Source organism: Enterobacter cloacae complex sp. OE43NF (genome assembly GCF_023544405.1).
Lineage (GTDB): Bacteria > Pseudomonadota > Gammaproteobacteria > Enterobacterales > Enterobacteriaceae > Enterobacter > Enterobacter cloacae.
On record NZ_JAMJFW010000037.1, the window covers coordinates 1 to 48603 of the forward strand.

The following is a 48603-nucleotide window of genomic DNA, read 5'->3' on the forward strand; positions in this document are numbered from 1 at the left end:
GAAAGAGCGAAAGCATCCTTGTTAACGTAGTGGTAATGTCATTGCCTCAGCGCGGTCATCTCATTTGGCTGGTGGCGGCAAAAAGGTTTTTCTTATTCATAATTGGTACGCGTCTTATTATACCGTGTAAGTTTTCTCCGAAAAGCCTGCAGATTAATTCATGATTATTGATTTGTATTATCTTCTGGATCTGAATGGCTATTTTTTTAAATTTAGCGGAAATGTCCTGTTATTCCATTTACCGCATCTTTTCATCTTTATGTAATAACAAAAAATAACAGATACCACTATATGTTGCAAAGTTGTTAATGAAATGACGGGGCAGTAAAACGTCTCACCTGCTGCTGAAGTGGCGTGAATTTGCACAGATAGCGCGTCTCATCCTCATCCCGATACCTCTCCCCGATATCAGAAAAATACTATGCCGGAAGAGCAAAATCTTCTGCGGCCTTCGCTTTAAGCGCCAGGGGCGTGCAACCAAATTGCTTGTTTTTACATCATTATCATCCTGTTAACGGAACCATCAATCCCTTAACGCATGGATGAAAGTGCTGCGCTTTACTTATTCTTTAATATTTCACGTGGTTCAGAGTCAGAAATTAGGAATAGTTGTAATTTCGAGATTTATGTTAACAGTTAACATAAAATTAACATTTTCAGTAAGTAACTTCCTAAAGATCTTTAGGAAATAAGGGGTTAGGTTAAGAGTAAAACGGGCAGTCGGAGAGATTATTGAGAAGATGCAGCAGTTCCTGGCGATGGCTAAGCCCGAGCTTCACCAGAATGCAGCTCAGGCGATAGATAATGCGGCTGTAGGGGCGATTCTGCAGCAGGGCGATCTGACGTAGTGACTTCCCCCGCGACAGCTCCTGTAAAATGGGCCACTCGCCGCGAGAGAACCACTCTTTACTGGAGCCCTGTGGAGGGCTGATGTCCATCAGGCTGTGCTGGAGTGCCGCCGCCGTTGACTGGCGTTCAAGGACATGAAACGGCCCCGCCGCTTTACAGAACAGACGGGTGTCGTAATTATCCGCCCTGACCAACAGATACGGCGTAAGAAAGGGCGGATACAGGCTGTGTCTTCTCAGCTGATCCAGCTTTTCCATAAGCGCCGTGGTGCGGCTTTCAATATCTACCACCAGACGGGCTGCAGGCCACTGGTTGAGCGCCTGAAAGGCTTCGTCCAGCGTCGGGTAGTCGCTACAGCTGCTCAGGGGAAACTGGCTGTTCAGAAAACCGGTGCGCAGGAAATGATCTTCCGTGACCAGAATAATAAAGGGCGCGTCGGTTTTGCGATGTTGGTGGATGGACTGGCTCAAAAATTCGAGCCGGTCGAAAAAGGGGGGAGCAAAAGGCGAGTGCGTAAATCCCAGTGCATCACTTCCTGTACGCCGCCGCCGGTAACGGCGCACTGTCATTCGCATGGCTTCCCTCCTGGAAATGGCTTTTTATTCCTCCGGCCATGTCCAGGACGGCCAGTAGTACCCCTGGCCGAGTCCTGCTCCTGCCTGTCGTGCCCGGCTATGATCCTTTTCAGTCTCAATACCTTCAATAAGCACGTTGTCGGCAAGCTGAAAGCAACGTGTCACCAGTTGCCCGAGCGCAGGGGTGGCGCGTAAACGCCAGAATGCTTCCTTGTCGATTTTTATGCCGGTTAACGGCAGCCGGCAGGACAAAAACGGTTGGACGATCGCTTCATCAATATCATCCAGCCAGATACCGTGGCCTTGTCTTCTGAGCTGCAGCAGGCGCTGGTGAACGTCCTGCCGTTTTGTGTCAGACAGCGCCAGAAAGCGTGCCGGGTCGACAATTTCTATATTCAGCGGTGCGGCAGGCAGCCGGAGAAGCCGCTGAAAGGCGTCCGGCTGCGTTAATACGGTTATCGGCAGATTGACGTAAAGATTATGACAGTGCGGGGTATTTTTTAGCGCGACAAGTTGCGCTTCAAGCAGCGTAAGTGACCACTCCGCAGACCGATCGTTGAAAAATGCTTCGCTTTGCTCTCTTGCTGACAGAACGCTCAGCACTTCCACCCCAACCTGGCGCTGCGAGGAGAGGGCGATGATAGGCTCAAGTTTGATGCCCGCGATATCGTGAGAGAGGTGCTGCAAGCTGGGGGACGTATCGATCAGGTTTTGCGCTGTCACTCCATTGTCCTGTTGTCTGTCAGCCTCCAGGCGGCCGGGATACCTCACACTAGTGTGACGAGCTGACGCTCAGGAAAACAGCAGGCGTTACTTAAATGCAGCTAAGCCTTTTCGCAGCGCTAAATTCTACGAAAGAAAGGCCGGGGATGTTGAAAAAACAGCCATATTTACAATCAGCTAGCCCTAATCGGGGGTGAAAACGGAAAAGGCATTGACTCACCTGCCATTGACCGTATAATTCTTCGCGTTTCACCACCGCGAAGTTCACTCTTCTCAGTGCGCCCTTAGCTCAGTTGGATAGAGCAACGGCCTTCTAAGCCGTAGGTCGTAGGTTCGAATCCTACAGGGCGTGCCATTTAGTCTCAGCCTTAATCCAGCCCACTCTTCCCCAGACCGACCAACCGCTACCGAACCTTCACTCTGTGCCAGCTTTTAACCGTCTGATTTGCGTGGTTAATTCCAGATGTGTATCATTCTGAACCCGGCTCTGTAGCCTGTCGGTCAGAACGTTTGTTCCGCCATCGACCGGACATTGGCGTAGTTCCAGTCAGGGCCACCATACCGCCACTAGCTCATCGGGAAGAGCGACAACCAGGATGTTGTAGTACGGGGTTCGAGGCTCCGGTGGCGGACCAACGCCGACTTAGCTCAGTAGGTAGAGCAACTGACGTGTAATCCGTAGGTCATCCGTTCGATTCCGGTAGTCGGCACCCTATTTATGGCTTCCCCGTGGGATGCCTCCGGCACGACATTCATTTCACTGTTGTACATGCCAATCATGAAGGACATTTATGTGGTATCTACTCGCAACTTCGCTTGCCGCACTTTCCCTGAATAAAAGCCTGGCTTACCTGATGCTGGGGTTAACGGCATTTCTCGGCTGGAAACAGAGCATTCTTGATGCCCCGGCGCTGCTGGTGATTGCATTAATCGTTATTGGCTGGTCTGTTGTTGAATGGCTACGTAATAAAAATAATAAATATACTTATCTGGTCGAAGGCCTGTGCGTAGTCATCGCCGTTGCCCTGGTTTTGCATGTAATCCCTGGCTTCCATAACCCGAAGGTACTGGACGCTGTCGTTGTTGGTCCGCAAAGCATACCGTTCAGTATGTACTTTAATATGGACAAGGCAGTGGTGCCGTTCTTTTTAATTACGTGCATGCCAACGTTATTCGTAGCAAAACCCCTTTATAAAGCTGGCAAGGTCGGCTGGGGAATATTGGTATTGGCGATACCCGCGCTGTTACTTCTGGCTGTTGCGTTGGGTGGGCTGAGAATTGAGCCGCATGCGCCAGAATGGTTTGCTCAATTTGCCCTTGCGAATATTTTCTTCGTCTCTTTGGCCGAGGAAGCCTTGTTCAGAGGCTATCTGCAGCAGCGCTTGTCCCGGGTTGTGCATCCTGTTGTAGCACTGTTGATTGCCTCACTCATTTTTGGGCTAATGCATTATAGCGGCGGTTTACTGCTGATTATTTTTGCCAGCCTCTCCGGTATTATTTACGGCCTGGCGTGGATGTGGAGCGGCAGGCTCTGGGTTGCAACGTTCTTCCATTTTGGGCTGAACTGCGTGCATTTATTGTTCTTCACCTATCCGATGTACGCCCCTCACGCGTCTGTGTGATGCTTTTTAAAATAGTGGCCTTATAAATTTGGCTGCCTCCGGATAAGCATAAAAAGCCCCGAAGCATCGGGGCTTTTTTTATATATGCCGCGGGCATGAATAACACATTTACCTTCGCGTCAGAATAAATAGAAGGCTAATGAATTTCATTGTTGGCAGGCTTAAGGTTTTCTTAATCTAAAAATTATCTCGCATTAAAATTTGGGTTTTTATCATTCTAAAATCTGCTAAAAACGAATTTTACACTTTTACGTCTAAACTCGATTGATAGTAATTATCATTAGCGTTGTTGTATGCTTTAATCCTGTCCCACACAGCCCTTTGTTGTTTATCACGTTGGTCTATTAAGGATATGTTCATGAATTCTCGCCTGCTGTCATGCTTCTCGCTTGCCCTGTTGTCTTCATCACTTTTCCTTTCAACTCAATCGATTGCTGCTGATAACAACGAAGGTATCGTTGTTTATAACGCGCAGCATGAAAATCTGGTGAAGTCGTGGGTAGACGGTTTTACCAAAGAAACGGGTATTAAGGTCACGCTGCGTAATGGCGATGACAGCGAGCTGGGCAACCAGCTGGTGCAGGAAGGCAGCGCATCGCCTGCGGATGTATTTTTAACTGAAAACTCGCCGTCAATGGTGCTGGTTGATAACGCCAAACTGTTTGCGCCATTAGATGCAGAGACATTAAAGCAGGTACCGGCGGAGTATCGTCCGGCACACGGCCGCTGGATCGGGATCGCCGCTCGCAGCACGGTGTTTGTCTATAACCCGGAAAAACTGAGCGAGCAGCAGCTGCCAAAATCGCTGATGGATCTGGCTAAACCCGAGTGGAAAGGCCGCTGGGCTGCCTCTCCGTCAGGAGCCGATTTCCAGGCGATCGTCAGCGCAATGCTGGCTCTGAAAGGCGAGCAGGCCACCCTTGAGTGGCTCAAAGCGATGAAAGCCAATTTCGTTGCCTATAAAGGCAACAGCACCGTGATGAAAGCCGTTAACGCCGGTCAGATTGATGGCGGGGTGATTTATCACTACTACCGTTTTGTCGATCAGTCCAAAACGGGTGAAAACAGCAAAAACACTAAGCTCTACTACTTCAAACACCAGGATCCGGGCGCCTTTGTTAGCCTCTCCGGCGGCGGCGTGCTGGCGTCCAGCAAACACAAAGCGCAGGCTGAGGCCTTCATTAAATACATCACCGGCAAAGAAGGGCAGGATAGCCTGCGCACCAATAACGCCTTTGAATATGCGGTGGGCGTGAATGCGGCCTCTAACCCGAAACTGGTGCCGCTGAACGAGCTGGATGCACCGAAAGTGGAACCTTCCACGCTTAACAGTAAAAAAGTCATCGAGCTGATGACGCAAGCTGGCCTGCTGTGATCCTGAGAGTAAAGTGAACGTCCTATGTCTGGTCTGAGTCTCGACATCGGCAAAAACAGAGTGCGGGAGCCTGCCCGCAGGCGTCCTGCGCTGCCGATGGTTGCGTTAGCTGTCCTATTTTCATTAATGGCGCTTCTGCCTTTGGGCTTTATCATTGCCATAGGCATTGAGACGGGCTGGGAAACCATTAAGGCGTTGGTGTTTCGCCCGCGTGTTGCTGAACTGCTCAGCAACACGCTGTGGCTGACGGCCTTAGCGGTGCCACTCTGTATCGTCACCGGCGTGGCGATAGCCTGGCTGACGGAACGTACTCAGCTGGCCGGGCGGGGGATCTGGTCTGCGCTGGCGGTGGCCCCGTTGGCCATCCCCGCGTTCGTGCAAAGCTACGCCTGGGTGAGTGTGGTGCCTTCCATGCACGGGCTTTCTGCGGGCGTGTTTCTCTCCGTGTTAGCCTACTACCCGTTTATCTATATGCCCGTGGCGGCGGTGCTGCGTCGTCTGGATCCAACGCTTGAAGATGTTGCCGCTTCGCTCGGCACGCCGCCGTGGCGGGTCTTTTTTCGCGTGGTGTTACCGCAGCTTAAGCTCGCGATTTGCGGCGGCGCGCTGCTGGTGGCCCTACATCTGCTGGCGGAATATGGCCTGTACGTGATGATCCGCTTTGATACCTTCACCACCGCCATTTACGACCAGTTCCAGTCGACATTCAGTGGCCCGGCGGCAAATATGCTGGCGGGTGTGCTGGCGCTATGCTGTCTGGCCATCTTGCTGCTGGAAGGGGTCACCCGCGGGAAAGCCCGTTATGCGCGCATCGGCGCTGGGGCGGCACGTGAACAGACGCGCTGGCCGCTAAAGCCTGTTGCTGCGGCGTTGGGCCAGCTGTTTTTCCTCATGCTGATTGTGCTGGCGCTGGGCGTACCGCTCACTGTGCTGTGTCGCTGGATATGGCTTGGCGGCGTACAGAACTGGATGAGCGCCGATCTCTGGCACTCGCTGCGCCAGACGCTGATGCTCGGTGTGGGCGGCGCGCTGCTGACCACCGCCTGTGTCATTCCCATCGCCTGGCTCGGTATCCGTTATCCGCACCGCATCTTCCGGATGCTGGAAGGGTGCATTTACATCACCAGCTCTCTGCCGGGGATCGTCACCGCCCTCGCGCTGGTCACGGTCACCATTCACTATGCACGTCCGATTTATCAGACCGAAATTACGCTGTTCCTGGCTTATCTGCTGATGTTTATGCCCCGTGCGCTCATTAACCTGCGGGCCGGGATTGCCCAGGCGCCGGTGGAGCTCGAAAACGTGGCGCGCAGTCTGGGCAGCACGCCCGCGAAGGCATTGTGGAGCGTCACCATGCGATTGGCCGCGCCCGGTGCGGCGGCAGGGGCGGCGCTGGTCTTCCTTGGCGTCAGTAACGAACTGACGGCGACGCTGCTGCTCTCCCCGCTGGGAACGCGCACGCTGTCCACCGGTTTCTGGGCGCTGACCAGCGAGATCGATTATGTTGCCGCTGCGCCTTACGCCATGCTGATGATTTTGATTTCACTTCCGCTGACCGCCATTCTTTATATGCAGTCCAAAAAAATTGCAGGGCTATGAGATGCTTGAATTAACGTCCATTTCTAAATCGTTTTCCGATGCGCAGGTGCTCGACAGCTTAAACCTGAGCGTCGCGCCGGGAAGCCGGACGGCGATTGTCGGGCCGTCAGGGTCGGGTAAAACCACGCTGCTGCGTATCCTTGCCGGGTTCGAAACGCCGGATAGCGGACGTATCGTGATGCAGGGCCGAACCCTGTTCGACCAGAACAACTTTATTCCCGCGCATCTGCGTAAAATTGGCTTTGTTCCTCAGGAGGGGGCGCTCTTCCCGCATCTTAATGTGGCAGACAACATTGCCTGGGGATTAGACGGTACCCGCCACGAGAAGCGCCAGCGCGTGGAAGCACTGATGGAGATGGTCTCGCTTGACAGACAACTCGCCACGCACTGGCCGCATGAGATTTCCGGCGGCCAGCAGCAGCGCGTGGCGCTTGCCCGCGCGCTGGCGCAGCGTCCTTCCCTGATGCTGCTGGATGAACCCTTCTCGGCGCTGGATACCGGCCTGCGCGCCATGACGCGTAAGGCCACGGCTGACCTGCTGGCGGAAGCGGGCGTGGCCTCGATCCTGGTTACTCACGATCAAAACGAAGCGTTGTCCTTTGCCACGCAGGTGGCGGTCATGCGATCCGGACGTTTCACTCAGGTCGGCACACCTTATCAGGTCTATAGCCAGCCCGTGGATGAAGAGACGGCGCTTTTCCTGGGGGATGCGGTGATCCTGCCTGCTCAGCTCGCCAGCGGCTATGCGCTCTGCGCGCTGGGCGAGGTGCCCACGGATAACGCCCAGGCGACGGGGCAGGGCAGAGTGATGTTGCGCCCTGAGCAACTGCACGTGACGGCATGCGCGGCGCACGAAAGCCCGGTGTCGATTGTTGATGTGGATTTCACCGGCCAGCTCTCCATGCTGACGCTGGCGTTAGCCGGACAAACGGAGCCGATTACCCTGAAAACCGTCAGTCAGCCTGGATGGCACCCGGGGGCGGCGGTGCGTATTGATATTGCTGGTACGGCGCGCGTTTTTGAATATTCTTAATGTTCGTTAGTAATTTAATCCAACGGGTTGTTATAAAAGAATTTTCCTTAACGTGTGGCATTTCCTGAGATTCTCTACCATGCTCATAAAACCTCACCATCATGTGTGAGGTTTTTCGTAGTTGCTGATTAATCTCAAGGAAAAAAGGTTATGAAAAAGACGACTGCTATTTTGCTGGGAACGGCGTTTCTGTTTACCACCAATACCTTTGCGGCTGAACTGCTGACGAAAAATGAATTCGAGAAAGTCGAATCGCAGTATGAAAAAATCGGTACGGTAAGCACTTCAAATGAAGTCTCTATTGATGATGCAAAGAAAGAATTGATTGAAAAAGCAGATAAAGAAGGTGCCGACGTACTGGTGCTCACGTCAGGTAATACCAACAACAAAATTCACGGCACGGCCGATATTTACAAGAAAAAATAATGTCCTGCAGCCATCCCGGATCCGGGGTGGCTGTGCGTCACGCTTTTCCTCTGTAACACCTCTCTCTTCCCCGGCTTCATTTAACCCCCTGTCCTCAGGCCGAAACGCGCGGTTACACTTGCTAACGCAGATATAATGCGTATAGTTCTCATTTGCATTACACATAAACTTTTCTAAGGCCCGACAACGGGCTATTTTTGCGCGCACATTTAATGAGTCCATTATGAATAACACCAGAATGCATAAAACACTGCTGGCGCTCGCCGTTGGCGCAGTGACCCACGCTGCCCTGGCGGCAGAGGCAAAGCCAGAAGACACCATGGTCGTCCAGTCTGCCACCGGGTCTGATTTCACTCCCGGCGGTGACCAGCTGGTGCCCGCCTTCCTGGATGGACAGGTGGCAAACGGCGGCCGTCTGGGGATGCTCGGCCAGCAGAATGCCATGGACGTGCCGTTTAATATCATCAGCTACACCTCGAAGCTGGTGGAAGATCAGCAGGCGAAAACCATTGCTGATGTGGTTGCCAACGATGCAGGCGTGCAGTTCGTGCAGGGTTACGGTAACAGCGCCGAAACCTTCCGTATTCGTGGCCTGAAGTTTGACGGCGATGACATGACCTTTGGCGGCCTGTCCGGCGTGCTGCCGCGTCAGGTTGTGGATGCCCAGATGGTCGATCGCATTGAAATTTTCAAAGGGGCAAACTCGCTGATGAACGGCGCGGCAAGCTCCGGCGTGGGCGGGATGATTAACCTTGAGCCAAAACATGCGGGCGACGTCCCGCAGGCGAAAGTGGGCGTGGACTACACCTCCGACTCACAGATTGGCACCACGCTCGATGCTGGCCGACGCTTTGGCGACAACGACCAGTTCGGCGCGCGCGTGAACCTGGTTCACCGGGAAGGGGAAACCGGTGTGCCGAACGACCGCCGCCGCACCACGCTGCTCTCCACCAGTCTGGATTACAAAGGCGACAATTTCCGCACCTCGCTGGATCTGGGCTATCAGAAGAAAACCTTCCACGGCAGCCCGACCAGCGTCAACATTTCCGCCGTGGACTTTGTGCCTGAGCCGCCGAAAAACGATCGTAACTTCTCGCAGAAATGGGCCTACAGCGACATTGAAAACGAGTTCGGGATGTGGCGCAGCGAGTACGACATCACTGACAACTGGACGGCCTATACCGGTCTCGGCGCGCAGCACGCGCATGAAGAGGGGATCTACAGCGCGCCGAAGCTGGTGGACAAGAGCGGTAAGGCCACGGTCAGCCGTCTAGATACCAACCGTATCAGCGATTCCCTCAGCGGTATGGCGGGGATACGCGGTCACTTCACTACCGGCTTTGTCTCGCACAAGGTCAACGTGGGGTATTCCGCGATGACCAAAAACGAAAAAATCGCCTGGAAAATGTCGGCGACGGCGGATAACCCAACCACCAACATTTACCACAACACAGGCGTCGCGATGCCGGACAGCTCCAATTTCAACGGCTCTGGCGGCAAATACAGCGATCCGCTGACCAGCGGGCGCACCCGCACTCAGGGCTGGCTGCTGAGCGATACCCTGGGCGTGCTGGATGACAAGCTGCTGTTTACCGCTGGTGCACGTCATCAGAAAGTGGTCATCCGCGGGTACAACAAAATTACCGGTGCGGAAAACGACGCGGACGGTTTTGACGGCAGCCGCTGGATGCCAACCTACGGTGTGGTTTATAAACCGTGGGAGGAAATTTCGCTTTACGCTAACCACACCGAAGCGCTGCAACCGGGTAAAACCGCGCCCAACACGGCCACCAACTACGGCCAGAGCACCGGTATCGTTCACTCTAAGCAGAATGAAGTGGGCGTGAAGGCGGACTTTGGTCGCGTGGGCGGCTCCCTGGCGCTGTTTGAGATCAAAATGCCGTCGGCGATCCTCGACGACAGCGGTCACTACGGCCTGGACGCTGAGCAGCGTAACCGTGGCGTAGAGCTGAACGTCTTCGGCGAGCCAATGCTCGGGATGCGCCTGAACGCCAGCGCCACCTGGCTGCAGGCCGAGCTGACCAAAACCAAAAACGGCGTGAATCAGGGCAACGATGCCATTGGTGTCCCGAACTTCTACGCCGTGCTGGGCGCAGAGTACGACATCAAACCGATTGAGGGCCTGACGGCTACCGCCCGCGTCAACCACTCCGGCACGCAGTACGCCGACCTCGCGAACAGCAAAAAGCTCGACAGCTATACCACGCTGGATCTGGGCATGCGCTATCGCTTCGCGGTGAACCACAATGAAAACCAGATGACGGTGCGCGCGGGCATCGACAACGTGACCAACGAAAACTACTGGTCCAGCGTTGATGATTCCGGCACCTACATCACGCAGGGCGAACCGCGTACCTTTAAGGTCTCGGTTGGCTACGAGTTCTAAGCGTTCCACCTCGTTATCCGGGGCAGGGATGCCCCCATCCTTCCGTACCTTGTTATAAAATTGTAATAAAAGCTTCTTACACTGGCCTCCAGACCTTTACCTCTTGGCCAATGACAGGAAGCCGCTATGGGCAGACCCCTCAAATCCGTATTTAAAAAAGAACATCGCGACGATATCACTAACCGCAGCGCTAACCCGGTATTCTCCGAGGTTGCGGAGGTATTCCTCTCCCGCCGCCGTTTTTTGCAGATGGGCGCCGTGGCGGGTGCTGCCGCTTCATTCCCTTTTCTGATCAAACCTGAAAGCGCCATTGCCGCAGTATCAAAGCCTTCTGCACTGGCAAAAGCGGTTTCCCTGGGCTTTACCAGCATCGACGTATCCACGGAAGATACGGTCAGGGTGCCGGAAGGCTATATCGCCCGTCCGTTTTATCGCTGGGGTGACCCGACGGGGATCAAGAACAACATGCCGGCGTTTAAACAGGATGCCAGCAACACCACCGACGAACAGGCCGTGCAGGCAGGCATGCACCACGACGGGATGGCGTGGTTTAGCCTGCCGCAAGGGAAACAAAACCCGGAACATGGCCTGCTGGCGCTGAATCATGAGTACATCGATAACGGGATGCTGTTTACCGACGGCACGGCCAACTGGAATCTCGACAAGGCCCGCAAGGGGCAGAACGCGATGGGCGTGTCGGTGGTGGAAGTGAAAAAATCGGGCAGCGACTGGCAGGTGGTTCGCCCGTCTTCGTATGCCCGCCGCATTACCGTCAATACGCCGATGCAGCTTACCGGCCCGGCGCGGCATCAGGACTTAATGAAAACCGCCGCTGACCCGCAGGGGGAACGCGTGCTGGGCACCATGCAAAACTGCGCCAACGGCCATACGCCGTGGGGCACCTATCTCACCTGCGAGGAGAACTGGTCGGATATTTTTGTCAAAAAAGCCGATCTTAATCCGCTGGAAAAACGCTACGGCATCAGCGACAGCGATGAATCCTACCGCTGGAACGAGGTGGATGACCGCTTCAGCGTCGATAAAACCCCTAACGAACCCAACCGTTTCGGCTGGGTGGTGGAGATTGATCCCTACGATCCCAGCTCCACGCCGCGCAAGCACACCGCTCTGGGCCGCTTCAAGCATGAAGGCGCCGCCGTCACGCTCGCCGCCGATAACCGCGTGGTGGTCTATATGGGGGACGACCAGAAGTTTGAGTACATCTATAAATTCGTCTCGGACAAAAAATACGATCCTGCCAACCGTGAAGCCAATATGCAGCTGCTGACGTCCGGCACGCTGTACGTTGCCCGGTTCAACGAGGAGGGGAGCGGCGACTGGCTGCCGCTGATCTTCGGGCAGAATGGCCTGGATAAAAGCAACGGTTTCGAAAGCCAGGGCGATCTGCTGATCAAAACCCGTCTGGCGGCCGACGTGGTGGGGGCGACGAAAATGGATCGTCCAGAGTGGATTGCGGTCGATCCGCACGCCAGCGGCAGCGTCTACTGTACGCTCACCAACAACAGCGATCGCGGTAAAGAGGGCAAGGCGCCGGTCGATGCCGCCAACCCGCGTGCCAACAACGTGTTTGGTCATATTATGCACTGGCACGAAGAGGGAGCCGATCCGGCCGCCGCTCGCTTTAAGTGGGATATTCTGGTGATGGCCGGGCGTACCGACAGCGACGATCCGAAGGCCAAAGGCTCCATGCAGGGGGCAGCATTTGGCAGCCCGGATGGCCTGTCGTTCGATCACCAGGGCGTGCTGTGGATCCAGACCGATGTCTCTTCCAGCACCATTAATAAGAAAGCGTACGAAGGGATGGGCAATAACCAGATGGTGGCTACCATTCCGGGCACCAATGAGTATCGCCGTTTCCTGACCGGCCCACGCGGGTGTGAAATCACCGGGATTGCGTTTACGCCGGACAACCGCACGCTGTTTATTAACATTCAGCATCCGGGAGAGGGCGGGGATGATATTACCGACCCGGCCAATCCGCGTGCTGTTTCCAACTGGCCAGACGCGAACCCGAACGGACGTCCGCGTTCGTCGACGGTGGTTATCACCAAAGCGGACGGTGGGATCATCGGTTCGTGACGTTTATCCGCCGGGTGCACGCAGTGGCCCGGCGTTAAACTTGCTACCACCAGCATGAAGTGTTAAAACGTGCCCCTTCTAAAAAAGAGACAGGGGTAGGACGTGAAAGACGCGTCATCCGCTTCAGGCAACGGTAGCGCTGAAGCTTCGTCGGAACAGAACCCGACGCTGCAACGTGGTTTGCAAAATCGACATATTCAGTTAATTGCCCTTGGCGGCGCGATCGGTACCGGGCTGTTCCTGGGTATCGGCCCCGCCATTCAGATGGCTGGCCCGGCGGTCCTGCTGGGGTACGGTATCGCCGGGGTTATCGCCTTCCTGATCATGCGCCAGCTCGGCGAGATGGTCGTCGAAGAGCCGGTGTCAGGCTCGTTCGCTCACTTTGCCTATAAATACTGGGGCCCGTTCGCAGGCTTCCTCTCCGGCTGGAACTACTGGGTGATGTTTGTGCTGGTGGGAATGGCCGAACTGACCGCCGCAGGCATCTATATGCAGTACTGGCTGCCCGAGGTGCCAACGTGGGTCTGGGCTGCGGCCTTCTTTATTATCATCAACGCCGTTAACCTCGTGAACGTGCGCCTGTATGGTGAAACCGAGTTCTGGTTCGCGCTGATCAAGGTGCTGGCGATTATCGGCATGATCGGCTTTGGCCTGTGGCTGCTGTTCTCCGGCCACGGCGGCGAGCGGGCCACTATCGACAACCTCTGGCAGCACGGCGGCTTCCTGGCGACGGGCTGGAAGGGGCTGATCCTGTCGCTGGCGGTGATTATGTTCTCGTTCGGCGGGCTGGAGCTGATTGGGATCACCGCGGCCGAAGCGCGCGATCCGCATAAAAGCATTCCAAAAGCGGTTAACCAGGTGGTGTACCGTATTCTGCTGTTCTACATCGGCTCGCTGGTGGTACTGCTGGCGCTCTACCCGTGGGTGGAAGTGAAGTCCGACAGCAGTCCGTTTGTGATGATTTTCCACGATCTGAACAGCAACGTGGTGGCGTCGGCGCTGAACTTCGTCATTCTGGTGGCGTCGCTGTCGGTCTATAACAGCGGGGTGTACTCCAACAGCCGCATGCTGTTTGGCCTTTCGGTGCAGGGGAACGCCCCGAAATTCCTCACCCGCGTCAGCCGCCGCGGTGTGCCGGTCAACTCTCTGCTGCTTTCCGGGGCCGTTACGTCGCTGGTGGTGCTGATCAACTACCTGCTGCCGAAATCCGCCTTTGGTCTGTTGATGGCGCTGGTTGTCGCCACGCTGCTACTGAACTGGATCATGATCTGCCTGGCGCACCTGCGTTTTCGCGCCGCGATGCGCCGCAAGGGGCGTGAGACGCAGTTTAAGGCGCTGCTCTATCCGGCAGGCAACTACATCTGTATTGCGTTCCTGGCGATGATCCTGGTGCTGATGTGCACCATCGACGACATGCGTCTGTCCGCGATGCTGCTGCCGGTGTGGGTGGTGTTCCTGTTTATCGCGTTTAAACTCTCACGCAAAAAGTAGCCCGTTTTTCTCCCTCTCCCTGTGGGAGAGGGCCGGGGTGAGGGCAACAGACCGCACCAAACCAGACCGCACCTGCCTTCACGCCCGGTGGCGCTGCGCTTACCGGGCCTACATGTTGCACTATTAAATCTCAAACGCTATCCGTTTCCCGTTTGGTAACGTCACATCGATGCTTAGCTCCCCTCCAAGCGCACTCACATAGCGTTTGAGCGTTGAAAGTCGGGGGTCGTTTCCCGGCTGTTCGATTTTCGCCACCGTGGGTTGTTTTACCCCCATTGCCACAGCCAGTTCTGTCTGCGAAATATTGAGCTCTTCCCGCAGTTGGTTCAGCGCAACAATTCTGCGCATTACTTCAACTTTCGCCGCAATGCGCTCCTGACTTTCCGCGCTCTGTTGTGCCATAAGTTCTTTTAGCGTTGCCATATGGCCTCCTTATTCGCCAGATGTCTGTGATACTCAACGTCAGCCAGCGCTATCATCTCTTTATAAAACCGTTTTTGGTTGCAACCGGTTTTGTCCCCGGCACAGAGCACAATTGCTTTGCGGTCAGGATCAAAAGCAAAAAAGGCCCTGATGGGATTTCCTCTGTGCTGAATTCGTAACTCTTTCATGTTCCCAAAGGCTGAAGCCTTCACGGTGTCTACAAACGGCCGCCCAAGTTGCGGACCAAACTCAGAAAGAATATGCATTGCTGCCAGCACATCTTCTTTTAACGCTGTTGTTTGTTCAAAGAACCATTCATCAAATCTGTCTGTTGTCTCGACGTTCCACATCGTTTCTCCTGTAGCTTCCTCGCCTTATTATTTTATAGCCTATTGGCTATAATTCCAATCAGAACACATCTGTTTATCAGGCAAGCCTCTTTATCGTGACCCTCCTCCCAAATCTTCTACGTCCACAGGATCTTTATTTTGTAATCGATTACTTTTTGTTTGAGCTGTTTTGTAATCGATTACTTTTGAGGGTGAGGCTTATCATGGTGTCAACAACTGAAAGTAGTGGAAAAGCGATAGCACCGCACCGGCTGCTGGTGCCGCGTCTGTCGCTGATGATGTTTCTGCAGTTTTTTATCTGGGGAAGCTGGTCGGTCACGCTGGGTCTGGTGATGACCCAGCACAACATGTCGTTGCTGATTGGCGATGCGTTCTCCGCCGGGCCTATCGCCTCTATTTTGTCGCCGTTTGTGCTCGGCATGCTGGTGGATCGCTTCTTCGCTTCGCAAAAGGTGATGGCGGTGATGCATCTGGCCGGGGCGGCAATCCTCTGGTTTGTGCCGGGCGCGCTGATTGCTGAAAACGGTGCGCTGCTGATCGGTCTGCTGTTTGGTTATACGCTCTGCTATATGCCGACGCTGGCGCTGACCAACAATATCGCCTTCCACAGCCTGGCGAACGTGGATAAAACCTTCCCGGTGGTGCGCGTGTTTGGCACTATCGGCTGGATTGTGGCGGGCATTTTCATCGGCGTCACCGGCGTGGCGGCAAGCGTCACCATCTTCCAGGTGGCGGCAGTCAGCTCCGTGCTGCTGGCTCTCTACAGCCTGACGCTACCGCACACGCCTGCTCCCGCGAAAGGGCTGCCGGTGCAGGTTCGCGATCTCTTCTGCGCGGATGCCTTTGCGCTGCTTAAAACCCGCCACTTTTTCGTCTTTTCCGTCTGCGCGATGCTGATCTCCGTCCCGCTGGGGACCTACTACGCCTACACTGCCTCGTATCTGGCGGATGCGGGTATTGCGGATGTCAGTACCGCCATGTCGTTCGGGCAGATGTCTGAGATCTTCTTCATGCTGGTCATTCCGCTGCTGTTCCGCCGTCTGGGCGTGAAAATCATGCTGCTGATCGGCATGCTGGCGTGGTTTGTGCGCTACGCCATGTTTGCGCTGGGCGTGAGTGAAGAGGGGCGCATCCTGCTCTATCTCGGCATTCTGTTGCACGGCGTCTGCTACGATTTCTTCTTTGTCGTCGGCTTTATCTATACCGACCGGGTCGCAGGCGAAAAGGTCAAAGGTCAGGCGCAGAGCATGATCGTGATGTTCACCTACGGCATCGGCATGCTGCTTGGCTCGCAGATATCCGGCGCGCTCTATAACCGCCTGGTGGCCGGGCAGGCCGTTCCGCAGGCGTGGGTCACGTTCTGGTGGATCCCGGCGGTGGCTGCCGCGGCGATCGCGCTGATTTTCCTTCTCACGTTTAAGTATGACGATGACAAGGCGTAATGTTCTGGAGGTGGTATGAGAACGATTAAGGGACCGGGTATTTTTCTGTCGCAATTTATTGGTGTGAATGCACCGTTCAACAGGCTCGACGGGCTAGCGGGCTGGGCGGCAGCGATGGGCTATAAGGCGGTGCAGATCCCCTGTAACCATCCGGCTATTTTTGATGTGCAGAAAGCGGCGGAAAGCCAGACCTATTGTGATGACCTCACCGGCACGCTGGCGGAGCACGGGCTGGTGATCAGCGAGCTGTCGACCCATCTGGAAGGCCAGCTTGTGGCGGTAAACCCGGTGTACAGTGACGCGTTTGACCACTTCGCCTCTGCAGCCGTACGCGGCAATGACGCCGCCCGGCAGGCGTGGGCCACAGAAAAACTGAAACAGGCCGCTGTGGCCTCGGCGAGATTAGGCCTGAAGGCGCACGCCACCTTCTCCGGCTCGCTGGCATGGCCGTTTTTCTACCCGTGGCCGCCGCACAATGAGCAGCGTTTTCAGGCGGCGTTCCAGGAACTGGCAACCCGCTGGCGCCCGATTCTGGACGCCTTTGACGAGCAGGGCGTGAACGTCTGCTTTGAGCTGCATCCGGGGGAAGATCTGCACGATGGAGTGACCTTTGAACGTTTTCTGGCGCTTGTTGATAACCACCCGCGCTGCAACATTCTCTACGACCCAAGCCATATGCTGCTCCAGCAAATGGACTACCTGACCTTTATCGACATCTACCATGCGCGTATTAAAGCGTTTCACGTGAAGGATGCCGAGTTTCGCCCCAACGGGCGCAGCGGCGTCTACGGTGGCTACCAGCCGTGGCTCAACCGGGCCGGGCGGTTCCGCTCACTGGGGGACGGGCAGATCGACTTCAAAGGCATCTTCAGCAAGCTGACCCAGTACGACTACGACGGCTGGGCGGTGCTGGAGTGGGAGTGCTGCCTGAAGGATGGCGATACCGGCGCGAGGGAAGGCAGCGAGTTTATCCGCCGCCACATCATTCCGGTCTCCGGGCGCGCGTTTGATGATTTTGCCGCAGGGGGTAACGATGATTAACGTCGGCATTATCGGCAGCGGGTTTATCGGCCCGGCGCATATCGAGGCGCTTCGGCGTCTCGGGTTTGTGCAGGTGGTGGCGCTCTGCGACGGTACGTTTGCCGAGGCGCAGGCAAAAGCGCGTCAGCTTAACGTGCCGCACGCCTTCGACAGCGTGGAGGCGTTGCTTGCACATCCGGATTTACACGTGGTGCACAACTGCACGCCAAACCATCTGCACGCGGAGATTAATCGCCAGATCCTGCGCGCGGGAAAGCACGTATTCTCCGAGAAGCCGCTGTGCATGACCCCGGGCGAAGCGCGTGAGCTGGTAGCGCTGGCGGAGCAGGCAGGGGTGATCCACGGCGTCAGCTTTGTCTATCGCCAGTTTGCCATGGTGCGCCAGGCCGCAAGCATGATGAGGGCGGGTAGCATCGGGCGGATCTTCGCCGCGCACGGCAGCTATCTGCAGGACTGGATGCTGCTGGAAACGGACTACAACTGGCGGGTGGATGCGGCCCTGGGCGGTGCGTCGCGCGCGGTGGCGGATATCGGCTCGCACTGGTGCGACACGGTGCAGTTTGTTACCGGGCGGCGCATCATCGAGGTGATGGCCGATTTATCCATCGTCTGGCCGACGCGCAAGGCAAACGTGGCAGGCAATCACACCTTCACTCATGACGAAAACGCGCAGTATGAAGACAAGCGGGTCACCACCGAAGACGTTGGCTCAGTCCTGTTCCGCTTTGACGACGGCAGCAAAGGCTGCTTTAGCGTTTCGCAGGTGAGCGCCGGGCGCAAAAACCGTCTGACGTTTGAAATCAACGGCAGCGAACGGTCGGTGGCATGGGATCAGGAGGTGCCGCAACAGCTGTGGATTGGCCATCGTGCACAGGCCAATCAGACGCTCAGTGACGATCCGGGTCTGATGAACCACGATGTGGCCGACAGCGCTCACTTCCCCGGCGGGCACATCGAAGGCTGGCCCGATGCGTTTAAAAACATGATGGCGCAGTTTTACCGTGCCGTGCACGCCGGCGTGATGCCCGAACGGCCGGCGTTTGCGACGTTCCACGACGGGGCGAACGTGATGTATATCATTGATGCCATTGTGAAAAGCTATCAGCAGCAGCGCTGGGTTCGTGTGCAAGCGTAACGCGTTGCCCGGTTCGCCGGGCAACGAATTTATGGTAGCCTGCATAAAACGTTAACCGCAGGAAGTGCCGTCGCTATGTCAATTCAGAAAATCGCTCAGCTTGCCGGGGTGTCCGTGGCAACGGTCTCGCGCGTGCTTAACAACAGCGATACCGTGAAGGCGAAAAACCGCGAGCGCGTCCTGCAGGCCATTAAAGAGAGCAATTACCAGCCCAACCTGCTGGCACGCCAGCTGCGCACCGCGCGCAGCTATATGATCCTGGTGATGGTCTCGAATATCGCCAACCCGTTCTGTGCCGAAGTGGTGAAGGGCATTGAAGAGGAAGCCGAGAAGAACGGCTACCGTATTTTGCTGTGCAATTCCGGGTCTGATATCGAACGCTCCCGCTCGGGGTTAAGCCTGCTGTCGGGCAAAATCGTCGACGGTATTATCACCATGGATGCCTTCTCAAAATTGCCTGAACTTGCCGCCCTGATCGGCTCCGCGCCGTGGGTGCAGTGCGCCGAATACGCCGATGCCGGAACGGTCTCCTGCGTGGGCATCAATGATGTGGACGCGTCACAGCATGCCATCAGCCAGCTTGCCAACGGCGGACGCAAACGTATCGCGATGATCAATCACGATCTCAGCTACAAATATGCCCGCCTGCGCGAACGCGGCTATAAAAGCGTGCTCCACCTGCGGGATCTGGATTATCAGGCGGTGGAATATGCCCGCGATCTCAGCTCCAGCGCGGGCATGGCGGCGATGCAAAATCTGCTGAAGGACAACCCGCCGGATGCGGTATTTGCGGTGTCCGATACCCTTGCGGCAGGGGCGCTGCGGGCCATACAGCAGGCGGGGCTGCGCGTGCCGGAGGATATCGCGGTGGTGGGATTTGACGGTACGGAGCTGGCGGAGATGATCTCGCTGACCACCATTGAACAGCCTTCGCGGGATATCGGGCGCAAGGCAGTCGATCTGCTGTTGAATAAAATCGACAACCCGGATGCGCCCACGGAGAGGGTGATGCTGGACTGGCGCTTTATTTCCCGCGCCAGTACCTGATTATTGTGCGATGCCGCCCGCCAGGGAGCGAATATCGTTCCCGGTGGGGGACTGATGAATACGCAGACCAAATTCATCCACCACGGCAAAAATATGGTCGAAGATGTCAGCCTGAATCTCTTCATATTCCGCCCAGACCACCGTGTTGGTGAAGGCATATATTTCAATCGGCAGACCATTTGCGTCAGGCGCCAGCTGGCGCACCATCAGCGTCATATCTTTACGAATACGCGGGTGGTTACGCAGATATTCATTCAGGTAGGCGCGGAAGGTGCCGATATTGGTCATCTTGCGCAGGTTTAATACCGATTCCCCTTCACCGTTTTGCTGATTCCACAGGTTTATTTCCTCATGACGCGCGGCCAGATAAGGCTTCAGCAGTTTCGCCTGAATCAGCTTCTGCTGCTCCTGCTCGTCGAGGAAGTGAATGCTGGTGGTGTCGATATTCAGGCTGCGCTTAATGCGTCGCCCGCCGGAGGCAGACATGCCGCTCCAGTTGATGAACGCGTCGGAGACCAGCGCCCACGTCGGAATGGTGGTGATGGTGTTATCGAAGTTGCGGACTTTAACCGTGGTGAGACCAATGTCCGTCACCGTGCCGTTAGCGCCGTATTTCGGCATCTCCAGCCAGTCGCCGAGCTTGAGCATATCGTTAGCGGAGAGCTGAATACCGGCGACCAGCCCCAGAATAGGGTCTTTAAACACCAGCATGAGTACCGCTGCCATGGCCCCCAGGCCGCTTATCAGAATGGCGGGTGACTGGCCGATCAGTAGGGAGATGATTAAGATCCCCACCAGAATGGCGCTCACCAGCTTGATCCCCTGGAAGATCCCCTTCAGCGGCAGCTGTGAGGCGGTCGCCATTTTCTGCGACAGATTAAAAATCACGTCCAGCAGCGAGAAGAAAGAGAGCAGGGCATACACCATCACCCACAGCTTCGCGCAGGTGGTGAGCATTTCCGCTGCTTCGCTACCTTTTTGCAGCCACAGTACCGCCTGAACGTTGACGATTATCCCCTGAAGGGTAAACGCCAGGCGGTGAAATAACTTGTTCTGCGTAATGATCTGCAACCATAAATGGCTGCTGGCCTGCGCGCGTTTCTCGAAAGCGCGGAGCACCACTTTGTGCAGAATAAAATGAACAATGATGGCGGTAAGAAAAATAATACCAAAGATAATCACTAACGAGGTGGTGTGATTAATTTCAATCCCTAACTCTTCAACCTGAGCAATTAATTCCTGCATAACGTCTCCTGTATTGATGCAGCCCCATAATGGCGGCTGCGGATCTATTATGCAAATTCGCGGCTTATTTGGTGGCGTGGCAGGTTTTTACCACAGGCAGGCACAGACGATGGCGCATACGTAACGTTGCCAGCCCCAGCACGATCATCATGCCGGTTTCCACGGCGAGGAAGACGTTAATCGCCTGGGTGTAATCGCCGTGGTGATTTTGCAGCGCGTGCAGCAGGATCGCACCAAAAATCGCCGGGCCAAGCCCCAGGGCGGCCTGCTGCAGTGTACTTAAAATCGCGCTGGCCGCCCCGGCATCGTCAGGCTGAATGTCGCGCATCCCGATGCGGTAGAAGCTGTTGACGATCAGCGCCTGCCCATAGCCAACCAGCCCGGTTGCCGGTGCCAGCGTCAGCGCCGTGTTGTCCATGCCCCAGAGACGGAAGGTAGCAATCAGCGCCAGCAGGCCGATAATCTGAATCGCCAGCCCGGTCAGCAGAATCGAGCTGGTGCTGTAGCGGGCAATCAGACGCGGGGCAAACCATGCCGATATAAAGTAGGTCACCCCCAGGGCGATAAAACTGTTCCCCGACTGCCACGGTGCCATTCCCAGACCGGTTTGCATGGTCAGCGCCATACAGAACATAAACCCGGACCAGACGCTGAAAAAGAGCAGCGCAATCAGCACGCCAAAGCGGATGCTGCGAAGCTGCATCAGACGCGGCGGGATCAGCGGATGGGCATCCTCACGCTCTTTTTTACGGGCATTTAAGACCATCAGATACCCCAGCGGGATAATCGCCATCAGTGCGGCATTCAGCGGCCAGGACCAGTGCCACTGCGGGCCGAGGGCCATCGGAAACAGCAGGCAGCAGAGAATGACGGCCAGCAGGACGGTGCCCGTCCAGTCAATGCGCGACGGGGTTTCGCGACGGGTTTCCGGCACATAGCGACGACTCAAGCCCAGAACCACCAGACAGATGGGCACGTTGATAAAGAAGGCGTTACGCCAGCCCAGCCCGGCGATATCTGCCGACACCAGCCAGCCGCCGCCCATCTGCCCGACGATAAACGCAATGCCGCCGATACCGCCAAACAGGCTGATCGCTTTCGCATGGGCCGTGCCTTTTAGCGTCACGTGCAGCGTGGCGAGGATTTGTGGCACGATCAGCGCCGCTCCTGCGCCCTGAATGATGCGCGCGGCAAGCAGTTGCTCAATGGTTCCCGCCATTCCGCACAGCAGCGACGCCAGGCCAAAACTTGCCACGCCCCACATAAACAGACGACGGCGCCCGAGGTTATCCCCGAGCTTGCTGCCAAGGGCAAGGCAGACGGCGAAGGCCACGCCGTAGAGCGCGACAATCAGCTCCAGTTCGGTGGCGGTGGCGTGCAAGGAGTGGGTGATAGCGTCCAGCGCCACGTTGGTGATCGAGGTATCAATCAGCGGCAGCATCTGGCCGGTTAACAGCAATATCAGGCCTGCGCGACCCGGTGAAACAACTGACGTATTCATGGTAACTCCATTGCGTCATTCAACAGATGGTCGTAGCATCAACGATCTGATAAACGGGTACCAGTTCTTGCTTATACTGGTACTGGCACTACCATGCAGGGGGAGTTATGGCGCTGATGTCTGAACCTGTTGTCTCACTCAAGGACGACACGCGAAAACAGCTGGGGGCATTTTTACGCGCCCGGCGTGAGAGCCTTGATCCACAGCGTCTTGGATTGCCGCGCAGCGGCCGCCGTCGCACGCCGGGGCTGCGCCGTGAAGAGGTGGCTTTGCTGGCTGACGTGGGTGTGACCTGGTACACGTGGCTGGAGCAGGGCAGAGATGTTAATCCCTCCAGCACCGTGATGGCGGCAGTGGCAAAAGCGCTGCAATGCACCCCGACCGAGACGCGCCATCTGTTTGTGCTGGCCGGATTGCCGCCGGGTGAAGCGCCACAGGCGACGGGCTGCGAGGGGATCAGCGAGGGCACGCGTCGCCTGCTTGATACCCTCATGCCGAAACCCGCCAGCATCCAGAAACCCAACTTCGATATCGTGGCGTGGAACGACAGCTTCGGGCACTTAATGGGCGTCGATTTCAATGCGATCCCGCCGGAAGATCGCAACTGTATTTATCTTTTCCTCACCCATCCCGCATGGCGTGCGCGGCTTGGCAAGCGTGACGACGTGCTGCCGATCTTTGTCTCCTATTTCCGCGCGGCGATGGCCGAGCATCGGGGCGATCCGCTGTGGGAAGCGAAACTGGCGCGTTTCTTTGCGGTGTCTGAAGAATTTAAAACCCTGTGGCATCAGCGCAACGACGTGCGCGGAGTGGAGAACCAGCTCAAGCTGTTTACCCATCCTGAGCTGGGCGAGTTTACCCTGCAGCAGATGTACTGGTACTCTGCACCGCGTAATGGATCGCGGCTACTGGTCTATCTGCCGGTGGATGACGCGGGGGAGCGGGCGATGGAATGGCTGGCGGAGCAGGCAAAATGAAGGTAACCCGAAAACAGGAGCGGCTTTTGCGCCGCGCGCTCAACGAGTGGCAGCAGGAAGGCACATTAAGCGCTGACGAGCATCAGCGTCTGGCGGGCACCTTGACACGCGTCACCATGGACTGGCAGCGGCTCAGCCGCTATGCCTTCTGGACGGCGCTGGCCTGCGTGATCATCGCTATCGGCAGCCTGTTCTCCGACAGTGAATTGATGGCGCGCATTATTGCATTCTTCTCTTTCTCCTCCATCGCACGCATCGGGCTGCCTGCGCTGGTTGCCGTGCTGTTTTATCTGTGGGGCTTCAGCCGACAGCGGCGTGAAACCCAGTGGCATTACAGCACTGAAGCCATGCATTTTCTCGGCGTACTCTTTACCGCCATCGCGCTCTGGCAACTTGGGGAGCGTCTGGATAACGGCAGCGGCCATATCGCACCGCTGTTCCTGGCGGGATGTGCGGTTTACGGGCTGGTGGGCTTCTTTGGTCGCTCTGGCCTGGTGTGGCTGTTTTTCCTGCTCTCACTCGGTAACTGGTTTGGTGCGGAGACGGGCTATATGTCCGGCTGGGGCGCCTACTGGCTGGGAATGAACTACCCGGTACGCTTTATCTTCTTCGGCGGTGCGCTGCTGGCACTGTGCTGGCTGCTGCGCGGAAGGCTGCAGGCGCGCCATCTATACACGACCAGCAAAGCGATGGGGCTCACGTATCTGTTTGTCGCCCTGTGGATCATGTCGATTTTCGGCAACTACGATATCGATAACTGGTATGGCGTTACGCAGGCTTCGCTGCTGCCGTGGGCGCTGCTGTTCGCCGTGGCGGCGGTGCTCTGCATTTACATCAGCCTTAAAACCGACGACGGCATGCTGCGCGGTTTTGGCCTGACCTTCCTCGGCATTAACCTCTACACCCGCTATTTCGAATACTTCTGGGACGGGATGAACAAAGTGGTGTTCTTCCTGCTACTCGCGGCGTCGCTGGCGGTGATTGGGCGCTATGCAGAACGAATCTGGCACGCCGGGATCCAGCGTGCCAGTACTGATTAGCACTCAGTCACAATCGTGCTCAGCGGTAGGCGAGATTTTGGCAGCGTGGCGTTGAAATCTTCCACGCTGTGATGCCCAACCGGCACCACCACCAGGCTGGTGAAACCTTTCTCTTTCAGGCCGAACTCTTCGTCGAGGATCGCGGCGTCGAAGCCTTCAATCGGTACCGCATCCAGGCCCAGCGCAGCCACGCCCAGCAGGAAGTTACCCACGTTCAGATAAACCTGTTTCGCCATCCACTGGTCGTCATCTTTCAGATCCACACGGTGCATGTCAGCGAAGTAGGTACGACCTTTATGGTTCGCCGCTTTAGCTTCTGGCGTGTTGAAACGGCCATCGGCCTCTTCCTGATCCACCACGCGTTCCAGCCAGGCATCGTCCATCGCGGTTTTTGCGCAGAACACCACCACGTGAGAAGCGTCCAGCATTTTGCGCTCGTTGAAGACGTAAGTGCCTGCGGCAGATTTCGCCACGCGAGCTTTACCTTCCTCGGTGCTGGCGACAATAAAGTGCCACGGCTGGGAGTTGGTGCTGGACGGGCTGTATTGCAGCAGGGTTTTGATCTTTTCCGCTTCGTCTGCGGTCAGTTTTTTAGCGGGGTCGAACGCCTTAGTGGAGTGGCGTTTCAGGGCGACAGAAATAATATCCATAACAACTCCTGGTAATGAAATTCGCCCGCACGCGGGCGCGAAAGGAGAGCAGATTACAGCGAGACGCGGAAAAAGATAAGTGCGATTCGAGCGCTTATACTGTTCGTCTCAGACGAACAATCAAACCGGTCTGATCCACTTCTGGTCTTTTTTCGGCAGCTTATCCACCACCAGATTCCACGAGTCATTGATGAGATCGGTCACCAGCTCTGGCGTAACGTCGTCGGTACCGTAGAGGGAAATCCAGTGTTTTTTATTGAGGTGATAGCCCGGTTCCACCCCGCGATAAATCTGCTGGTTTAACAGCGATTTTTCCGGGTCTGACTTCAGGCTGACGTGGGGCCGTCCATGTACGGTGCCCATCAGCATAAAAATTTTTCCGCCTATCTTAAACACATCGTATTCCGGCCCAAACGGCCAACAGTGTTCGGTGAAAGGCAGCTCCAGCGCCACGCGTTTGGCGTGCTCCTGCAGGGATTTACTGTCCATCGCTCTCTTCCTGGGCAAGCCCGCGCCACATAACCTCAAACCCGAGCGCTTTAAAATCGACGGCGCGAGAAGGATCGCGGGTGGCAAATTCCATTGTGGATTCGGCAAGCGATAAGAAAAGCGCATCGCCAAAGGTTTTAAACTCATCGGACATAAATACCTGGCGCACCGAGCGGCGGCAGAGTTCATGCAGCTCCGGGAACATCTCTTTCACCGCCAGTTCCGTTTCGGCGCTCAGCTTTTCACTCACGCCTATCTGGCGGATTGCCGCATGCGCAACGGGGTTACGAATCCCCCAGTCCACATAGCTGTTCCAGATGTTTCGCGTATGCTCTTTCGGTGTGGTAAGGCTGCGATCCAGATTAGAGAGCATTGACTGACAGAGGTCCTGCTTGAGGTGCAGGTAGAGGGCATTCAGCAGATCGTCTTTGGTAGCAAAGTAGCGGAACAGGGTACCTTCGGCGACGCCCGCTTTACGGGCAATTAACGCCGTTGAGGCGGCAATACCTGACTGCGCAAATGCCGCGGTTGCGGCGTCCAGTAAGGCCTGTTTTTTATCTTCACTCTTCGGACGTGCCACTAAATTTTTCCTCCTGTCAATTGTAAAAACCCTGATTGAAACACGTGCTTTGACCCGCTGCAACGCGGAATGTCAAAGATCGAAAACGTCTTGACGACTTTATCATCATATCTATAATGAGTGCTTACTCACTCATAATCAAGTTCAGCCCGCGCAAACCATCGGATGGGGCGCGTTTTCGGGTCAGGATATGAAAAAGTCCCTCTTCATCTGCGTGGTGTTCGTCATGATTATTGCTTCAGCCGCGAGTTTACCGTTTGTTCTGAATGCCGGATTTGGCCAGCCACCGCAGGGTGCGCAGCTCACGGAAGTGGAGGCCTCGCCGCAGTATCGCGACGGCAAATTCCACAATACGTTGCCCACGCCAGGCTATAACGGCGACAAAAATATGCTGGTGGCGATGTGGGAGTTCCTGACCAAAAAGACCGAAAACGCCCGTCCTGCACAGCCGCTGCCGCTGGTGAAAACCGATCTCGCGAGCCTGCCGCGGGAGCAAGAGACGCTGGTGTGGCTCGGTCACTCCTCCTGGTATATGCAGCTGGCGGGGAAACGGATCCTTATCGACCCCGTTCTCGGGAATTACGCCGCGCCGTTTTCATTCCTCAACAAAGCCTTCGCCGGGGAGTATCCCTGGCAGGCGATCAGCATGCCGGAGATCGACCTGCTGATCATTTCGCACGATCACTACGATCACCTGGATTACGCCACCATCACGGCGCTGCTGCCAAAGGTGAAACGCGTGGTCACTCCGCTGGGCGTGGGATCGCACCTGCGTTACTGGGGAATGAAGCCGGAGATTATTGAAGAGCGCGACTGGAACCAGTCGGTGCGCATCAGCGAGGCGCTGACGGTGCATGTGCTGCCCGCGCGTCACTTCTCCGGGCGCGGCATCAAGCGCAATCAAACCCTGTGGGGCAGTTTCATGTTCGTTACGCCCGAACAGAAGATTTATTACAGCGGCGATTCAGGTTACGGGCCGCATTTTAAGGCCATCGGCGAGCTGTTTGGCGAAGTGGATTTAGCCATTATGGAAAACGGTCAGTACGACCAGGACTGGAAGTACATCCATATGCTGCCGGAAGAGACGGCGCAGGCCTCGGTGGATCTGAACGCGAAAGCCGTGGTGCCGGGACATAACGGGCGCTTCGTGCTGGCGAAACATACCTGGAACGATCCGCTGATCCAACTGGCAAAAGCCAGCAAGGACAAAAATTATCGGCTGTTGACACCCGCGCTGGGCGAGCCTGTCCGGGTGAGTGATCCCACGCAAACATTTCGTGAGTGGTGGGAATAATGATCAATCAGGAAGCTGAAGGGGAGAGCAGTATGACCATTTCCGCTCAAGTCATCGACACTATCGTCGAGTGGATCGACGATAACCTGCACCAGCCATTACGTATCGAAGAGATTGCCCGCCATGCGGGTTACTCGAAATGGCACCTGCAGCGGCTGTTTATGCAATACAAAGGGGAGAGTCTGGGGCGCTATATCCGTGAACGCAAACTGCTGCTGGCGGCGCGGGATCTGCGCGAATCAGACGCCCGGGTGTACGACATCTGCCTGCGTTACGGGTTTGACTCGCAGCAGACCTTCACCCGCATCTTCACCCGCACGTTCAACCAGCCACCTGGGGCGTATCGTAAAGAGAACCACAGCAGGGCACACTGAGCTGTTTTGCCCGGTGGCGGTTTCGCCTGACCGGGCCTGCATCACGCTTACGACGCCAGTGAAAACCAGCGGCGCCAGACGAAACGCAGCACGAAGAATTCGATGGCGCCGAGCAGTAAGAACCACACGCAGAACAAAATGGTGTAGAGCTGGTTAAGGTCGACCATGTGGAAGGTCTGAACCAGCTTCTGCGCCAGCACCAGCCCGAGAGAGGGGGCCGGTAGCAGCAGGCACGAAAGCAGGGCCAGCAATAAAATGCCGCCCGCAGTGAGCAGCGATTCTAACGGGTGTTTCATCGTAATGTTAATCGTCAGTTAAAAATGTCATTGTCCGGCATCCCGGAACGTAAAGCAATATAAACCCGCCCACCCGGTTTCACTGAAATAATCACCGCTTATCAGCTTCTTATTCGTAAAATAAAAATAAATCCTCACGCGCGATTAAAAGAATAGCGCGTTATGTCAATTAATGTCTGGATTACGAAAATAGTTTTACAAAGGAATAGGTGCTATATCCAATTAACGTTGCAATAACAATGGCTGCGATAATGTATAACGCCAGACGGCGTCCGCGATAAATACCAAACATGGTTCCTCCTCGTTTAAAGTTGGTTTAGAAATATTTTGTAAAAATTGGCTCATCGAAATAGTTTTATGCAGTTTTGAATAACCGAGAAGTCATTATATTGCGGTAGATCAATTTTACTCGCAAGACTTTAAAATGAATTTATTTTAGCCCGAAAGGAATTCAGGCTTCAGTTCACCGGATATTGAAGGAAAAATACGATGACCGAAAAAAAATTGTCCCCGAACGTGCCGCCTTCCGGCGGGCTGGCATACCAGCAGACCGTAGAGCAGGTGCTTGCGCACACCCAGAGCCAGGCCAGGGGTCTGGAGCGTGCAGAGGCGCAGGCGCGTTTGCAAAAACATGGCCCGAATGCGCTGCCGGAGAAAAAAGGTAAACCCGCCTGGCTGCGTTTTTTAGCCCATTTTAATGATGTTCTGATTTATGTCCTGCTGGCCGCAGCCGTATTAACGGCAATAATGGGCCACTGGGTCGATACGCTGGTTATTTTAGGCGTGGCGGTGATCAATGCGTTAATTGGTCATATTCAGGAAAGCAACGCGGAAAAATCGTTGAAGAGTATTCGTAATATGCTCTCCAGCGAGGCGCGCGTTATTCGCGATGGCAACCATGAAACAATACCCACAACTGAAATAGTTCCGGGCGATATTATTGTTTTACGTGCGGGGGATCGTATTCCCGCAGATATGCGCTTAATCGAAGCACATAATTTACGCGTGGAAGAGGCGATTCTCACCGGCGAATCAACGGTGGTAGATAAACACACCAACCCGCTGAACGGTGAACTGCCGCTGGGCGATCGCACTAACCTGGTCTTCTCGGGCACCACCGTGAGTGCGGGTGGGGGGATCGGCGTGGTGATTGCCACCGGGCAGGAGACCGAGCTTGGCCACATCAACCAGATGATGGACGGGATTGAAAAACACCGCACGCCGCTGCTGGTACAGATGGACAAGCTGGGCAAGGCTATCTTCGCCATTATTCTGGCGATGATGGCGGCGCTGTTTATCTTCAGCCTGGTGTTCCGCGAGATCCCAATGGGCGAGCTGCTGCTCTCGCTGATTAGCCTGGCGGTGGCGTCCGTACCGGAAGGTCTGCCGGCGATTATCTCCATTATCCTCTCGCTGGGTGTACAGGCGATGGCGCGCAAGCGGGCGATTATCCGCAAGCTGCCAACGGTTGAAACCCTGGGGGCGATGACCGTGGTCTGCTCGGATAAAACCGGCACCCTGACCATGAACGAAATGACGGTGAAGGCCATCATCACCGCTGACGCCTGCTACCGCGTGGACGGCAACAGCTACGAGCCGGTGGGCAACATTTACCTGGAAGGCAGTGACGAGCCGATGCAGATCCAGCCGGACACCGTGCTGGAGCAGTACCTGCGCACCATCGACCTGTGCAACGACAGCCAGCTGATTCAGGACGAGCGCGGACTGTGGGGCATCACCGGTGGGCCGACCGAAGGCGCGCTGAAGGTGCTGGCGGCGAAAGCCCACCTCGCGCCGGTGATGACCACGTTGATTAACAAAATCCCGTTCGACTCGCAGTACAAGTACATGAGCACCCACTACCAGATTGGCAGTGAGGAGCAGATCCTGATCACCGGCGCGCCGGATGTGATTTTCGCCCTCTGCGCACAGCAGCAGACCCGCAACGGTGCGCAGACGTTTGACCGCGCGTACTGGGAAAGCGAGATGGAGCGCTATGCGCGCCAGGGACTGCGTATGGTGGCCGCAGCGTTCAAACCGGCAAACGGCGAGCAGGCGCTGACGCATGACGATCTCAGCCACGGTCTGATCTTCCTCGGTATCGCCGGGATGATGGATCCACCGCGCCCGGAAGCCATTGACGCCATTAACGCCTGCCAGCAGGCGGGGATCCGCGTGAAGATGATCACCGGCGATCACCCGCAGACGGCAATGAGCATTGGCCAGATGCTGGGGATCACCAATAGCGAGCAGGCGGTGACCGGCTACCAGCTGGAGAAGATGGATGACACCGAGCTGGCGGACGCGGCGGTGAAGTATGACATCTTCGCCCGTACCAGCCCGGAGCATAAGCTGCGCCTGGTGAAAGCGCTGCAGGATAAAGGCGAGATCGTCGGCATGACCGGCGACGGCGTGAACGATGCCCCGGCGCTGCGTCAGGCGGACGTGGGTATTGCGATGGGCATCAAAGGCACGGAAGTGACCAAAGAGGCGGCGGACATGGTCCTGACGGACGATAACTTCGCCACCATTGCCAGCGCGGTAAAAGAGGGGCGTCGTGTCTACGACAACCTGAAGAAAACCATTCTGTTCATCATGCCAACTAACCTGGCGCAGGGGCTGTTGATTGTGATTGCGCTGCTGGCGGGGAACATCATTCCGCTCACGCCGGTACTGATTCTGTGGATGAACATGGCAACCTCCGCCACGCTCTCCTTCGGTCTGGCGTTTGAAGCCGCCGAGCGCAACATCATGCGCCGTCCGCCGCGTCAGACCGGGCAGCATGTGATGGACGCGTATGCCGTGTGGCGCGTGGCCTTTGTGGGCACCATGATTGCCATCGCCGCCTTTGCGCTGGAAGCCCTGCTGGCCCCGCGCGGTCACAGCGCGGAGTTCATCCGCACCGTGCTGCTGCAGATGCTGGTCTGCGCCCAGTGGGTGTACATGATTAACTGCCGCAATACCGAAGGGTTCTCCCTGAACCGTGGCCTGCTGGCAAACAAAGGGATCTGGCTGGTGACCGGCGTGCTGTTCCTGCTCCAGGCGGCCATCATCTACCTGCCGTTTATGCAGATGCTGTTCGGGACGGAAGCGCTGCCGCTGCGCTACTGGTTCGTAACGCTTGCGGTAGCGGGCGTGATGTTCTTCGTCGTCGAAATCGAGAAGCGACTCACCCGCAGGTTCCGTAAGGCTGCATAACCTTTTGCCCTCACCCTAACCCTCTCCCACAGGGAGAGGGGACCCTGACCTCCCTCTCCCGTTGGGAGAGGGCCGGGGTGAGGGCAACAACCCTGAGGTACTCCCATGAAATTCCCACTCCTGTTCGCACTGTTTACCTTCACCCTGCCACCTGCCTTTGCCGCCGCCATTCCTGTTCGCGTTGCCACCGTGGAACAAACTACCCACGCTGCTGAGCGCCAGATCCCGGGCCGCATCGAGGCGATTCACACCGTTGAGCTGCGCGCACGCACGGAAGGCGTGATAACCAAAATCAACTTCCGCGACGGGCAATATGTGAAAAAAGGCGACGTGCTGTTCGAACTGGATGATGCCGAGCCGCGTGCTGCCGTGCGTCTGGCCCAGGCCGAGGTGACAAGCGCTGAAGCGACGCTGCGGCAGGCGCAGCAGCAGCTCTCCCGTTTTGAAAGCCTGGGCAACAACAACGCCATCAGCCGCCACGATGTGGATAACGCCCGTATGCAGCGCGATGTTGCCCGCGCTGCGCTGGAACAGGCGAAAGCCCGGCTGGAAACCCGCAACGTGACGCTGGGGTACACGCGCATCACATCACCGATTGCCGGGCGCGTGGGGCACAGCAACTTCCACGTCGGCAGCCTGGTCAACCCCGCAAGCGGCGTACTGGTGGATGTGGTGCAGCTGGATCCGATCCGCATTGCTTTTGCGCTGGAAGAGGGCGCGTTTGCCGCTAAAGTCGGCAAGCATAACGATCTCCGCGCCATGAAGCAGGCCTGGCAGGCGTTAATTGACAACAACGGCCAGCGTATCGTCGGCGAGCTGACGTCGGTGGACAACCGCATCGACCCGCGCACCGCCAGCGTGATGCTGCGCGCCGAATTCGCCAATCCACGCCATCAGCTGCTGCCCGGCGGCAATGTGAATGTTTTTCTGCGGCCCGCCAGCGCAACGCCGGTTATGACGCTACCCGCCGCTGCCGTACAGCAGAATGACGACGGTTTCTTCGCCTGGGTGGTCAACGCCGACGGCAAGGCGGAAAAACGTCCGCTGACGGTCGCCGGACAGATCGGGCAGCAGTTCCAGATCGCCTCTGGCGTACAGCCTGGTGAGCGAGCGATCGCTGACGGCGTGCAGCGTGTTCAGCCCGGCGCTGCCGTCCAGATACTGAATTAAGGAGCCATCATGCTGACGTTTTTCATCAAACGCCCGCGCTTTGCGATGGTGATTGCGCTGGTCATTACCCTGTTGGGGGCTATCGCGCTGAAGCTGATCCCGGTGGAGCAGTATCCGCAGATCACGCCGCCGGTCGTGAATGTGTCAGCGTCATGGCCAGGGGCCAGCGCGGCTGACGTGGCCGAGGCCATCGCCACGCCGCTGGAGACCCAGCTTAACGGCGTGGACCACATGCTGTATATGGAGTCCACCAGTTCGGATGAAGGCACCTACAGCCTGAACATCACGTTTGCTGCCGGGACAGACCCGGATCTGGCCGCCATCGACGTGCAAAACCGCGTGTCGCAGGCCACGGCACAGCTACCGGCCGAGGCACAGCAAAACGGCGTGCAGGTGCGCAAGCGCGCCACCAACCTGATGATGGGGGTAAGTCTTTACTCACCGGAAAACACCCATACGCCGCTGTTTGTCAGCAACTACGCCAGCACTCAGGTGCGCGAGGCGCTGTCCCGTTTGCCCGGCGTCGGGCAGGTGCAGATGTTTGGCGCGCGCGACTACAGCATGCGCATCTGGCTGCGGCCCGATCGCATGAACGCGCTCAACGTCACCACCGACGACGTGGCGCAGGCGCTGCGCGAGCAGAACGTGCAGGGCGCGGCAGGCCAGGTCGGTACACCACCGGTCTTTAACGGCCAGCAGCAGACCCTGACCATCAACGGGCTGGGGCGACTGAACCAGGCAGAAGAGTTTGCCAACATCATCATCCGCGCGGGCGAGATGGGGCAACTGGTGCGCCTGCAGGACGTTGCCACCATCGAACTTGGCTCGCGCAGCTACAGCTCCGGCGCGCAGTTGAACGGACATGACTCCGCCTACCTCGGCATTTACCCCACTCCGTCTGCTAACGCCCTGCGCGTCGCCGGGGCGGTGCGTGCAGAGCTGGAGCGTCTCTCGACGCGCTTCCCGGACGACCTGGTTTATGAGGTGAAATTCGACACCACCACCTTCGTGGCTGCCACCATTAAAGAGATTGGCGTCTCTCTGGCGCTGACGATGCTGGCGGTGGTTGTGGTCGTTTCCCTGTTTCTGCAGAGCTGGCGCGCCACGCTGATTGTCGCCCTTGCCATTCCGGTGTCGCTGGTGGGCACCTTTGCGGTGCTCTACACGCTTGGCTATTCCGCCAACACGCTCAGCCTGTTCGCCATTATTCTGGCGCTGACCATGGTGGTGGATGACGCCATCGTGGTAGTGGAGAGCGTCGAAACGCTGATGTCGGAAGGGCAGAGCCTGACGGCGGCGACCGCGCTGGCGCTGCGCCAGATTGCCGGGCCGGTGATCGCGACGACGCTGGTGCTGCTGGCGGTATTCGTGCCGGTGGCGCTGCTGCCGGGGATTGTCGGCGAGCTGTACCGCCAGTTTGCGGTCACGCTCTCCACCGCCGTAACGCTCTCAAGCCTGGTGGCGCTGACGCTGACGCCCGCGCTGTGTGCGCTGCTGCTGCGTCCGCGTCCGGTGCAGCCCGCGGCGATTTTCCGCGGCTTCAACCGGGGGCTGGAGGCCACGCGTAGCCTCTACTCCCGCATGGTGAGTATATTCACCCTTCGTCCGTGGCTGGCACTGCTGGCCACCGCAGGCGCGGCGGCTGTGGTGGTGTTCAGCTTTATGTCGATGCCTAAAGGCTTCCTGCCGCAGGAAGATCAGGGCTACTTCTTCGCCAGCGTTCAGCTGCCGGAAGCGGCATCGCTGGAGCGCACCGAGGCGGTGATGGCTACGGCACGCGAATTAATTGCTAAACATCCGGCGGTGGAAGACGTGATTCAGGTCTCCGGGTTTAACATCCTCAACGGCACCAGCGCCTCCAACGGCGGGTTTATCTCCATCATGCTGAAGGACTGGAGCGAGCGTCCGCCGCTGGATGAAGTGATGGGTACCCTTCAGCGCCAGCTGCTGGCGCTGCCGGAAGCAACCATCATGACCTTTGCCCCGCCGACGCTGCCGGGGCTGGGCAATGCTTCCGGCTTCGACCTGCGTATTCAGGCGCAGGCGGGGCAGAGTCCGGCGGAGCTGGAGCGCATCACCCGCGAGGTGCTGGTGAAAGCCAACCAGCATCCGCAGCTGAGCCGCGTATTCACCACCTGGAGCAGCAACGTGCCGCAGCTGACGCTGACCGTTGACCGCGAGCGCGCGGCGCGTCTCGACGTACCGGTGTCACGCATCTTCAGCAGCCTGCAGACCGCATTTGGCGGCACGCGTGCCGGCGATTTCAGCGTCAACAACCGCGTCTACCACGTGGTGATGCAAAATGAGATGCAGTGGCGCGAGCGCGCCGGGCAAATCAGCGAGCTGTTTGTGCGCAGCAACAACGGTGAGCGGGTGCGCCTGAGTAATCTCGTGACCATCACGCCCACCGTTGGTGCGCCGTTCCTGCAGCAGTACAACCAGTTTCCGTCGGTGTCGGTGAGCGGTTCCGCGGCGGAAGGGGTGAGCAGCAGCACTGCGATGGCGGCGATGGGCGACATTCTGGCGGAAAACCTGCCAGCCGGCTACGACTATGCCTGGAGCGGCATGTCGTATCAGGAGCAGCAGACCGGCAATCAGGCGATATGGATTGTGCTGGCGGCGGTGGTGATGGCGTGGCTGTTCCTCGTCGCCCAGTACGAGAGCTGGACGCTTCCGGCGAGCGTAATGCTCTCGGTGCTGTTCGCCATCGGCGGGGCGCTGGTCTGGCTGTGGATAGCCGGCTACGCCAACGACGTGTATGTGCAGATTGGCCTGGTGTTGCTGATAGCCCTTGCTGCCAAGAACGCGATCCTTATCGTCGAGTTTGCCCGCGCGCGGCGCATGGAGGGGATAGCAATTGTCGATGCGGCTCGCGAGGGGGCATCACGCCGCTTCCGTGCGGTAATGATGACGGCGGTATCGTTCATCATTGGCGTCCTGCCAATGATGCTGGCGACCGGGGCGGGTGCCCAAAGCCGTCGCATCATTGGTACTACGGTATTCAGCGGTATGCTGGTGGCGACCGTAGTGGGGATCCTGTTCATCCCCGCACTGTTTGTGCTGTTCCAGCGCCTGCGCGAGTGGGGGCATAGCCTTACGGACTCGTCGCCCACAGCTCGCAGTGCTTCTGAACCAGAGAAATAAGCGAGCCGCCGTCGGCGATAAAGTCCCGCATGCGCTGCGCCTCGCTCTTGCCCTGCTTTAACAGCAGGGCAAGTTCCTTAATCGCGCTCGTCGCGCCGAGTTTCTCGGCCGATGGCGCAACCTGCTCCAGCAGCCAGGCAAGATCTTCCGCCACCGTCTTATGCTCGCCGGTATGCACGTCCGTCAGTATGCCCTCAAGCCCGTAGCGACACGCCTGAAAACGGTTAAAGCGATACAGCAGAAAATCCCTCTCCTGATGCTTATACGGCCGGGTGGTCAGCAGCCAGTGGGATGTCGCCTGGATCAGCCCGGCGATATTGATCGCATGGCCGAGCGTCAGCGGCGTATCCATCACCCGCACCTCAACGGTGCCAAAATGTGGGCTGGGGCGGATGTCCCAGTGCAGATCTTTAATGCTGTCGATCATGCTGGTTGAGCTCAGGCGGCGAAACAGCCCCTCGAACTCCTGCCAGTTGTTGACCCACGGCATCTGCCCGTTATCCGGGAACCCGGAAAAGATATTGAGTCGCGAGGAGGCAAACTTTGTGTCTGTGCCCTGCATGTAGGGTGATGCGGCGGCCAGGGCGATAAAGTGCGGGACAAAGCGTGACAGGCCATGCAGCAGATAAATCGCGTCATCGCCGGTCCGGCACCCGACATGCACGTGCTGGCCAAACACCGTCGCCTGTAAAATCAGATAGCCAAAGCGCTCCAGCGTGATGTTGTAGCGCTCGTCATCGCACACCTCCTGCCGCTGCCACTTCTGGAACGGATGCGTCCCGCCGCCGCAGATCTGAATATGATGCTCCGCCGCCGCCCGCAAAATGCTCTGCTGCATCATGGAGAACTGTGCCGCCGCCTGATCGATGTTCTGGCACACGCCGGTGGCAATCTCAAGCATGCTTTCGGTGATATCGTGTTTAACTTCACCGCCTTTGATGTCGTCTTTAACGGCGGCGATAAGCGCGGAAGAGTCCTGGCTCAGATCGTATCCCGGTGGGTTAACCACCTGCAGCTCGAGTTCGATGCCAAGGGTATAGGGTTCAGAGGATTTGAAATCGGGTAAAGGCATGGCGCACTCCGTTGTCTGTCGTGTGTTGAGTATAGACAACGACGTGGCGCTCACTTTTTACAGTGGTATAACTGTTAGCAGGCTTAGCGAAAAGGGGAGTTAACCATGTCTGACAATCCAGTGATTGCGCTGATTGGTCCTGGTGCAATTGGTACCACTATCGCCGCGGTGCTACATGACGCTGGCCGCACGCCGCAGTTGTGCGGACGCACCGCACATCCTGAACTGCGTCTGCGCGACGACGAAGGTGAAACGGTCGTGCCGGGTCCGGTATTAATCGACCCGTCCGTCGTCACGCGTCCCGCCGATCTGGTTTTTGTGGCGGTAAAAACGACGCAGAACGCCGACAGCGCCGGGTGGCTGCGCGCCCTGTGCGATGAAAACACGGTGGTCTGCGCCCTGCAAAACGGCGTGGAGCAGAAAGCCCAATTGGAGCCGTGGGTTAATGGCGCAACGGTGCTGCCGTCGGTGGTCTGGTTCCCGGCGCAGCGTGAGCCGGATGCGTCGGTCTGGTTGCGTGCCAAACCGCGCCTGACGCTGCCGGACGTTCCGCAGGCAAAACGGGTGGTAGACGCGTTGCAGGGCACACGCTGTGCGGTTGAGCTGTCGGCTGATTTCGCCACTGTCGCCTGGCGCAAGCTGCTGCAAAACGCGGTGGCCGGGTTAATGGTGCTGGCCAATCGTCGTGCCGGGATGTTTTCGCGCGAGGATATCAGCGCGCTGGGGCTGGCGTATCTGCGCGAAGGCCTTACTGTCGCCCGTGCCGAGGGGGCAGCGCTCAATGATGACGTTGCGCAGGAGATCCTGGCGAACTTCCAGCGCGCCACGGCCGATTTAGGCACCTCGATCCTTGCCGACCGTCAGGCCAACCGCCCACTGGAGTGGGATATCCGCAACGGCGTGATCCAGCGCTATGGCCGCGCGCACGGTATTCCGGTGCCCATCAGCGATGTGATAGTGCCGCTGCTGGCGGCGGGGAGCGAGGGGCCGGGCTAACGGCCACTGTTTTTCCGCTCGGCAAAGTAGTGCGCGGGCGTGGTGCCCATTGCTTTGCGAAACATGGTGATAAACGCATTCACGGATTCATACCCGAGTTTTGTTGCCACATTCTGCACCGGGGCACCGCTCGCCAGCTCCTGTAGGGCGATAATCAGGTGCAGCTGCTGCCGCCATCGCCCAAAGCTCAGCCCGGTCTCGCGCTGCATCAGACGCGCAAAGGAACGTTCGCTGAGCGCCAGCCGTTTGGCCCAGTCTTTCAGGGTGCTTCTGTCCTCAGGGTGGCTGACCAGCGCGTCGGCCATAGCGCGTATTTTGGGATGCGCCGAAACTGGCAGGCTCAGCTTTTGCTGCGGCATGCTGGCCAGTTCATCAAGCGTTACCCGGGTGAGTCTTGCCGCGTGGCTGTCCGGCGGATAATCAACCTCTTCGCGGGTTAAACGGTCAACCAGTTCCTTAATCAACGGCGAAATCGCCAGGATACAGCATCGCGCCGGGAGCGCCGCCGCACCGGGCTCAATAAACAGATAGTTGAGATGGGCGTTCCAGGTCGCTTTAGCACTATGCGGAATGCCGCCGGGGATCCAGACCGCGCAGTCTGGCGGCACGATCCAGATATCGTTTTCCGCATAACAACTGACCGCGCCATAGCGGGCAATAATCAGCTGCCCCTTGCGGTGGGTGTGTACCGGCACTTCTGCAGCGTAGTCCACGAAGTCCAGATGACGCGCCACGGCAGGAGAGGCTGTGGCGTCAGGGTCATAGAGCGTATTAGCAAGTTGAGGTTTCATGTTTATGGCAATATTTAGGTATTTTTTGACAGAATAGAGTATTTAAGCGCGCTGACAAGCCGGTAATAATCCCGGCATGAACATCCTCATCTCTCGTTATTTACCAGCCGCACTGCAAAGCGATGCCCGCGCGCTGCTCTATTCCGCAAGGACATTTGCCGCCGCGATGCTGGCGTATTACATTGCGCTGTCGATCGGTCTCGACCGCCCTTCATGGGCCATTATTACCGTTTACATTGTGTCGCAGACGTCGGTGGGGGCATCGCTCAGCAGGGGCCTTTACCGTCTGGCCGGAACCGTAACGGGGGCCTGTGCCACCGTGCTGATCGTGCCCACTTTCGCAAATATGCCGATGGTTTGCAGCGTGGTGCTGACGGGGTGGATCACGTTCTGTCTTTGGTTATCCCTGCTGGAACGCACGCCCCGGGCCTATGCCTTTGTGCTGGCAGGTTACACCGCGAGCCTGATTGGTTTCCCGGCGGTCTCTGAGCCCGGTGCGATTTTTAACATCGCCGTCGTTCGGGTGCAGGAGATTGCGATTGGTATCTTCTGCGCGGCGGTGATTCACCGCTATGTATTGCCTGCGCGTATCTCCGCGCAGTTCAACAGTGCCTTATCGCAGACGCTGCGCACCGCACGCGAGCGGGTAGCCGACACGTTAGCGGGCAAACCCGGTACGGTGACGTCGCCCCTGCATTTTGCGCTGTCGCTGCAGTTCCTGCAGGGAATGAGCCATCATATCCCGTACGATTTCGCCCTTGCCGTTCCGGTACGCCAGGCCCGAAAAGCCATTCATGACCGGCTGGCGCGGTTGATTATGGTGAACTGTGAACTGCGTGACCGCTTACCCCTGACGGCGACAATGCCCGCTGAACTGCAAACCGTGCTGGACGATGTCCAGGCCTGGCTTGCCTGTGACGATGAAGAACAACGAAAACAGCTGGCAGACGCCCTCATTAAGCGTTGCCAGCAGGTCGCTGAGCGCGATGCTTCTCGGGCGCGGAGCCTGAAAGAGGCGGAGCGGGCAAGTTTTACCCGTTATCTGACGGAGGCCGTGCTTCTTTTGCAACAGTGCGATCGTCTTTCAGATGCGATCCACCACAGCCAGTTTGCGTCCGATCGCGTACAGAGCAGCGCGATCAAAGGCTACGTCTTCCACCGCGATCCGCTTACCGCCGCGCGCACGGCGCTGGGGGCGTTCGTCATCATCCTGAGCGGTTGTCTGGTCTGGATTTACTCCGCCTGGCCCGATGGCGGCACGGCAGTTTCGATCCTCGGTGTCTGCTGCACGCTGTTCGGCAGCTTCGACACCCCGGCGCCGCACCTCGTGAAATACATCATCGGCAGCATCTGGGGCGTAGTGATAAGCCTGCTCTACAGCTTTGCGCTACTTCCACAGGTGAGTGATTTCGCCGTGCTGGTGGCGGTACTTGCGCCAGCGTATCTGCTGGCCGGGTCGCTGCAGGCGCGCCCACCCACCACCTTTATGGCGATGGGGATCACCCTCACGTTGCCGGTGCTATCGGAGCTAAGCGCGCGCTACAGCGGCGATTTCGCCGCGGCGCTAAACACCGCCATTGCTCTCTTTTTCGCGACCGGTTTTGCCGTCATCAGCATGAGCCTGCTGCAAACCGTGCAGGCCGATGCCGCCATCAACCGGCTGCTGAGGTTGTGCCAGCGCGATATCCGCCGCAGCGTGAAAGGAAAAATGCAGAGCGATGAAACCCACTGGATCAATCTGATGATCGACAGGGCGGCCCTGTTACTGCCGCGTTTGCCGCGCAGTGGGCACGCTACCGAACAGGCGCTTAACCGACTGCTGCACGCGCTGCGGATTGGCCTCTCGGTGCGACACCTCCGCCGTACTGACACGCCGCCGGAAATCAACGCGCTGCTTTATCAACTGACGACGACGTCAGACACCGCCGCCTTACGTGAACGCCTCGCCGCCGCCATTGGCTGCCGTTTGCCTGCGGCTGATGAACAAACGCGGCAGGTTATCGGCAGGCTGGTGGAGCTCCACTGCGCATTACGGGGGCCGGACGATGGTCAATGATCTCAATGTCGGGGGCGTGTTGATCCCCGGGTTACTGATGGTGGCGCTTGTGGCGCTGGTCTGCACGCTGCTTCTCATACCGCTTTTCTCTCTCAGCAGGCTTTACCGCCGTTTGCCGTGTCGCCCGCTGATGGATGTTTCAACCTGGATCGTCACCTTTTACCTGCTCATGCAGGGGTTAACCGCGTTGGGGTTATTGATATGAAAGCATTACTTTCTCTGCTGGGCCGTTATGCGCTGACGCTAAGCGCCGTTGCGGCGGCAACGTGTCTGGCGTTTATCTTGTGGAAACATTACGCCCAGACCCCGTGGACCCGCGACGGACGCGTGCGGGCGGATGTGGTGCAGATAGCGCCGGACGTCTCCGGGCCGGTTATCAGCGTGGCGGTGCGGGATAATCAGTGGGTAAACCAGGGCGATGTGCTCTACAGCATCGATCCGCGCTGGCTCAAACTGGCGGTGGCCAGCGCGCAGGCGGATGTAGAGTCAAAACGCCATGAGATGCTGATGCGCCAGGATGCCGCCCGGCGACGCACGCAGATTAAGGACGCCATCTCCCGCGAGGTTTTGCAGCAAACTGGCAGTGCGGCGAACGTCGCGGCAGCCAATTATCATGGCGCACTTGCCGCGCTGGCGCTGGCCGAGCTTAATCTGGCTCACGCCTCCGTTCGCTCGCCAGTCTCGGGCTACGTCACGCATCTGCGGCTTCGCCCTGGCGATTATGCGACAGCGGGGGAGGCAAAGGTGACCATCGTTGATGCCCACAGCTTTTGGGTAGTGGGGTATTTTGAAGAGACCAAACTGCGCCATATCCGCGTGGGGGATAGCGCGCAGGTGGCGCTGATGGGTTATGACTCTGTACTCACGGGGCACGTGGAGAGCATCGGTCATGGGATTGGCGATAACAATGACGAGACCGGCGGGCTGGGTCTGCCCGACGTGGAGCCCACCTTCAGCTGGGTGCGACTGGCGCAGCGCGTGCCGGTGCGCATTCATATCGACAGCTTACCGAAGGGGGTTGAGCTGGTGGCGGGCCTGTCGGCGAGCGTGGCGGTGGGACAATAATCTGGGGATAGTCAGCCTTAAACACATATGCGAAACTTACCGCTTCTGAAAAAATGTGGTGGGACCCGCTCAATGTCAGAACCATCTTCGCAGTGCCTGTTTAATGAAGGAATGATCGCTTTTCCTGAGGGCTATCAGGATCGTACCGTCAATGTCTTCGCGCCGCCTGCAGCGGATGCGCCAGCATTCAACATCTCCCGTGATACCCTCAACCCCGGCGAAGCGCTTGCCGCGTATATCGATCGCCAGCTCGCCCTGATGGAAAAACATCTCAAGGGCTGGAAGCAGGGTGAACGCAGTGCCGCAACGCTCGGCGACGGCCTTTTGCAGGGTGAAATTGTCCACGCCAGCTATCTGCGCGACGGGAAACGCATCTGGCAGCAGCAGGCCGTGTTTAATGCCGAGGGCGATAACATTCTGGTGTTCACCATGACCTGCACCCGTACGCTGGGCGATACGGACTGCGCACTGTTCGGCGATCTTCTCAGGAGCTTTCGCTTCCACCATTAACACCAGGGATAGTCGTTATGTTTGAAGCTGCACGCGTTGGTGATGATATCGGCCACTCCGGTGCGCTGGCCGGGATGATTGCCGGAACGATTGTCGGTGGCCTGATTGCCGCCGCCGGGGGCATTCTGGCGGGGGCGATGTTTATTGCCGGTCTCGGCGCATCCTGCCTTGGCGTGGGTGTGCTGCTCGTCGGCGCAAGCCTGGCCGTGGGGTATTACACCGGGGAGCTGGCGACCGCCGCCCGGGACAGTATCGCCGATGCCGGGGCATCCAGTATGACGAAGAAAGGCGTCATCACCTCCGGCTCGCCCAATGTGTTTATCAACAGCAAACCCGCCGCCATCGCGACGGACAGCGCGGTGAAGTGCTCGGACGACGGCTCGCAGCAGATGGCCGAAGGCTCTAAGCGCGTCTCGATTAACAGCCAGCCTGCGTCCCGCATCGGGGATCGCACCACCTGCGACGCGAAGGTGATGACCGGCTCGGACAACGTCTTCATCGGCGGCGATCCGCAGCAAACCCTGCCCATTCAGTCTGAAGTGCCCGAGTGGCTCTATAAAGTCTCCGATCTTACTCTGCTGTTCGCCGGGCTTCTCGGTGGCTGGGGCGGTGCGGCCGGAAAAGTCGGGGCGCTCTCTAAGCTGCTGGGCAAAATCCCTGGGATCAATAAGCTGGCCCGTATCGCCTGCCGCGCCGGCACGCTGATGACCGGCGTAGTGGCCGCGGGGATCATCGCCCGTCCGGTGGATATCGTCAGCGGACAGAAATTTCTCAGCGGGGATGATGAGCTCGATTTTGTTCTGCCGTCGCGCTTGCCGGTGCGCTGGCAGCGCTACTGGCGCAGCGGCAACCCCGGCGACAGCGTGCTGGGCCGCGGCTGGAGCCTGTTCTGGGAAAGCCGCCTGGAGCCCTATCAGGACGGGCTGGTGTGGCGTGCGCCGTCCGGCGATTACATTGCCTTCCCGAACGTGCCGAAAGGGATGCGCACCTACTGCGAGAGCGAAAAAAACTGGCTTGAACATCACCATGATGACAGCTGGTCGGTGTATGACGTCAGCGGCGAACGCTGGCACTATGCGCCGCTGCAGGATGACGCACCGTCACTGCTTCAGCGCATCTCAGAACCCTGCGGCAACGATATCCTCTTCGAGTGGAATGCGGATAATACCCTGCATGCCCTGACCGACAGCGCGGGCCAGCGCGTGGTCTGCCGCTACGACCGTGACAGGCTCGCCAGCGCCTGGCTGGATGACGAGATTTGCCTGGTCAGTTACGCTTATGATGAACAGCGCCAGCTGGTCTGTGTGACCGGCCGGGGCGGTAGCGTGCGCCGACGCTTCCGCTGGCAGGACGGGCTGATGAGTGCCCACGAGGACGCCAACGGCCTGCTGAGCGAATACCGCTGGCGGGAGATTGACGGTCTGCCGCGCGTGGTCGGTTTCCGCCACAGCGGTGGCGAACAGCTGACGTTTGAATACGATTTTGATAACGGCATCCGTCGCGCCATTCGTGATGATGGTGCGCAGGCGCACTGGCTGATTGACGACGACGACAACGTCGCGCGCTTCACGGATTACGACGGCCGCCAGACGACGTTTGTCTACCGCGACGGCGAGCTCAGCGATGTCATTCTGCCCGGCGGTGCAATGCGCTGCAGTACCTGGGATAAGTATGGCCGCATGACCAGTGAGACGGACCCGGCAGGCCGTCGCACAGAATATTACTGGTATCGTCTGACCGACCGCATCACCCGGACGGTCTACCCGGACGGTACTTCATCGCAGGCCATGTACGACCTTCGCGGTCGTCTGCTGTCGGAAACGGATCCGGCCGGTAACGCCACCGCGTATCACTATCCCGATGAGGAAGAGAACCTGCCTGAGAGCATCACTGATGCCCTCGGCGGCGTGGTACGTCTGGTCTGGAACATCCAGGGGCTGCTGACGCAGCGCACCGATTGCTCCGGCAGCGTGACCCGTTTCAGTTACGACCGTTTCGGGCAGCTGATTGCCAGCGAGGATGCGGAAGGGAATATCACGCGTCGGGAGTGGAACAACGCCGGGCTGCTGAGTGCCGTGATCCATCCGGACGGCAGCCGCGAGTCGCTGGTGTGGAACGAACGCGGCCAGCTCACGGGCTGGCGCGACCCGCTGGAAAGCGAGGTAAGCTGGGCCTATAACGCGCTCGGTCTCCCGGTCAGCCTCACCGATCGTATTGGCCGCGTGCGCCAGTGGCGCTACGACCCGCGCGGTAACCTGCTGCGACTCGATAACGGCAACGGGGCGGAATACCGCTTCACCTATGACGCCGTGGGCCGCCCGCTCAGCGAAACGCGCCCGGACGAGACCGTGCGCCATATGGAATGGGACGCGCGAGGGTTCCTCTGCGCGCTCGAAGAAAATGGCCGACCTGCCGCCGACGGCGGCATCGCCCGTCGCGTCCAGCAGTTCAGCTATGACGACAGCGGGCTGCTGATCGGGCGCACTCAGCGCCACGCGGAGTACCGCTACGTCCGCGACCTGAGCGGCCAGATCACCCGCATCCGTCGCACGCCAACAGCCGAAGGCGTTGCGCTGGGTATCGAAAGCGATGAAATTGTTTACCGCCATGATGCCGCCGGGCGCGTGCTGAGCGAATCCGGCATTAACGGCGCGGTGGGCTATGAATGGGATGCCCTGAGCAACCTGACCGGCCTGACGCTGCCCGGTGAGCAAAAGCTGGCCTGGCTGCACTATGGCTCCGGCCACGTCAGCGCCATCCGCTTCGGGCAGCAGCTGGTGACCGAGTTCACCCGCGACCGCCTGCACCGCGAGGTGCGCCGCACCCAGGGCGCGCGCGAGCAGTTACGCCAGTATGACAGCCTTGGCAGACGTACCCTGCAGCGCAGTGAGCTGAGTACGGAGGTGACCCTGCCGGAGCAGGCGATACTGGAACGCCTGTATCGCTACACCGCACGCGGTGAGCTTTCTGGTGTCAGCGACACCCTGCGCGGTGAGGTGGATTACGGCTACGACGCCGAAGGGCGTCTGCTGAAGCACTACGAGGCCCGACAGGGGCACAGCCGCGCGCAGTTCAGCTATGACGCCGCGGATAACCTCGCCGCCAATGACGATGCTGTACCGGTCACGGATAACCGCCTGCAGCACTGGCAGGCGCTGTTTATGAAATACGACCACTGGGGCAACCTGGTCAGCCGCCGCAACGGGCTGTATGAACAGCATTATGCGTATGACGCCGAGAACCGGCTGGTATCCGCCCGCGGAACCGGGCCGGAAGGGCGGTTTGAGGCGCGCTATCACTACGACGCGCTGGGCCGCCGTACCCGCAAAATCGTCACCACCGCGCACGGCACCACCGAAACGCGCTTCCTGTGGCAGGGCTACCGCCTGTTGCAGGAGCAGCAGCAAACCGGGCTGTGCAGTACATATATTTATGACCCAAATGAAGCCTGGAGCCCGCTGGCGCGGGTGGATCATCTCCGAGACCAGAGCAGCGGTGAGATTTACTGGTTCAACACCGACCTGAACGGCGCGCCGCTGGAGGTGACCGACGAACGTGGTGCGGTACGCTGGAGCGGCCAGTACGGCAGCTTTGGCGAGGTACGCCATCAGAGCGAAGGGTTCTCACGGGTTGTGAATCGCACAGCGATGGCGCACCAGCCGCTTCGCTATGCAGGGCAGTACGCTGACGGTGAAACGGGGCTGCACTATAACCTGTTCCGCTACTACGACCCGCAGGTCGGGCGGTTTATTGTGCAGGATCCGATTGGGCTAGCGGGGGGATTAAATCTCTACCAATATGCTCCAAACCCTCTCAAATGGATAGATCCGTTAGGCTTAATGAAGTGCATGGGCGTTAGCGAGTCTGGTCATCATGTACCTGCTGTCCGCAAATCAAAAGGGCGGCCATTTGAAATTTCTAGATCAGATAAAACTCGCCCTACATTATTCCCTAGGGGAGAAAACCCAGAACATGATCATTGGCGATTACATGATGCGGAAAGAGATACAATAGGGCCAAGACAAGGTGATTTTCCTGGTTCAGATAAAGAGTTATTTGATGCTTACAGGAGAGCGTATTCCAAATTAGATGATATCAAAGTTGATGTTAAGTCTCCAAACGGAACCTATTCGTTAGGTACTAATGTGACGCCAGTTAAAGCCGTTGATTTAATAGAGGTCTGGCTAAAAGAACAAGGGTTAATGTAATGAGTAATAATAAGTTAGCTGAAGTTGAAAAATTTTTGTCCTCTGCATCAGTTTTTGATTTTCTCAAAACATTAGATGCAGACAGCGCCTTGGATTCTAGAGATGAGCCAGAATTCGATGATGCATGGATGAAAGAGTTTAACTCATTTAAAAATGAAAGTTTTGATGCGGATGATATTGAACATATCAATTCCGTGCGAGAAAAAGCATTTAAGCTATCATTCAGAGTAATTAATAATTCTGAAATATCATCACGCATATCAGATGATTTTGAATTAATTGCTAAAAGCGTTGTTGTTGGAAAGGATAATAACTGGGCCATCAGTTATCTATGGTCTTCGTATAAAGGTGGAAAGTTCCCACAATAAATGACGAGCCGGGAAAAGGTGTATTTTCCCGGCTGGTTTATTACTGAGTTCTATTTAAGTAGGCGAAGTGTGAATATTTTTCATCTACTTAACAATTTCTTATCTTTATGATTTTCTCGCTCAGGATCACCATTTAATTGATGCCAGCGATAAAATGCTTCATTTGAATCCTAATGTTATAATTCTATTTCCGAGAGCTTTATAGTGGTATGCCACATGTTGACTACGCACCAAATATGAGGAGTAAAGGACATTGTTGAAAAAAATAGAGCGTTTTGGAGCGAAGTCGGCATCATTACCATTAGATGAACTGAAAAAGAGTTTAAATACATTAGAAACATCAACAGGGCCAATTCCTGAAAGTTATCGTGCCTATTTACTTCATTTTGGCGTTTTTGTTCTTTTTGATGTAAATATTGTTTTCAAGGCGTTACAACCATCTCCATGGTCTGATGAGCAAGGAAACGATACGCTTGAGTCTTTGTACGGCCTTGCAGAATCGGGTAAAGAATATACTGTCTTTGAAATGGCTGATACATACCGGAATGATTTTCGCGATCAATGGTTACCGATAGGAGCCTCGTCTGGTGATAATCAAATCTGTCTTTGCCTCAAGGGAGGTATGTCGGGAGAGATTTGGTTTTGGGATCACGAGTCTGATCCAATATTCAATCATTCAGTAGTGACCTCCGGGCTGACGAAAATAGCAAACTCCTTCGATGAGTTTGTTGATATGCTTACTGCTCAGAATGATAAAATAGATGCATCAGGGGTAGTTAAAGTTGATCTTGATTTTTAATAAAAGTGTACTTGCGGTGATCCTAGCGAAGCCCATCTATTGCTGTAAGTTGGGTGTGGCTGGTGCAGCATATCACAGCAGCAACAGCCACTTCGCTATACTGGAAATATATAATTTGTCTTTTAAAAAGAGCATTATTAAAAATATTTCTGTGGATGCCATTTTTGGCTGTTCATACGATACTAACTATATTAATGAATTTCAGGCTTTCGGTAAAAATCTGTCAGGAGTGAAACGATTCATGATAAGGACAACTGATGAGTATAATTAAAAATCTTGTTGCAACGTGTATTAACTGCGCTGAAGAAAATGATGTTCTCACCATTGGAATAGGGGATGACAGTCATGATCCCAAAAACTTTATCATTATCGGACGATTCGACGAAGATGAATTACCCGTTAACGAATGCATTGGTTTCCAGAGTGAGTCAACGGAATATGAGTTAACAGACTCTATTCGTTCTGTTCAGCTCACTGAAGACAAACTTGTGATCGTGCTTAATGAAGATGCCGTAAAAATGATTGGTATCAGGGAATATCATGTGGTCATTCCTGCAGCAAAAGACTCTAAATCGCTTGGAAAGTGTTTGAGGGAATTGTTTGAAGGCAGTGACGTGCCTCTTCAATTATCATAGGAGTTTTAGCCGCGACATGGCCAGCTTGGCTGCGTCACTTTTTTCTTAATATTAAAAAATCATCCTCATCAATTCCCCACAAATGCACTTACCGGCACGCCAAAACGCTTCGCCAGCGCGCGCATATGATCCAGCGTTAACGTGCGCTGTCCGTTAAGGATCCGACTCACCAGAGACTTCTTGCCTATCTCGTTCTCGAAATCGCTCTGAGTGAGATGGTACTGGTCCATCAGCGTTCGCAATAACGCAACGCCTGACGGAATGCTGGCAACACGCGCATTAAATTCTGCAAACTCCGGAGACTCGTTTTCGTATTTATCGATTTTCGCGGTGAGCATCTCTACCAGCGGGCTATCGGGGTCATGCTCAATCAGATACTCCACCAACGCCAGAGCATCCTCGTAATCTTGTCGCGACGGGCTTGAGCCCAGGAAAGGAAGCTCGTTGGTCAGATCGTTTGCCGCTTTGATGGCTGCTGCATAGTTCATTCTTTCGTTCTCCGGTAGA

41 protein-coding genes and 1 tRNA gene are annotated in these 48603 nt (G+C 56.9%); 29 read left to right on the forward strand and 13 right to left on the reverse strand.

Annotated features, from left to right (window positions below; translation table 11 throughout):
• Positions 1-701 precede the first annotated feature (701 nt).
• Positions 702-1424: a helix-turn-helix transcriptional regulator gene (locus M8370_RS16630; protein ID WP_058678874.1), complete on the reverse strand. Its 723-nt coding sequence runs from the start codon at positions 1422-1424 to the stop codon at positions 702-704.
• A gap of 24 nt (positions 1425-1448) precedes the next feature.
• Complete coding sequence (locus M8370_RS16635; RefSeq protein ID WP_029882622.1) at positions 1449-2147, reverse strand: EAL domain-containing protein; 699 nt, start codon at positions 2145-2147, stop codon at positions 1449-1451.
• Positions 2148-2425: 278 nt separating this feature from the next.
• Between M8370_RS16635 and M8370_RS16640 the strand changes: the two genes are divergently transcribed.
• The 9 genes from M8370_RS16640 (at position 2426) to pheP (ending at position 14200) form a co-directional block, all read left to right on the forward strand.
• Positions 2426-2502: transfer RNA gene (locus tag M8370_RS16640), tRNA-Arg, on the forward strand.
• Between the two features lie 436 nt (positions 2503-2938).
• Positions 2939-3769 (forward strand): CPBP family intramembrane glutamic endopeptidase, encoded by an 831-nt coding sequence (locus M8370_RS16645; protein ID WP_058678298.1) that lies wholly within the window; start codon positions 2939-2941, stop codon positions 3767-3769.
• Between the two features lie 358 nt (positions 3770-4127).
• Positions 4128-5144, forward strand: a complete 1017-nt coding sequence (locus M8370_RS16650) for an iron ABC transporter substrate-binding protein (protein ID WP_058678299.1) — start codon at positions 4128-4130, stop codon at positions 5142-5144.
• Positions 5145-5168: 24 nt separating this feature from the next.
• Positions 5169-6743, forward strand: a complete 1575-nt coding sequence (locus tag M8370_RS16655; RefSeq protein WP_058681151.1) for an ABC transporter permease — start codon at positions 5169-5171, stop codon at positions 6741-6743.
• Between the two features lies 1 nt (position 6744).
• Positions 6745-7776, forward strand: coding sequence for an ABC transporter ATP-binding protein (locus tag M8370_RS16660; RefSeq protein WP_038418837.1), 1032 nt, complete (start codon positions 6745-6747; stop codon positions 7774-7776).
• A gap of 150 nt (positions 7777-7926) precedes the next feature.
• The gene (gene yahO / locus M8370_RS16665) at positions 7927-8202 is read left to right on the forward strand and encodes a DUF1471 family periplasmic protein YahO (protein ID WP_013097697.1); all 276 of its coding nucleotides are present in this window, start codon (positions 7927-7929) and stop codon (positions 8200-8202) included.
• Positions 8203-8425: 223 nt separating this feature from the next.
• Positions 8426-10609, forward strand: a complete 2184-nt coding sequence (locus M8370_RS16670) for a TonB-dependent receptor (protein WP_250021419.1) — start codon at positions 8426-8428, stop codon at positions 10607-10609.
• Between the two features lie 126 nt (positions 10610-10735).
• Complete coding sequence (locus tag M8370_RS16675; RefSeq protein ID WP_057071947.1) at positions 10736-12709, forward strand: PhoX family protein; 1974 nt, start codon at positions 10736-10738, stop codon at positions 12707-12709.
• 102 nt (positions 12710-12811) lie between these two features.
• The gene (gene pheP, locus M8370_RS16680) at positions 12812-14200 is read left to right on the forward strand and encodes a phenylalanine transporter (RefSeq protein WP_250021426.1); all 1389 of its coding nucleotides are present in this window, start codon (positions 12812-12814) and stop codon (positions 14198-14200) included.
• Between the two features lie 123 nt (positions 14201-14323).
• Here pheP and M8370_RS16685 read toward each other — a convergent pair whose 3' ends face one another.
• The gene (locus M8370_RS16685; RefSeq protein ID WP_062935431.1) at positions 14324-14623 is read right to left on the reverse strand and encodes a helix-turn-helix domain-containing protein; all 300 of its coding nucleotides are present in this window, start codon (positions 14621-14623) and stop codon (positions 14324-14326) included.
• Positions 14611-14973: a type II toxin-antitoxin system RelE/ParE family toxin gene (locus M8370_RS16690; RefSeq protein ID WP_013097692.1), complete on the reverse strand. Its 363-nt coding sequence runs from the start codon at positions 14971-14973 to the stop codon at positions 14611-14613. The genes M8370_RS16685 and M8370_RS16690 overlap by 13 nt, the downstream gene beginning before the upstream one ends.
• A 203-nt stretch (positions 14974-15176) precedes the next feature.
• On the opposite strand from M8370_RS16690, the gene M8370_RS16695 reads away from it, so the two are divergent.
• From M8370_RS16695 to M8370_RS16710, 4 genes are all read left to right on the forward strand, one after another.
• Positions 15177-16415 (forward strand): MFS transporter, encoded by a 1239-nt coding sequence (locus M8370_RS16695; protein ID WP_029882613.1) that lies wholly within the window; start codon positions 15177-15179, stop codon positions 16413-16415.
• 15 nt (positions 16416-16430) lie between these two features.
• Positions 16431-17456: a sugar phosphate isomerase/epimerase family protein gene (locus M8370_RS16700; RefSeq protein ID WP_058651678.1), complete on the forward strand. Its 1026-nt coding sequence runs from the start codon at positions 16431-16433 to the stop codon at positions 17454-17456.
• A complete protein-coding gene (locus tag M8370_RS16705; protein WP_250021427.1) occupies positions 17449-18591 on the forward strand; it encodes a Gfo/Idh/MocA family protein in 1143 nt (380 codons plus the stop codon). Before M8370_RS16700 ends, M8370_RS16705 begins: the two co-directional genes overlap by 8 nt.
• A 75-nt stretch (positions 18592-18666) precedes the next feature.
• Positions 18667-19638, forward strand: a complete 972-nt coding sequence (locus M8370_RS16710; protein ID WP_250021429.1) for a LacI family DNA-binding transcriptional regulator — start codon at positions 18667-18669, stop codon at positions 19636-19638.
• Here the strand turns inward: M8370_RS16710 and M8370_RS16715 are convergent, their stop codons facing one another.
• Both M8370_RS16715 and M8370_RS16720 read right to left on the reverse strand, forming a co-directional pair.
• On the reverse strand, positions 19639-20883 hold the full coding sequence (locus M8370_RS16715) for a mechanosensitive ion channel family protein (protein WP_020689363.1): 1245 nt from the start codon (positions 20881-20883) through the stop codon (positions 19639-19641).
• 64 nt (positions 20884-20947) lie between these two features.
• Complete coding sequence (locus tag M8370_RS16720; RefSeq protein ID WP_045293293.1) at positions 20948-22384, reverse strand: MFS transporter; 1437 nt, start codon at positions 22382-22384, stop codon at positions 20948-20950.
• Positions 22385-22491: 107 nt separating this feature from the next.
• Between M8370_RS16720 and M8370_RS16725 the strand changes: the two genes are divergently transcribed.
• Both M8370_RS16725 and M8370_RS16730 read left to right on the forward strand, forming a co-directional pair.
• Positions 22492-23361, forward strand: coding sequence for a helix-turn-helix transcriptional regulator (locus M8370_RS16725; protein WP_013097685.1), 870 nt, complete (start codon positions 22492-22494; stop codon positions 23359-23361).
• Positions 23358-24401, forward strand: coding sequence for a DUF2157 domain-containing protein (locus tag M8370_RS16730; RefSeq protein ID WP_095452957.1), 1044 nt, complete (start codon positions 23358-23360; stop codon positions 24399-24401). Before M8370_RS16725 ends, M8370_RS16730 begins: the two co-directional genes overlap by 4 nt.
• Here the strand turns inward: M8370_RS16730 and nfsB are convergent.
• From nfsB to M8370_RS16745, 3 genes are all read right to left on the reverse strand, one after another.
• Positions 24398-25051: an oxygen-insensitive NAD(P)H nitroreductase gene (nfsB, locus tag M8370_RS16735; RefSeq protein WP_013097682.1), complete on the reverse strand. Its 654-nt coding sequence runs from the start codon at positions 25049-25051 to the stop codon at positions 24398-24400. The genes M8370_RS16730 and nfsB overlap by 4 nt on opposite strands.
• A 120-nt stretch (positions 25052-25171) precedes the next feature.
• Complete coding sequence (locus M8370_RS16740) at positions 25172-25540, reverse strand: MmcQ/YjbR family DNA-binding protein (RefSeq protein ID WP_013097681.1); 369 nt, start codon at positions 25538-25540, stop codon at positions 25172-25174.
• Entirely contained in the window at positions 25530-26120 is a 591-nt protein-coding gene (locus tag M8370_RS16745; RefSeq protein WP_013097680.1) for a TetR/AcrR family transcriptional regulator, read from the reverse strand. Before M8370_RS16745 ends, M8370_RS16740 begins: the two co-directional genes overlap by 11 nt.
• Before the next feature lie 190 nt (positions 26121-26310).
• Between M8370_RS16745 and M8370_RS16750 the strand changes: the two genes are divergently transcribed.
• Positions 26311-27414 carry an MBL fold metallo-hydrolase gene (locus M8370_RS16750; protein ID WP_058651681.1) on the forward strand — a complete coding sequence of 368 codons (1104 nt, stop codon included), beginning with the start codon at positions 26311-26313 and terminating at the stop codon, positions 27412-27414.
• A 32-nt stretch (positions 27415-27446) separates the two neighbouring features.
• The gene (locus M8370_RS16755) at positions 27447-27788 is read left to right on the forward strand and encodes a RamA family antibiotic efflux transcriptional regulator (RefSeq protein WP_014830972.1); all 342 of its coding nucleotides are present in this window, start codon (positions 27447-27449) and stop codon (positions 27786-27788) included.
• 47 nt (positions 27789-27835) lie between these two features.
• On the opposite strand, the gene M8370_RS16760 is transcribed toward M8370_RS16755, so the two are convergent.
• Positions 27836-28084 (reverse strand): DUF1158 domain-containing protein, encoded by a 249-nt coding sequence (locus M8370_RS16760; protein ID WP_013097677.1) that lies wholly within the window; start codon positions 28082-28084, stop codon positions 27836-27838.
• Between the two features lie 489 nt (positions 28085-28573).
• On the opposite strand from M8370_RS16760, the gene M8370_RS16765 reads away from it, so the two are divergent.
• The 3 genes from M8370_RS16765 to M8370_RS16775 all read left to right on the forward strand — a co-directional run bounded on the left by M8370_RS16765 (position 28574) and on the right by M8370_RS16775 (position 35596).
• Positions 28574-31282: a cation-transporting P-type ATPase gene (locus M8370_RS16765; RefSeq protein ID WP_047024294.1), complete on the forward strand. Its 2709-nt coding sequence runs from the start codon at positions 28574-28576 to the stop codon at positions 31280-31282.
• A gap of 105 nt (positions 31283-31387) precedes the next feature.
• The gene (locus M8370_RS16770; protein ID WP_038418855.1) at positions 31388-32452 is read left to right on the forward strand and encodes an efflux RND transporter periplasmic adaptor subunit; all 1065 of its coding nucleotides are present in this window, start codon (positions 31388-31390) and stop codon (positions 32450-32452) included.
• Between the two features lie 9 nt (positions 32453-32461).
• On the forward strand, positions 32462-35596 hold the full coding sequence (locus tag M8370_RS16775) for an efflux RND transporter permease subunit (protein ID WP_250021431.1): 3135 nt from the start codon (positions 32462-32464) through the stop codon (positions 35594-35596).
• On the opposite strand, the gene M8370_RS16780 is transcribed toward M8370_RS16775, so the two are convergent.
• Complete coding sequence (locus tag M8370_RS16780; protein WP_023620415.1) at positions 35547-36668, reverse strand: YbdK family carboxylate-amine ligase; 1122 nt, start codon at positions 36666-36668, stop codon at positions 35547-35549. The genes M8370_RS16775 and M8370_RS16780 overlap by 50 nt on opposite strands.
• Positions 36669-36773: 105 nt before the next feature.
• Here M8370_RS16780 and M8370_RS16785 point away from each other — a divergent pair, with 105 nt between their 5' ends.
• Complete coding sequence (locus tag M8370_RS16785) at positions 36774-37664, forward strand: oxidoreductase (RefSeq protein ID WP_250021433.1); 891 nt, start codon at positions 36774-36776, stop codon at positions 37662-37664.
• Here M8370_RS16785 and M8370_RS16790 read toward each other — a convergent pair.
• Complete coding sequence (locus tag M8370_RS16790) at positions 37661-38455, reverse strand: AraC family transcriptional regulator (RefSeq protein ID WP_023620414.1); 795 nt, start codon at positions 38453-38455, stop codon at positions 37661-37663. The two genes, M8370_RS16785 and M8370_RS16790, sit on opposite strands and share 4 nt — an antisense overlap.
• 76 nt (positions 38456-38531) lie before the next feature.
• On the opposite strand from M8370_RS16790, the gene M8370_RS16795 reads away from it, so the two are divergent.
• From M8370_RS16795 to M8370_RS16830, 8 genes are all read left to right on the forward strand, one after another.
• A complete protein-coding gene (locus M8370_RS16795) occupies positions 38532-40511 on the forward strand; it encodes an FUSC family protein (protein WP_250021435.1) in 1980 nt (659 codons plus the stop codon).
• Positions 40501-40716: a DUF1656 domain-containing protein gene (locus M8370_RS16800; RefSeq protein WP_029882597.1), complete on the forward strand. Its 216-nt coding sequence runs from the start codon at positions 40501-40503 to the stop codon at positions 40714-40716. The genes M8370_RS16795 and M8370_RS16800 overlap by 11 nt, the downstream gene beginning before the upstream one ends.
• Positions 40713-41576, forward strand: a complete 864-nt coding sequence (locus M8370_RS16805) for an efflux RND transporter periplasmic adaptor subunit (RefSeq protein ID WP_250021437.1) — start codon at positions 40713-40715, stop codon at positions 41574-41576. The genes M8370_RS16800 and M8370_RS16805 overlap by 4 nt, the downstream gene beginning before the upstream one ends.
• Positions 41577-41648: 72 nt before the next feature.
• A complete protein-coding gene (locus M8370_RS16810; protein WP_038981063.1) occupies positions 41649-42086 on the forward strand; it encodes a DcrB-related protein in 438 nt (145 codons plus the stop codon).
• Between the two features lie 17 nt (positions 42087-42103).
• Positions 42104-46294 carry an RHS repeat-associated core domain-containing protein gene (locus M8370_RS16815; protein WP_250021439.1) on the forward strand — a complete coding sequence of 1397 codons (4191 nt, stop codon included), beginning with the start codon at positions 42104-42106 and terminating at the stop codon, positions 46292-46294.
• Positions 46294-46662: an immunity protein PIM1 family protein gene (locus M8370_RS16820; RefSeq protein WP_095427340.1), complete on the forward strand. Its 369-nt coding sequence runs from the start codon at positions 46294-46296 to the stop codon at positions 46660-46662. The genes M8370_RS16815 and M8370_RS16820 overlap by 1 nt, the downstream gene beginning before the upstream one ends.
• Before the next feature lie 256 nt (positions 46663-46918).
• Positions 46919-47461 (forward strand): SMI1/KNR4 family protein, encoded by a 543-nt coding sequence (locus tag M8370_RS16825; RefSeq protein ID WP_250021440.1) that lies wholly within the window; start codon positions 46919-46921, stop codon positions 47459-47461.
• Positions 47462-47718: 257 nt separating this feature from the next.
• Complete coding sequence (locus M8370_RS16830) at positions 47719-48096, forward strand: hypothetical protein (RefSeq protein WP_250021442.1); 378 nt, start codon at positions 47719-47721, stop codon at positions 48094-48096.
• A 68-nt stretch (positions 48097-48164) separates the two neighbouring features.
• On the opposite strand, the gene M8370_RS16835 is transcribed toward M8370_RS16830, so the two are convergent.
• Positions 48165-48584 carry a helix-turn-helix domain-containing protein gene (locus M8370_RS16835; RefSeq protein ID WP_013097659.1) on the reverse strand — a complete coding sequence of 140 codons (420 nt, stop codon included), beginning with the start codon at positions 48582-48584 and terminating at the stop codon, positions 48165-48167.
• Positions 48585-48603: the final 19 nt, after the last annotated feature.

Coding starts and splice junctions, on each gene's coding strand:
- yahO (WP_013097697.1), top strand. CDS start 7,927: ATGAAAAAGACGACTGCTATTTTGCTGGGAACGGCGTTTCTGTTTACC.
- M8370_RS16820 (WP_095427340.1), top strand. CDS start 46,294: ATGAGTAATAATAAGTTAGCTGAAGTTGAAAAATTTTTGTCCTCTGCA.
- M8370_RS16630 (WP_058678874.1), bottom strand. CDS start 1,424: ATGCGAATGACAGTGCGCCGTTACCGGCGGCGGCGTACAGGAAGTGAT.
- M8370_RS16795 (WP_250021435.1), top strand. CDS start 38,532: ATGAACATCCTCATCTCTCGTTATTTACCAGCCGCACTGCAAAGCGAT.
- M8370_RS16670 (WP_250021419.1), top strand. CDS start 8,426: ATGAATAACACCAGAATGCATAAAACACTGCTGGCGCTCGCCGTTGGC.
- M8370_RS16650 (WP_058678299.1), top strand. CDS start 4,128: ATGAATTCTCGCCTGCTGTCATGCTTCTCGCTTGCCCTGTTGTCTTCA.
- M8370_RS16750 (WP_058651681.1), top strand. CDS start 26,311: ATGAAAAAGTCCCTCTTCATCTGCGTGGTGTTCGTCATGATTATTGCT.
- M8370_RS16760 (WP_013097677.1), bottom strand. CDS start 28,084: ATGAAACACCCGTTAGAATCGCTGCTCACTGCGGGCGGCATTTTATTG.
- M8370_RS16700 (WP_058651678.1), top strand. CDS start 16,431: ATGAGAACGATTAAGGGACCGGGTATTTTTCTGTCGCAATTTATTGGT.
- M8370_RS16770 (WP_038418855.1), top strand. CDS start 31,388: ATGAAATTCCCACTCCTGTTCGCACTGTTTACCTTCACCCTGCCACCT.
- M8370_RS16705 (WP_250021427.1), top strand. CDS start 17,449: ATGATTAACGTCGGCATTATCGGCAGCGGGTTTATCGGCCCGGCGCAT.
- M8370_RS16710 (WP_250021429.1), top strand. CDS start 18,667: ATGTCAATTCAGAAAATCGCTCAGCTTGCCGGGGTGTCCGTGGCAACG.
- M8370_RS16660 (WP_038418837.1), top strand. CDS start 6,745: ATGCTTGAATTAACGTCCATTTCTAAATCGTTTTCCGATGCGCAGGTG.
- M8370_RS16830 (WP_250021442.1), top strand. CDS start 47,719: ATGAGTATAATTAAAAATCTTGTTGCAACGTGTATTAACTGCGCTGAA.
- M8370_RS16785 (WP_250021433.1), top strand. CDS start 36,774: ATGTCTGACAATCCAGTGATTGCGCTGATTGGTCCTGGTGCAATTGGT.
- M8370_RS16715 (WP_020689363.1), bottom strand. CDS start 20,883: ATGCAGGAATTAATTGCTCAGGTTGAAGAGTTAGGGATTGAAATTAAT.
- M8370_RS16685 (WP_062935431.1), bottom strand. CDS start 14,623: ATGGCAACGCTAAAAGAACTTATGGCACAACAGAGCGCGGAAAGTCAG.
- M8370_RS16805 (WP_250021437.1), top strand. CDS start 40,713: ATGAAAGCATTACTTTCTCTGCTGGGCCGTTATGCGCTGACGCTAAGC.
- M8370_RS16725 (WP_013097685.1), top strand. CDS start 22,492: ATGGCGCTGATGTCTGAACCTGTTGTCTCACTCAAGGACGACACGCGA.
- M8370_RS16755 (WP_014830972.1), top strand. CDS start 27,447: ATGACCATTTCCGCTCAAGTCATCGACACTATCGTCGAGTGGATCGAC.
- M8370_RS16675 (WP_057071947.1), top strand. CDS start 10,736: ATGGGCAGACCCCTCAAATCCGTATTTAAAAAAGAACATCGCGACGAT.
- M8370_RS16835 (WP_013097659.1), bottom strand. CDS start 48,584: ATGAACTATGCAGCAGCCATCAAAGCGGCAAACGATCTGACCAACGAG.
- M8370_RS16775 (WP_250021431.1), top strand. CDS start 32,462: ATGCTGACGTTTTTCATCAAACGCCCGCGCTTTGCGATGGTGATTGCG.
- nfsB (WP_013097682.1), bottom strand. CDS start 25,051: ATGGATATTATTTCTGTCGCCCTGAAACGCCACTCCACTAAGGCGTTC.
- M8370_RS16740 (WP_013097681.1), bottom strand. CDS start 25,540: ATGGACAGTAAATCCCTGCAGGAGCACGCCAAACGCGTGGCGCTGGAG.
- M8370_RS16655 (WP_058681151.1), top strand. CDS start 5,169: ATGTCTGGTCTGAGTCTCGACATCGGCAAAAACAGAGTGCGGGAGCCT.
- M8370_RS16780 (WP_023620415.1), bottom strand. CDS start 36,668: ATGCCTTTACCCGATTTCAAATCCTCTGAACCCTATACCCTTGGCATC.
- M8370_RS16730 (WP_095452957.1), top strand. CDS start 23,358: ATGAAGGTAACCCGAAAACAGGAGCGGCTTTTGCGCCGCGCGCTCAAC.
- M8370_RS16695 (WP_029882613.1), top strand. CDS start 15,177: ATGGTGTCAACAACTGAAAGTAGTGGAAAAGCGATAGCACCGCACCGG.
- M8370_RS16765 (WP_047024294.1), top strand. CDS start 28,574: ATGACCGAAAAAAAATTGTCCCCGAACGTGCCGCCTTCCGGCGGGCTG.
- M8370_RS16690 (WP_013097692.1), bottom strand. CDS start 14,973: ATGTGGAACGTCGAGACAACAGACAGATTTGATGAATGGTTCTTTGAA.
- M8370_RS16815 (WP_250021439.1), top strand. CDS start 42,104: ATGTTTGAAGCTGCACGCGTTGGTGATGATATCGGCCACTCCGGTGCG.
- M8370_RS16810 (WP_038981063.1), top strand. CDS start 41,649: ATGTCAGAACCATCTTCGCAGTGCCTGTTTAATGAAGGAATGATCGCT.
- M8370_RS16800 (WP_029882597.1), top strand. CDS start 40,501: ATGGTCAATGATCTCAATGTCGGGGGCGTGTTGATCCCCGGGTTACTG.
- M8370_RS16645 (WP_058678298.1), top strand. CDS start 2,939: ATGTGGTATCTACTCGCAACTTCGCTTGCCGCACTTTCCCTGAATAAA.
- M8370_RS16720 (WP_045293293.1), bottom strand. CDS start 22,384: ATGAATACGTCAGTTGTTTCACCGGGTCGCGCAGGCCTGATATTGCTG.
- M8370_RS16790 (WP_023620414.1), bottom strand. CDS start 38,455: ATGAAACCTCAACTTGCTAATACGCTCTATGACCCTGACGCCACAGCC.